Annotated in this window: 47 protein-coding genes and 4 tRNA genes (2 of these 51 cut by a window edge); 17 read left to right on the forward strand and 34 right to left on the reverse strand. The window is 52.0% G+C overall.

Annotation, left to right across the window (positions count from 1 at the left end):
• Positions 1 to 1,177, reverse strand: the 5' portion of a protein-coding gene (locus EFB02_RS00450; protein ID WP_122820584.1) for a uracil-xanthine permease family protein. The gene continues 239 nt to the left of window position 1, outside the view; the window shows 1,177 of its 1,416 coding nt (coding positions 1-1,177); it begins with the start codon at positions 1,175 to 1,177; its stop codon lies off the left edge, out of view.
• Positions 1,178 to 1,335: 158 nt separating this feature from the next.
• Between EFB02_RS00450 and EFB02_RS00455 the strand changes: the two genes are divergently transcribed.
• Positions 1,336 to 1,830 (forward strand): PaaI family thioesterase, encoded by a 495-nt coding sequence (locus tag EFB02_RS00455; protein ID WP_234992674.1) that lies wholly within the window; start codon positions 1,336 to 1,338, stop codon positions 1,828 to 1,830.
• A 173-nt stretch (positions 1,831 to 2,003) separates the two neighbouring features.
• Here EFB02_RS00455 and EFB02_RS00460 read toward each other — a convergent pair.
• A tRNA-Leu gene (locus EFB02_RS00460) sits at positions 2,004 to 2,092 on the reverse strand.
• Between the two features lie 337 nt (positions 2,093 to 2,429).
• Here EFB02_RS00460 and EFB02_RS00465 point away from each other — a divergent pair.
• The 7 genes from EFB02_RS00465 (at position 2,430) to pknB (ending at position 11,592) form a co-directional block, all read left to right on the forward strand.
• Positions 2,430 to 3,125: an FHA domain-containing protein gene (locus EFB02_RS00465; protein WP_122819398.1), complete on the forward strand. Its 696-nt coding sequence runs from the start codon at positions 2,430 to 2,432 to the stop codon at positions 3,123 to 3,125.
• 12 nt (positions 3,126 to 3,137) lie between these two features.
• Positions 3,138 to 3,629, forward strand: a complete 492-nt coding sequence (locus EFB02_RS00470) for an FHA domain-containing protein FhaB/FipA (protein WP_160115338.1) — start codon at positions 3,138 to 3,140, stop codon at positions 3,627 to 3,629.
• Complete coding sequence (locus EFB02_RS00475; protein ID WP_122819402.1) at positions 3,626 to 4,810, forward strand: PP2C family protein-serine/threonine phosphatase; 1,185 nt, start codon at positions 3,626 to 3,628, stop codon at positions 4,808 to 4,810. The genes EFB02_RS00470 and EFB02_RS00475 overlap by 4 nt, the downstream gene beginning before the upstream one ends.
• Before the next feature lie 67 nt (positions 4,811 to 4,877).
• The gene (locus EFB02_RS00480; RefSeq protein ID WP_122819404.1) at positions 4,878 to 6,458 is read left to right on the forward strand and encodes an FtsW/RodA/SpoVE family cell cycle protein; all 1,581 of its coding nucleotides are present in this window, start codon (positions 4,878 to 4,880) and stop codon (positions 6,456 to 6,458) included.
• On the forward strand, positions 6,442 to 7,914 hold the full coding sequence (locus tag EFB02_RS00485; RefSeq protein ID WP_122819406.1) for a penicillin-binding transpeptidase domain-containing protein: 1,473 nt from the start codon (positions 6,442 to 6,444) through the stop codon (positions 7,912 to 7,914). The genes EFB02_RS00480 and EFB02_RS00485 overlap by 17 nt, the downstream gene beginning before the upstream one ends.
• Positions 7,907 to 9,817 (forward strand): serine/threonine-protein kinase, encoded by a 1,911-nt coding sequence (locus tag EFB02_RS00490; protein ID WP_122819407.1) that lies wholly within the window; start codon positions 7,907 to 7,909, stop codon positions 9,815 to 9,817. Before EFB02_RS00485 ends, EFB02_RS00490 begins: the two co-directional genes overlap by 8 nt.
• Complete coding sequence (gene pknB / locus EFB02_RS00495; protein ID WP_122819408.1) at positions 9,793 to 11,592, forward strand: Stk1 family PASTA domain-containing Ser/Thr kinase; 1,800 nt, start codon at positions 9,793 to 9,795, stop codon at positions 11,590 to 11,592. The genes EFB02_RS00490 and pknB overlap by 25 nt, the downstream gene beginning before the upstream one ends.
• Positions 11,593 to 11,621: 29 nt before the next feature.
• Here pknB and EFB02_RS00500 read toward each other — a convergent pair whose 3' ends face one another.
• Both EFB02_RS00500 and EFB02_RS00505 read right to left on the reverse strand, forming a co-directional pair.
• Entirely contained in the window at positions 11,622 to 11,810 is a 189-nt protein-coding gene (locus EFB02_RS00500; RefSeq protein ID WP_122819409.1) for a hypothetical protein, read from the reverse strand.
• Complete coding sequence (locus EFB02_RS00505; protein ID WP_122820586.1) at positions 11,798 to 12,550, reverse strand: class E sortase; 753 nt, start codon at positions 12,548 to 12,550, stop codon at positions 11,798 to 11,800. Before EFB02_RS00505 ends, EFB02_RS00500 begins: the two co-directional genes overlap by 13 nt.
• 152 nt (positions 12,551 to 12,702) lie before the next feature.
• Here EFB02_RS00505 and EFB02_RS00510 point away from each other — a divergent pair, with 152 nt between their 5' ends.
• The 3 genes from EFB02_RS00510 to EFB02_RS00520 all read left to right on the forward strand — a co-directional run bounded on the left by EFB02_RS00510 (position 12,703) and on the right by EFB02_RS00520 (position 15,170).
• Positions 12,703 to 12,972 (forward strand): cell division protein CrgA, encoded by a 270-nt coding sequence (locus EFB02_RS00510; RefSeq protein ID WP_122819410.1) that lies wholly within the window; start codon positions 12,703 to 12,705, stop codon positions 12,970 to 12,972.
• A 196-nt stretch (positions 12,973 to 13,168) separates the two neighbouring features.
• Complete coding sequence (gene iolG / locus EFB02_RS00515) at positions 13,169 to 14,161, forward strand: inositol 2-dehydrogenase (protein ID WP_122819412.1); 993 nt, start codon at positions 13,169 to 13,171, stop codon at positions 14,159 to 14,161.
• Between the two features lie 145 nt (positions 14,162 to 14,306).
• On the forward strand, positions 14,307 to 15,170 hold the full coding sequence (locus EFB02_RS00520; RefSeq protein ID WP_122820587.1) for a sugar phosphate isomerase/epimerase family protein: 864 nt from the start codon (positions 14,307 to 14,309) through the stop codon (positions 15,168 to 15,170).
• Between the two features lie 246 nt (positions 15,171 to 15,416).
• Here the strand turns inward: EFB02_RS00520 and rpmG are convergent, their stop codons facing one another.
• From rpmG to EFB02_RS00545, 5 genes are all read right to left on the reverse strand, one after another.
• Positions 15,417 to 15,587, reverse strand: coding sequence for a 50S ribosomal protein L33 (gene rpmG, locus EFB02_RS00525; RefSeq protein WP_122819413.1), 171 nt, complete (start codon positions 15,585 to 15,587; stop codon positions 15,417 to 15,419).
• Between the two features lie 68 nt (positions 15,588 to 15,655).
• A tRNA-Met gene (locus EFB02_RS00530) sits at positions 15,656 to 15,729 on the reverse strand.
• 25 nt (positions 15,730 to 15,754) lie between these two features.
• Positions 15,755 to 15,830, reverse strand: a tRNA-Thr gene (locus tag EFB02_RS00535).
• Between the two features lie 93 nt (positions 15,831 to 15,923).
• Positions 15,924 to 16,005, reverse strand: a tRNA-Tyr gene (locus tag EFB02_RS00540).
• A 111-nt stretch (positions 16,006 to 16,116) separates the two neighbouring features.
• Positions 16,117 to 18,393, reverse strand: coding sequence for a hypothetical protein (locus EFB02_RS00545; RefSeq protein WP_122819415.1), 2,277 nt, complete (start codon positions 18,391 to 18,393; stop codon positions 16,117 to 16,119).
• Positions 18,394 to 18,596: 203 nt separating this feature from the next.
• Between EFB02_RS00545 and EFB02_RS00550 the strand changes: the two genes are divergently transcribed.
• The 3 genes from EFB02_RS00550 to EFB02_RS00560 are packed head-to-tail and all read left to right on the forward strand — an operon-like array spanning position 18,597 to position 21,340.
• Positions 18,597 to 19,517 (forward strand): ABC transporter substrate-binding protein, encoded by a 921-nt coding sequence (locus tag EFB02_RS00550; RefSeq protein ID WP_122819417.1) that lies wholly within the window; start codon positions 18,597 to 18,599, stop codon positions 19,515 to 19,517.
• A 24-nt stretch (positions 19,518 to 19,541) separates the two neighbouring features.
• Positions 19,542 to 20,498 (forward strand): amino acid ABC transporter permease, encoded by a 957-nt coding sequence (locus EFB02_RS00555; RefSeq protein ID WP_122819419.1) that lies wholly within the window; start codon positions 19,542 to 19,544, stop codon positions 20,496 to 20,498.
• Complete coding sequence (locus EFB02_RS00560; RefSeq protein ID WP_122819420.1) at positions 20,495 to 21,340, forward strand: amino acid ABC transporter ATP-binding protein; 846 nt, start codon at positions 20,495 to 20,497, stop codon at positions 21,338 to 21,340. The genes EFB02_RS00555 and EFB02_RS00560 overlap by 4 nt, the downstream gene beginning before the upstream one ends.
• Positions 21,341 to 21,666: 326 nt before the next feature.
• On the opposite strand, the gene EFB02_RS00565 is transcribed toward EFB02_RS00560, so the two are convergent.
• The 4 genes from EFB02_RS00565 to rplJ all read right to left on the reverse strand — a co-directional run bounded on the left by EFB02_RS00565 (position 21,667) and on the right by rplJ (position 26,625).
• Positions 21,667 to 23,562, reverse strand: a complete 1,896-nt coding sequence (locus EFB02_RS00565) for an ABC transporter ATP-binding protein (protein WP_200831515.1) — start codon at positions 23,560 to 23,562, stop codon at positions 21,667 to 21,669.
• The gene (locus EFB02_RS00570; RefSeq protein ID WP_122819423.1) at positions 23,559 to 25,340 is read right to left on the reverse strand and encodes an ABC transporter ATP-binding protein; all 1,782 of its coding nucleotides are present in this window, start codon (positions 25,338 to 25,340) and stop codon (positions 23,559 to 23,561) included. Before EFB02_RS00570 ends, EFB02_RS00565 begins: the two co-directional genes overlap by 4 nt.
• A 307-nt stretch (positions 25,341 to 25,647) precedes the next feature.
• Positions 25,648 to 26,037, reverse strand: coding sequence for a 50S ribosomal protein L7/L12 (gene rplL / locus EFB02_RS00575; protein ID WP_122819425.1), 390 nt, complete (start codon positions 26,035 to 26,037; stop codon positions 25,648 to 25,650).
• A 66-nt stretch (positions 26,038 to 26,103) separates the two neighbouring features.
• On the reverse strand, positions 26,104 to 26,625 hold the full coding sequence (rplJ, locus tag EFB02_RS00580) for a 50S ribosomal protein L10 (RefSeq protein ID WP_122819427.1): 522 nt from the start codon (positions 26,623 to 26,625) through the stop codon (positions 26,104 to 26,106).
• Between the two features lie 919 nt (positions 26,626 to 27,544).
• Between rplJ and EFB02_RS00590 the strand changes: the two genes are divergently transcribed.
• Positions 27,545 to 29,056, forward strand: a complete 1,512-nt coding sequence (locus EFB02_RS00590) for a cation:dicarboxylate symporter family transporter (RefSeq protein ID WP_122819431.1) — start codon at positions 27,545 to 27,547, stop codon at positions 29,054 to 29,056.
• A gap of 242 nt (positions 29,057 to 29,298) precedes the next feature.
• On the opposite strand, the gene EFB02_RS00595 is transcribed toward EFB02_RS00590, so the two are convergent.
• The 5 genes from EFB02_RS00595 to ppdK all read right to left on the reverse strand — a co-directional run bounded on the left by EFB02_RS00595 (position 29,299) and on the right by ppdK (position 38,797).
• Positions 29,299 to 29,910, reverse strand: coding sequence for a hypothetical protein (locus EFB02_RS00595; protein ID WP_122819434.1), 612 nt, complete (start codon positions 29,908 to 29,910; stop codon positions 29,299 to 29,301).
• Between the two features lie 90 nt (positions 29,911 to 30,000).
• Positions 30,001 to 31,152 carry an alpha/beta hydrolase gene (locus EFB02_RS00600; RefSeq protein ID WP_160115339.1) on the reverse strand — a complete coding sequence of 384 codons (1,152 nt, stop codon included), beginning with the start codon at positions 31,150 to 31,152 and terminating at the stop codon, positions 30,001 to 30,003.
• A gap of 10 nt (positions 31,153 to 31,162) precedes the next feature.
• Entirely contained in the window at positions 31,163 to 32,410 is a 1,248-nt protein-coding gene (locus tag EFB02_RS00605; RefSeq protein ID WP_122819438.1) for a hypothetical protein, read from the reverse strand.
• A gap of 102 nt (positions 32,411 to 32,512) precedes the next feature.
• A complete protein-coding gene (locus tag EFB02_RS00610; protein ID WP_122819440.1) occupies positions 32,513 to 35,527 on the reverse strand; it encodes an FAD-binding and (Fe-S)-binding domain-containing protein in 3,015 nt (1,004 codons plus the stop codon).
• Positions 35,528 to 36,067: 540 nt separating this feature from the next.
• Positions 36,068 to 38,797: a pyruvate, phosphate dikinase gene (ppdK, locus tag EFB02_RS00615; RefSeq protein WP_122819442.1), complete on the reverse strand. Its 2,730-nt coding sequence runs from the start codon at positions 38,795 to 38,797 to the stop codon at positions 36,068 to 36,070.
• Positions 38,798 to 39,050: 253 nt separating this feature from the next.
• Here ppdK and EFB02_RS00620 point away from each other — a divergent pair, with 253 nt between their 5' ends.
• The gene (locus EFB02_RS00620; RefSeq protein ID WP_160115340.1) at positions 39,051 to 39,893 is read left to right on the forward strand and encodes a DUF3152 domain-containing protein; all 843 of its coding nucleotides are present in this window, start codon (positions 39,051 to 39,053) and stop codon (positions 39,891 to 39,893) included.
• A gap of 78 nt (positions 39,894 to 39,971) precedes the next feature.
• On the forward strand, positions 39,972 to 40,259 hold the full coding sequence (locus tag EFB02_RS00625) for a hypothetical protein (protein ID WP_147471006.1): 288 nt from the start codon (positions 39,972 to 39,974) through the stop codon (positions 40,257 to 40,259).
• Here EFB02_RS00625 and EFB02_RS00630 read toward each other — a convergent pair.
• The 16 genes from EFB02_RS00630 to EFB02_RS00705 form a co-directional block, all read right to left on the reverse strand.
• Positions 40,256 to 41,266: a polyprenyl synthetase family protein gene (locus EFB02_RS00630; RefSeq protein ID WP_122819447.1), complete on the reverse strand. Its 1,011-nt coding sequence runs from the start codon at positions 41,264 to 41,266 to the stop codon at positions 40,256 to 40,258. The genes EFB02_RS00625 and EFB02_RS00630 overlap by 4 nt on opposite strands.
• Positions 41,263 to 42,849 (reverse strand): NADH-quinone oxidoreductase subunit NuoN, encoded by a 1,587-nt coding sequence (nuoN, locus tag EFB02_RS00635; protein WP_268811511.1) that lies wholly within the window; start codon positions 42,847 to 42,849, stop codon positions 41,263 to 41,265. Before nuoN ends, EFB02_RS00630 begins: the two co-directional genes overlap by 4 nt.
• Entirely contained in the window at positions 42,846 to 44,411 is a 1,566-nt protein-coding gene (locus tag EFB02_RS00640) for a complex I subunit 4 family protein (RefSeq protein WP_200831516.1), read from the reverse strand. Before EFB02_RS00640 ends, nuoN begins: the two co-directional genes overlap by 4 nt.
• Before the next feature lie 18 nt (positions 44,412 to 44,429).
• Positions 44,430 to 46,424, reverse strand: a complete 1,995-nt coding sequence (gene nuoL, locus EFB02_RS00645) for an NADH-quinone oxidoreductase subunit L (RefSeq protein WP_122819449.1) — start codon at positions 46,422 to 46,424, stop codon at positions 44,430 to 44,432.
• A gap of 14 nt (positions 46,425 to 46,438) precedes the next feature.
• Positions 46,439 to 46,738 carry an NADH-quinone oxidoreductase subunit NuoK gene (gene nuoK, locus EFB02_RS00650; protein WP_122819451.1) on the reverse strand — a complete coding sequence of 100 codons (300 nt, stop codon included), beginning with the start codon at positions 46,736 to 46,738 and terminating at the stop codon, positions 46,439 to 46,441.
• On the reverse strand, positions 46,738 to 47,769 hold the full coding sequence (locus tag EFB02_RS00655) for an NADH-quinone oxidoreductase subunit J (RefSeq protein ID WP_122819453.1): 1,032 nt from the start codon (positions 47,767 to 47,769) through the stop codon (positions 46,738 to 46,740). The genes nuoK and EFB02_RS00655 overlap by 1 nt, the downstream gene beginning before the upstream one ends.
• On the reverse strand, positions 47,766 to 48,419 hold the full coding sequence (gene nuoI, locus EFB02_RS00660; protein WP_122819455.1) for an NADH-quinone oxidoreductase subunit NuoI: 654 nt from the start codon (positions 48,417 to 48,419) through the stop codon (positions 47,766 to 47,768). Before nuoI ends, EFB02_RS00655 begins: the two co-directional genes overlap by 4 nt.
• Positions 48,412 to 49,779, reverse strand: a complete 1,368-nt coding sequence (gene nuoH, locus EFB02_RS00665) for an NADH-quinone oxidoreductase subunit NuoH (protein WP_122819456.1) — start codon at positions 49,777 to 49,779, stop codon at positions 48,412 to 48,414. The genes nuoI and nuoH overlap by 8 nt, the downstream gene beginning before the upstream one ends.
• Positions 49,776 to 52,379, reverse strand: a complete 2,604-nt coding sequence (locus EFB02_RS00670; protein WP_122819458.1) for an NADH-quinone oxidoreductase subunit G — start codon at positions 52,377 to 52,379, stop codon at positions 49,776 to 49,778. The genes nuoH and EFB02_RS00670 overlap by 4 nt, the downstream gene beginning before the upstream one ends.
• On the reverse strand, positions 52,376 to 53,689 hold the full coding sequence (gene nuoF / locus EFB02_RS00675; RefSeq protein WP_234992675.1) for an NADH-quinone oxidoreductase subunit NuoF: 1,314 nt from the start codon (positions 53,687 to 53,689) through the stop codon (positions 52,376 to 52,378). The genes EFB02_RS00670 and nuoF overlap by 4 nt, the downstream gene beginning before the upstream one ends.
• Entirely contained in the window at positions 53,686 to 54,480 is a 795-nt protein-coding gene (gene nuoE, locus EFB02_RS00680; RefSeq protein WP_122819460.1) for an NADH-quinone oxidoreductase subunit NuoE, read from the reverse strand. The genes nuoF and nuoE overlap by 4 nt, the downstream gene beginning before the upstream one ends.
• The gene (locus tag EFB02_RS00685) at positions 54,480 to 55,850 is read right to left on the reverse strand and encodes an NADH-quinone oxidoreductase subunit D (protein WP_122819462.1); all 1,371 of its coding nucleotides are present in this window, start codon (positions 55,848 to 55,850) and stop codon (positions 54,480 to 54,482) included. The genes nuoE and EFB02_RS00685 overlap by 1 nt, the downstream gene beginning before the upstream one ends.
• Entirely contained in the window at positions 55,851 to 56,501 is a 651-nt protein-coding gene (locus EFB02_RS00690; protein ID WP_122820592.1) for an NADH-quinone oxidoreductase subunit C, read from the reverse strand.
• A gap of 98 nt (positions 56,502 to 56,599) precedes the next feature.
• Positions 56,600 to 57,160, reverse strand: coding sequence for an NADH-quinone oxidoreductase subunit B (locus tag EFB02_RS00695; RefSeq protein WP_122819464.1), 561 nt, complete (start codon positions 57,158 to 57,160; stop codon positions 56,600 to 56,602).
• Between the two features lie 14 nt (positions 57,161 to 57,174).
• The gene (gene ndhC / locus EFB02_RS00700) at positions 57,175 to 57,543 is read right to left on the reverse strand and encodes an NADH-quinone oxidoreductase subunit A (protein ID WP_122819466.1); all 369 of its coding nucleotides are present in this window, start codon (positions 57,541 to 57,543) and stop codon (positions 57,175 to 57,177) included.
• Positions 57,544 to 57,646: 103 nt separating this feature from the next.
• Positions 57,647 to 57,671, reverse strand: the 3' end of a protein-coding gene (locus tag EFB02_RS00705; RefSeq protein WP_122819469.1) for an NAD(P)/FAD-dependent oxidoreductase. It continues 1,265 nt past the right edge of the window; the window shows 25 of its 1,290 coding nt (coding positions 1,266-1,290); its start codon lies beyond the right edge, outside the window; it ends in the stop codon at positions 57,647 to 57,649.

Below are 57,671 nucleotides of genomic sequence, written 5' to 3' on the forward strand. Positions count from 1 at the left end.
CGGCGGCGGTATTTAAATTCACCGGATCCGCAAAATCAACCTTGTTTTGCACCCAGATCCTTACACCCAACATCCCGATCATCCCATAGAGAACAGTAGCGGCGCCCCCTAATACCCCGGGAGGAATAGTGGCGATTGCCGCCCCAAACTTGGGGAACATTGACAGTGCCAGCGCTACGAAAGCAGCTACTATGTAGGCAGCAGTTGAGTAGACACGCGTAGCTGCCATTACTCCGATGTTTTCCGCGTAGGTGGTGGTGGCACTACCGCCACCGCTACCGGCAAATATAGTAGAAATCCCATCTGCAAACAGGGCGCGGCCAGTCAAGTGATCTAGATTTTCTCCAGTCATGGCTGATACCGATTTAACGTGACCCACGTTTTCAGCCACCAAAACTAGCACTACCGGGATAAATAACCCTAAAGTCGAAGGTTCAAAAGAGGGGGAATGGAATTCGGGGAGCCCGATCCAGGCGGCCTTGCCGATGGCTTTGAAGTCAACTTCATGCTGGAATACCGCTGCGATGTATCCCACTCCCACACCAATCAGAATGGACAGGCGACCAATAATCCCTTTGAAGAGGACGGTGATTAGCACAATGGAGGTGACAGTGATTACCGCGGTAACTGCGCCCTCTTTGAACCAATTCCAGGCAGCCGGTGCCAGGTTGAATCCAATCAGAGCCACAATACATCCGGTCACAGTAGGTGGCATGATGCGGTCAATCCAGACTATGCCCGCAAAATGAACGATTACCCCGATTAGCGCCAGAGTAACCCCGACGCTAATCACTCCCCCGAGCGCCGCTGACTGTCCGTACTGGGAAGATACCGCGGTGATGGGAGCAATCAGGGCGAAGGACGAACCTAAATAGGAGGGCAATTTTCCTGCTGTCACCAGGGCGAATAGTAAAGTTCCAATAGCAGTAAAGAACAGGGTGGTGTTAGGAGGAAAACCGGTCAACAAAGGTACCAGGAAGGTCGCTCCAAACATGGCAACCACGTGTTGGGTGCCAATACCGGCAGTGCGCGGCCAAGAGAGCCGTTCACGAGGCATTACTACTTCCCCGGGGCCAATAGAGCGGCCATCGCCGTGAAGTTTCCAAAATCCGAAAAGAGATTTACTTCCCGACTGTCGGGGAGATACAGGTTGAAGGTTCTGATCGTTACTAGACATTTCGTCCCTATCAGCTAGGAGACTCTGCCCGGAGGGGCGCGGGTCTACTTGGGTTTTACGGTCAGAACTTAACTTTATTCCTCTAAGCCCACTTAATAAAAGTTTGCCCACTATTTGTCTTCTGGGAGACGCTATTTTCCACCCTCTAAACTAGGGGTATGACGCAAATGCTGGTTTACCGTAATGAAGTTGACAATCCGATTCCTTTACCGGATTTGAACGACCCGGAACAGACTGCTCGATTTCTGCTTTCACTACCAAATGTTTCCGACAAATGCCCTTCGGCTAAATCTCAGCTCATAGCAGCGATGGGGATTCAGTTTCATCACCTTGGCGGAGATTTAATGGTTTGCTCAATGCCGGTTGAGGGCAACCGCCAAACCCTAGGGGTACTACACGGTGGAGCAAACGCGGTATTGGGAGAAACCACTGGCTCTTTGGCTGCCAACTACGCAGCCCCGCAGGGAAAACATGCGGTCGGATCTAATATTTTTGTCACCCACCATCGCCCCGCGCTCACGGGTCGGGTATATTGTGTAGCTACTTTAGCGCAAAGCGGACGCACCCTAGCTACCTATTTTTTAAGGATTTTTTCTGAGGACGGAAAACTTACAGCCTCCGGCACCCACACCTGTGCTTTCGTGGATGATTAGGCAAGAATGCACAGAAAGCTAATTTCACTACGGAACGTTTACGGAACGCAGCGTTTTCATCTGACCACGTTCTGACATGGTTAGCAAACTAGTTTCATGAGACAACGTTGAGACAACGCGGAGACAATTTTTATTTTGACCCTTGCGTTCTCGCTGGTCAAAACCTTAATGTTTGGTGCGCAAGGGGGGACTTGAACCCCCATGCCCGGTAAAGGGCACACGGACCTGAACCGTGCGCGTCTACCAATTCCGCCACTTGCGCTTCGGTTTAACGCCGGGAAGCGTCAACCAACGAATAGAAATCTACCCCGAAACCAAAGGCGAGAGCAAGCCTACAGGTAAAAGGCGTTATGTTTCACAACGTTTACTACCAAATTTTGCAAGCATGGATAAAACATTCCTGCTGCTGTAGATTCCCCCCTGACAGCGCTCCTAATATTGCCCTATTCACCCTGCGATAATACTTCTCAGAGATTTTTCTATTACCCTGGGACTTAGGCATATTTATTGCCTACTGCTTTTTCCCGGCAAACCCCGGCTAAAAGTAGCAGTGCAGGATACTTCCCGCAGATCTGGTTTTTACAGGAGAGGACGGAAATATGGGAGTGGTAGACCGCTTCGAAAGAGCTGTGTCCCAAGGAGTGAATGCTCCCTTTTCTAAAATGTTCGCCAGTTCAATAAAAGCAGTGGACGTAAAGTCAGCTATTCGTGAAAGCATGGACACTTCCCGCGCTACTTTGAGCGATGGTCGCGTAGTAGTCCCTAACGAGTACCGCGTACTCCTAAACGAAAAAGACTTCCAGTCAGTTATGGATCAGAACTCACAGGTATTTGCGCAAGAATTAGCGCAAGATGCCACCGCTTATGCCACGGAGCAAAGCTACGTGTTCGTAGGTCCAGTGGAAGTTACTTTCTCTGCCGGGCAATACCCTCTCGGAGAACTAAAAATCGAAAACACTATCCGCCGCGGCCCCGCCGCGCCGGTAACTACCGCCGGCGCCAGTCCTTCCCATCCAATTATTGATATCGAAGGACAACAGTGGCTGTTAACCGAACCAGTAACGGTAATAGGGAGAGGCTCTGAGGCAGATATCGTGGTTCACGACCCGGGGGTATCCCGTCGCCATCTGGAACTACGAATCACTTCCCAGGGGGTAATCGCCACCGATTTGGGATCTACCAACGGCTCCTACGTAGAGGGTCACCGTATTAGCGCCGCGACTCTCTTAGACGGAAACGAAATAACCATCGGTCGCACTCACCTGCTATTTTGGACATCAAGCGCGGATGAATAATAGGCGGTAATCGTGGCGGTAGGACTTTTATACACCATTCTTCGATTCGGTTTTGTAGCCCTCTTATGGCTGCTAGTAATCGGATTGGTGCTAGTGCTACGTCGCGATATTTTTCTGGCATCTTCGGCATCCGCAAAATCACCTCTCAACCGGTCACGCGCACGGCGCCCCCAAAATAAGAGAAGCAAGCCTCAAGAATCTAAGCGCAAAGGCCGGCCTCGCTACCTGGCTTTTACCGGTGGAGCCCTGGCGGGTAATCGTTTAAAACTTGACGGAACCCCTATTCTATTAGGTCGTTCTGGCGACTGCACGGTACCCCTGCGAGACTCCTACTCCTCCAATAGACACGCCCGTATATACAACAACAACGGACGCTGGTTTATCGAGGACTTGAACTCAACGAATGGAACATTCGTTGCCAATAAACGCCTCACCACAGCTCAGCCGCTAGAGCTAGGAGTCGTGGTGCGGATTGGACAAACAACAATGGAGCTAACTAGATGAGCATCGGATTCAACTATGCTGCCCTCTCCGATATCGGTAAAATCCGTCAATCTAACCAAGATTCGGGTTATGCCGGTCCAAATCTGCTGATACTAGCAGACGGGATGGGTGGTCCAGCCGGTGGAGATATTGCCTCGTCAATAGCAATCGATCATTTACGTGAACTCGACACCCTAGCCGAAAGCCCCGAGGAGGCTCTAGAAAGTCTGCGTTCGACCTTAGGGCAGGCACATCAGGAACTTTGTGAACGCTCCACCCAAGATCCCGCACTAACCGGCTTCGGTACCACTTGCATTGCGATTAGGCGTAGTGAAAACGCTTTGACTATGACTCATATCGGGGATTCACGCGCCTACCGCCTGCGGGGCGGGGAACTACGGCAAATGACCAACGATCATTCTTTTGTGCAATACCTGGTAGACACGGGGCAGCTCACCCCGGATCAGGCAGAAAATCATCCTCAACGTTCAGTACTACTGCGAGTTCTAGGAGATTCCCAAGAAGACGTAAATCTCGACGAATCTCATCCGGAACTCAAAGCGGGTGATCGCTGGCTACTATGTTCAGATGGCTTATGTGGTTTCGTTTCCGGGCAAACCATTGGCAAAGTTCTCTATCACAGCGAAACCCCGCAACAGGCTTGCGAATCTTTAGTGGAATTGGCACTGAAAGCCGGCGGTCCAGACAATGTGACCTGCGTGGTTGCCGATATAGTAGAAAATCCGCAGCAAAGCGAGCCGCAAATCGTGGGAGCTGCCGCTACCGACAGACTGTCACAAGTGCGTAATCAGCTAGATGCCCTCTCCCAAGAAACTCTTCGCCTTGAAAGCGAGAATTCCGACCCTGATATTACTACCGCTAGTGATCAGGCCGAGGATAATTCTTTTTCTCCGGCACGAGCGGCAGTACCGGCAGAGACTAAAAATGAAGAGACCCGGGTTCCTAGGTTCCGTTGGGGACGGATTACAGGGGTGCTTGTGGGTCTACTGGTTTTGATCGGACTATTTTGGGGAGCTTTATGGTACGGAATGTATTCCCGTCCCACTCTCACTCCGACCCCCAATTTGACCTCGGTATCCGAAAATGAATCTAAGGATACTTCGCCCGATAGAGATGCAACTGCGACCGAAAATCCTTCGCAGACCGAATCCTCTAAATCTGCTCAATCCGACAAATCTTAAACGGTTATCCATAACCGCGAGCTAAGAAGTCCACACGGTTCCAATACAGGAAAGGAGGGAAAGCGCTTTGGTAAAGATTAAACATCCCACTGGTCGCCTGGCAGAACTATTTTTAATTACAGTGGCTTTAGCTGCCTGTTTTGCCGGATATTTTTCTATTAACGTCAACCGTACAGGCGCCCTCCCTACCTCCTTTGTACTGCATATTTGCATCCTAGCCATCTTCGCTCTTGCTACCCACCTGGCAGTTCGTTTCTTGGCTCCCTACGCTGACCCAGTGCTATTACCTGCAGTTTTGATGCTCAACGGCATCGGCTTGGTGATGATTTATCGCCTTGATTTGGCTTATGGCCCCAATTCTCAGCTTTATATAGGTTTCAAGCAGGCGATATTTACCCTGCTAGGCGTGATTTTAATGATAGTTACCTTGGCAGTCGTGCGCGACTATCGCAAACTTCGTAACTACACCTATCTTTCAATGCTACTGGCAATTGTGCTTCTTTTACTGCCGCTGGCACCGCTCATTGGGCGCACCATTAATGGTGCCCGGATTTGGATTTATATCGGCTTTTCACTCCAACCTTCCGAGATCGCCAAGATTTGCCTGGCTATTTTCTTCGCCGGATATTTAACCACCCGCCGTGAAGCGTTAATTCAAGGCGGAAAATCACTGCTGGGAATGCAATTGCCGCGCCTGCGGGATCTCGGTCCCCTGGTAGTGGTCTGGGCAGCCTCAATTTTAATTTTAGTATTCGAGCGCGACCTGGGAACTTCACTGCTAATCTTTGGTTTATTTGTGGCGATGTTGTATGTGGCCACTAACCAGACCTCTTGGCTTTTAATCGGTGCTATTCTCTTCGCGCCGGCGGTATTCTTAGCTGCCCGAATGTTTTCGCACGTACAAGCGCGGATAGATGTTTGGCTTCACGCCCTCGAACCTGAAGTTTATTCCCGTACAGTCGGTGGTTCCGGACAGTTGGTTTCTGGGCTTTTCGGAATGTCCGATGGTGAAATCCTAGGTACTGGTTGGGCACAAGGCTCTCCCTCGCTAACCCCTTTTGCTAACTCTGATTTTATTTTCGCTTCACTCGGAGAAGAACTGGGATTAACTGGTTCTTTAGCCATTCTCACCCTCTACCTGGTTTTTGTGGAACGGGGACTACGCACCGCTTTAATAGTGCGTGACAGTTTCGGAAAATTATTGGCAGCCGGGTTTGCTTTCACTATCGGATTCCAAGTGTTTGTAGTGGTAGGAGGGGTTACCAGGGTCATTCCTTCTACCGGCCTCACCTTACCTTTTGTCGCAGCCGGCGGTTCTTCTCTGGTAGCCAACTGGGTGATTCTGGCGTTATTGCTGCGTCTTTCAAATGAGGCACGCAAGCCGGTAGCTACCGAGAGCGGAGTCATTGATACTGCCGAACTGGAAGCGGTGATTGCCCGCCAAAACGCCAAACAAACCGTGGTGAAGAGCATACCCTCCGTATCTCCCGCTGTTCGCGACGTCACCGCCATACCTCCTCGCGAAGCCCGTAAACCAGTTACCTGGACACCTACAGCTGCGCAAAGTCACCGCGCTAATTCCGTAGACGCTGTCCCCTCCCACCTCCAACAATCGTTTGGAGGTGAACGTCATGAATCCACAGATTAAAAGACTTTTCTCTGTAGTTTTCGTAATGTTTTTATCGTTAATGGTGGCCTGTACCTATATCCAGTTCCTGGGGGCGGATGCTCTCAACGCGGATGGACGAAACTCTCGTGCCTTTTACCGTTCCAAATATATTGAACGCGGCCCCATTATGGTGGGAGACGACGCGATAGCGACTTCAGAGCCCACGAAAGACTCTACTGGATACCGTAAGCGCTACCACCGAGTTTATTCAGATAAGGCACCGCTTTACTCTAATCTGACCGGTTACCTTTCTCCGGGAGGCAATGCTAGCGGGATTGAGCGTCTACAGAACTCAGTTTTAATGGGAGAAGCCTCTAGCCAGGCTTTATCGCAGATGCTTAAATATGCGGCAGGAGAAAACCAGAAAGGCGGAGGGGTACGCCTAACTATTAACCCTAAGATTCAAGAGGCAGCCGCGCAGGCACTAGGGAATCGCAAAGGCGCAGCAGTAGCGATCAACTATCAGACGGGCGCAATCCTAGCGGCGGTTACTACCCCTCGTTTTGACCCCAATACCGTGGCAGAAGGTAGCGAGTCAGAATCTCAAAAGACTCTACAGGGATTGAACTCAGACCCGATGAAACCAATGCTCGATAGAGCTTTACGGGGAGAGTTCCCACCGGGATCATCCTTCAAGATTATTACGGCTGCCGCTGCACTCGAGCAGGGAATTCGCTCCCCTGAGGACGAGGTTGACGCCCCCGTATCGATACCTTTACCAGGTTCAAATGCGCGAATTTCTAATGTTGATAACATGGCCTGTGGCAACGGGCACCCTACACTTACCTATGCCTTTGCTATTTCCTGCAACACTCCGTTTGCGAAAATTGCGCAGGATTTGGGACACGAAGCTCTGAAAGCTAAGGCTGAAGCCTTCGGCTTTAACCCGAAGTCCGTTTTGAAAGTACCACTACCAGTACAAAAACCATATTTTCCCACTAGTGACCCGGGAATGCCTTCTTTAATGATGAGTGCTATCGGGCAATATGAAGTGCGAACTTCTCCTTTAATGATGGCAACAGTTGCCGGGGCAGTAGCGAATCAAGGCACCCAGGTACGTCCCTTCTTGGTGGCGGCCGAACTGGGACCAGATGGCCAGGAAACCCGCACCTATCGCTCCGGGGGTACTCTGGGGAAACCTATTTCCAAAGAGGTAGCGCAACAGTTGCGGGGAATGATGATTCAGGCGGTAACTCAGGGAATTGATAATTCGGCAGCAGTTACCGGAGTGGAAGTGGGAGCCAAGACGGGAACTGCCGAAATCGGCGGAGGTATGACCGATGCCTGGTATGTGGGTTGGGCAGATATTCCTGACTATCCTCTAGCATTCGCAGTAGTAGTTGAGGGAGATTCCGCAGACCCTGCTCCCCATGGCGGACCGGTTAGCGGACCGATTGCTAGAACCATGATTCAGGCGGCGATGAATCATGACTGATAACCACGTTTTACCTGCGCCACCTCGAGGGCGCGAAGCAGAAATGTCAACCCCGGTTGACCCGGTTGCCACTTCTGATCAACAGGCAACCAATGCCCAAAAAGCGATTGCCGCTTTAAAGGTGGGAATGAAGATTTCCGGCCGTTACCTCTTGCTGTCCCGTTTAGCTATCGGCGGTATGGGCGAAGTCTGGCAATCTCTAGATGAAAAAACTGGGGAACGTCTGGCACTAAAGATTTTGCGTCCAGAACTGGCTGGGAAAAAACTCTTCCTTTCTCGTCTGCAGATAGAAGCCTACAACGCGTCAAGAGTGCATCACCCTAACCTGGCGGCGGTTCATGCCTCCGGTGAGGACGGCGGTCTTGGATGGATCAGTATGGAACTGGTTGATGGAGTTTCTTTAACCGAAATTCTTGATCGAGAACGCACCTTAAGCGCTGATTTCCTGATTTCGGTACTCTATCAAACCGCTGATGCTCTCCGGGCGGTACATGGAGCCGGGATCGTGCACCGCGACATTAAACCCGGCAACATCATGGTTACCCCCACTGGGGAAGTAAAACTTACTGATTTTGGGATTTCCAAAGCGCCTGGTCAAGCTAATTTAACCCAGGTTGGAATGGTGATGGGCACTGCCCAGTATCTACCTCCCGAGCAGGCAATGGGGCAACCAGCAACGCCCGCCGGCGACCTCTATGCCCTCGGAATTATTGCCTATGAGGCTCTAGTCGGGAAAAGACCGTTTAGCGGGGAAAAACCGGTAGATATTGCTTTCGCTCATGTCAATAAACCGGTTCCGGCGCTACCAGAGTCGATTCCGGTAGCGCTGCGTGAATTGGTGATGCAGCTTTTGGAAAAAGAACCTCAAAACCGGCTGGCAAGTGCCGAACGATTAATGCAGCGCCTGGAGGAAGTTCAAATCTCCCTGACCCATCCTCACCTTGAGGAACAGGAGCATCCCAGCCTCCAGGAGTCGCTTAACCTATCCCCGCAATCTCAAGAGGCAGCCGGGATTGACCTTGAAGCTGGAGTGCTTTCGGAGCCAGCCGCAGAGTTAGAAAACTCCCAGGAAGACTTGGAAGAACTAACTGAGCTAGAAAAGATGCACCACAACGCGGCTGCGGTTAAAAAAAGTATTGAACTGCAGCTTCCTTCCCCTACTTCCTCCCCTCTACCTGCCGAAACTACCCCTGCTCCAGGGGCTGCTTCCGGCAGTAACTGGCGACCCCCGTTTGCTGCTTCCTGGCCAAAAGAAGAAGACGGATCGCGAATGCTCTATCTTTCCGGAGGAACTGTGCCCGCTCCCCCGGTTCTGCCCGATTCAATTCCTCTTCCTGAGGGCGCGTGGGATCAGAGAATTAGGCAGCGGCAGCGTCCTCGCGAATTTGCCGAACTCATTCCCCCGGTATCTGCATCCCGCCCACGTTCCCAAATGCAACGCCTACGGGCTTTACCCCACGTTTTTAACTGGCGTAAAGCCCCAGCACCTCCTCGCTATGCAACCCCCGACACACCCGAAACCGAAAAGACGGCCTCTTCGCTGGCGGCACCTTTAGTTTCTTGGAGTCATAGACTGGAATCCCAAATCGGATTACATCCAGCCGATTCCCTAGACGCCGAGGTAGCGCGGCTGCGTTGTCCCTACGAAAAAGTTGCCTTCTTCAGCCACAAATGGTGGAAACAAGATATTTCGCGAGCTCGGCATGGACGGCAAAATCGAAACACAGCACTACCCCTGGTTTTGGTTACTTTAATTTTATGGATTCTCGTAACCGCTCTTAGCTTCGGTATCAGTTTACTGTTTTCAGAGGCTAATTCCTCGGAAGCCTCTACCCAAAAAGCTATGATAAATATAGTTTCGGAACAAAAGGAAGATACATGGCAGATTCTCCATACCGCATAGGCGGAGGCCGCTACGAAATCCGTTCCCTAATCGGCAGGGGCGGGATGGCTGAGGTACATCAGGCTTACGATACCCTGCTTTCCCGAGTTGTCGCCATCAAGATGTTGCGTATTGACCTGGCGAAAGATTCGGTGTTTTTAGCTCGTTTTCGGCGCGAGGCTCTAGCCTCTGCTTCCTTGAATCACGAGAACATAGTCCAGGTCTACGACACCGGCGAGCAAGTGGTTACCACTCCGGAAGGCACGGAAGTGCATGTTCCTTATATTGTGATGGAACTAGTAGAGGGACACACAGTTCACCAATTGCTGACCGACGGTCAACCAGTTCCCATCAATGAAGCAGTAGAGATTATGACGGGAGTCTTAAACGCCCTGGAATATTCGCACAAGCGCGGGTTAGTCCACCGTGACATTAAACCCGGCAATGTAATGATTACTAACTCTGGCAAGATCAAGGTGATGGATTTTGGGATTGCCCGCGCCCTAGAGGATTCGGGACAAACTATGACCAGCACGGATGCTGTAGTAGGTACCGCTCAATATTTATCTCCGGAACAAGCACGCGGAGAAACGGTAGACACTCGCTCTGATCTTTACTCTTGTGGCTGTATGCTTTTCGAACTCCTGACCGGCAGGGCACCTTTCAAAGGAGATTCCGCAGTTTCAGTTGCCTATCAACACGTAGCAGAAATGCCGCCGCTTCCCTCTTCGATTGCCTCCGATATTAGCCCTGAACTAGATCGGATGGTCATGAAGTCCCTGGCGAAACTACCAGAAGAACGCTATCAAGATGCAGCCTCCATGCGCTCAGACATGGTCAGGGCGGCTGCAGGCGCCGAAATTTCTGCTCCGATGCTGCCACCGTTACCGGTAAGTACTCCTACCGAAGGTTTTATGCAGCCCCAAACCTCCTATCCACCTGCGCAATGGTCACAGGTAATGGAAGAAGAATCAGAACCGGAATCGGAAGACGAGGAAGCGGCTCGCAAGAAGAAACGAAAGAGGATTATTTGGGCAGTTACTCTCGGGATAATAGTTGCTGTTGCACTAATAGGAACAATTTGGTGGCTGATTGCTTCCGGTAAAAATCAGGAACCCGAGCAGGTAACCATCCCTAAAGAAATTATCGGAATGAGCGCAATTGAAGCACAACGCACCCTGGAGGACCTGGGGTTAACAATGGAACAGGGATCTGCTGTGGCTTCCGACGAAGTGGAAAAGGGGAAAGTGGCTAAAACTGATCCTGATTCTGGTTCTAAAGTAGATCCGGGATCTACAGTAACGATTCATTTGTCCTCGGGAGCTGCTGAGATTACGGTACCCGATGTTTCCGGGCAAACCCAAGATGCCGCTAGAAAAACCCTAGAAGAAGCCGGTTTACGGGTGGGATCGGTAAAATATGAGGATGACGCTAGAACGGCATCTGAACGGGTAATCCGCACCACCCCAGAAGCAGGTAGTTCAGTTAGCAAAGATGATGAAATTATTTTGGTGCTTTCCTCTGGCTATGTTTCGATTGACTCCGCTCAAGTAGTAGGTAAGAGCCAGCAAGATGGGTTGAGGTACCTGGCAGGTCTCGGTTTACAAACGAACACGGTAACGCAGGAAACCAGTCAAGCTCCCAATGGACAAATTATTTCGGTAGAGCCTTCCGGTAGGGTAAAGAACGGCGCGTCAGTAACAGTTAGAGTAGCGAAGACACCGCCGCAGCAGTCTGCTCCGCCCTCACAACCTACAAATAATAGTTCTGAGGAGCCGGATCAGCCGAACCCCTAAACCCCAGTCGGTAAACCGGGGAACAACACTTAGAGGGCTCCGTCCTGGCTAAATCCCAGAGAGCTATCTACGGTGGTTCCGGTTAAATCTAGGGTCTGAGAGACCCAGGGGAATAACCACCAGAAACAAGCCATAATGACCAGGGCAACCATCAATACCACCTGCAGAAATTTCAGCCATTTGGGACCGGGAAGTAAATCCCAGATTAACCCGCACATGCGTTACCTCCTTCTGCTAATTCCTGGGGAATACCGCTTTTTCGAGGCACCCAATGGTCGAAGTTAAGATGCACAATATAGCGCTCCCAGTTCCCATATTCAGGGTTACAGGTGGTCATAGTCATTAGTCGTTCGGTGGGCTGCTCTCCCGGTTTTTCTGGTACCGGTAGAATGACGTTCGATTGGGTGGGTGACACAATCTTGTGGTTTCTAACCTTGTAGATTAACCACTCATTGTCGGTTTCCATTACTACGGTGTCCCCGGGTTTCAATACGTCGATTCGCCGGAAGTTAGATCCAAACGATCTGCGGTGAGCAGCCACTGAGAAATTCCCAATTTGTCCTGGTAGTGCCGTTGTCTCGTAGTGTCCCGCAGCCCCGGTATTCAAAATTAGCTGAGTCGTCCCTTCCTTAACTGGGATCACCATATAGTTCCACTTCGGGACGTGCAGCGCCCCTAGAGTCTCATTTTCTTGTTTAATCCCAATACTGGGAGGAGCGCTTTTGCGCTCATCTTTGGAAATACGATTTGGGCAGCTCTTGGTGTTTTTCTGAAATGAATCCAGTGCTTGATGGTTATAGCTGGCCACCTGCCAGTCAGTGACGAACACGTCCCAAAACGCAAATAATCCAAACAGTAGTCCGATAATAATTAAAAGTTCCCCGAAAGCTGCGATGGGGTCGAAGCGCTTACGGCGTTTTTCTTTTTCCAGCCGTGTTTGCTTGGTTTGTCTAATCATATTCTTCCGAGGTTTTCTATCCGGGTCACTGAGCATTTTTCCCTGCTATTATCCTAGACTGAATTTACCGGAAAACAGACGAAACTAGGTCTGCAGCACTATTCCCACTAGAATGGGTTTTGCTAATATAATCGCACTTTTTGGAGGTTCTCGTGCCGGAGTCTCGTAAGCGCAAGGGCGCTCAGCCTCACCGCTCCCAGCAACCCGAAGAGTTAAATAAATCTTGGGCTGCTGACATGAAGCCCTCTCCTCGCTGGTGGGCACCCCTTTCAGTTACGCTAATGCTGATTGGATTGGTGTTAGTAGTGATCTACTATATTTCTTCTGGCGCCTACCCTATCCCTAGTGCCGGCAACTGGAACTTGGGTTTGGGGTTGGGTGTGGCCTTCGGGGGCTTCTTGATGCTGCTGCGTTGGAAGTGACGTCTACGGCCATTTCCAGCGCTTTCTTACTTTGAAGAGAACGCACTTTCTCTTTGTATCGAGAGTAATAGTAACCGGCGTTACCGAAACATTTCGGGTTAAGTGTTTACATTCCTGACTCGTTCCTCTATTGTTATTAATGTAAGGACAAAGGAATGGGAGCCTATTACTCCCCTACAGAGAACAGAGTTGTTTTATGTTGAGATTTGGATTATTGGGTGCCGGACGGATTGGCCATGTTCATGCTAAAACCCTAGCGGCTAACCCAGATGCTTCTCTAGAAGTAGTTTTTGATATTCGTCAAGATGCTGCCGACGCCTTGGCTAAACAATACGGCGGTCGCGGAGTCACCGATGAAAAAGAAATCTGGGATAACCCCGATATCGATGCGGTAATCATTGGTTCTCCGACACCTTTGCACGTTCCGCACATCATCGCGGCCGCTAAATCCGGTAAAGCTGCACTTTGCGAAAAACCGGTAGCCATGGAAACTGCAAAAGTTGAAGAACTACGGGAAGCCCTTAAAGGGCTAGATCCCACGGTGATGCTGGGATTCAACCGTCGCTTTGATCCCTCATTTGCACGCGTAAAAGAACTAATGGATCAGGGAGAAATCGGCAAAGTTGAACAGGTAACCATCATTTCTCGTGACCCGGCTGCCCCGCCCGCCGACTACATTAAAGTTTCGGGTGGAATCTTCAAAGATATGACCATCCACGATTTCGATATGGCACGCTTCCTGTTGGGCGATATTGACACCGTAACCACTATTCCTCAAAACCTGGATCCGGAAATTGCCGCTTGCAACGACTTTGACGCTGCGGTGATTGTACTAACTGCTAAGTCGGGTGCAGTAGCCACCATTATTAACAACCGCCACTGCGCAACCGGTTATGACCAGCGCCTGGAAGTTACCGGACACGAGGGGCAACTTAATGCCGATAATATGCGTCCCACCACGGTGGCGCTGTCCAAAGATAGCTATTCGCTTTCCCGCGAGCCCTATCTGGACTTCTTCCTAACTCGCTACGCGGATGCCTACGCAGCTGAACTTAACCAGTTCATCGCGATCGTTAAAGAGGGCGGCAAACCCACTCCTTCTATCGAAGACGGAGCGCAGGCATTACTGCTGGCAGAAGCGGCTGAAAAGTCCGCCCGCGAGCAGCGTCCGGTTAAAGTTGGCGAATAGATTTCGAGCACCGATCTCGGCTTCGCTTTTAAACGAGGCAAGACATTAAGGTCCGCTAGGACACAAATATTAACCAATACAAAAAATAAAAAATATCAGGTCGCGTAAAAGACGTTTCACCTGGAAACCAATAATGGAGGAAAATATGAAGATTGCGGGAGCTCCGATTTCTTGGGGCGTATGCGAGGTACCAGGTTGGGGATACCAGATGACCCCACAGCGGGTCCTGACCGAGATGAAGGAAATCGGCTTAACTGCCACCGAATTCGGCCCTCAGGGTTGGCTGCCAATTGAGGCTGCCGCGCGTGCGGAAGAAGTTGGGAAATATGACCTGAAACCGGTCGGAGCTTTCTTCCTGGCAATCATGCACGATCCCCAGGTTGATCCGATTCCAGCAGTAAAGAAAGAACTGGAAGCATTCCGAGTAGCTGGCGGCGAGTACCTAATTCTAGCCGCTGATTCTGGCCGTGATGGCTATGATGATCGCCCAGTGCTAGACGACGAGGGTTGGAAGACTCTGTTCGGTAACTTGGATCGGATCAGCGACGTCTGCGCCGAGGCAGGAGTGAAAGCCTGCGTTCACCCGCACTGGGGAACCATGATTCAAAATGACTGCGAGATTCGCAAGATGCTGGATGAATCCAAGGTGGCGCTCTGCCTGGACACCGGACACATGGTCTGTGGTGGCTGCGATCCGGAAGCAATTGTTAAGGAATACCCCGGTCGCACCGTGATTGTTCACGCCAAGGATGTACATAGGGAAATGACCGACAAGCTGCTTCCGGGTGAAATTACCTGGTCGCAGGGAGTTAAGGCCGGCATGTTTGCTCCTATCGGCGAAGGCGATATTGATTTCGGCACCATTGTGGCAGAACTCGATAAAGCTGGCTTCGACGGATACTACGTACTGGAGCAAGACATCATGATTGACGAGGAGCCCCCGGCTGGTGGCGGTCCGAAAGTTAATGCAGAAAAGTCCCTGAAGGCGCTGCAAAAACTCGCTGGCTAAATAAAATGCTACTAACTAGTTAGTGAAAAATAAATAAAAGGTTGGGGGTTGCAACTTACGTTGCAACCCCCAACCTTTTGTTATTTCTTAGCCTTAACTATTAGCGTTTAGGCTTATGTCTTCTTTTTTAAAGTTTTAGAGAGCGGTACCTAGTCGCAAAGAAATCAGGTATTCCAGCTTATAAAACTCGGCTGTCTCTGGCAGCATCCCAACCGAAAGCTACCGCCCGCTACCGTAATTCGAACCTTAGCGAGTTTCTTTATGCAGCGTAGACTTGCGGCAGCGCGGGCAGTACTTGTTCAGTTCCAAGCGATCCGGGTTATTCCGACGATTCTTCTTGGTGATGTAGTTACGCTCTTTACACTCGCTGCACGCCAAGGTGATCTTAGGGCGAACATCGGACGACTTGCTGGCCATTCTTATTTACCTCTATGTCTCGGGCCGCCCGATCAGCGGCATTTCCTATTTCAATCTAAATTGAAAAGTAGCGAGGGCGGGGTTCGAACCCGCGACCTCACGATTATGAGTCGTGCGCTCTCACCAACTGAGCTACCCCGCCGCTTGAGGATCTGTTAGACAAATCCTGGAGCCCCGACAGGGATTTGAACCCTGGACCTTCTCCTTACCATGGAGACGCTCTGCCTACTGAGCTATCGGGGCAACAGCAAACAAACCCACTGGCTAAACGGTTCTTATTCCGTTCTGCCTGTTAGCAGTTTGCCGTGTGTTACCAAGTCCGAAGACTTAGCACCGTGGCGGGTGAGGGATTCGAACCCCCGAAGGCTACGCCGGCTGATTTACAGTCAGATCCCTTTGGCCGCTTGGGTAACCCGCCTTGTACACTCAGGCACCCCAAAAGACTATCAAACCGTGTTGAACATACAAAAACCCTAGCAAGGAAAGTTACCCACTTCACCGAATTTTTCGATTCTTACTCTTTATGTACCTAGTGACTGGGGACTGAATCGGGCTTTACTTCCTCAGCACTTAGAATCAGCATCGCGTTAATTGACGGTAGGGTAAATAATCCGGCACAAACTAAAATCAAAGCACCAGAGTCATTTGTTAACGCTGCAAGCAGGGAAGTTAATATTACCCCTTGCGCAAATCGGTATGCGCCCGGAACTGGTTTTAGGGAACGAGAAATAGAAATAGCTAGGATTCTACGCTTCGCAGGAGCATACCCGGTTAGGCCACGGAAAGCCTTCAAGAGGATGACCGTGAATACCAGGATTATTACCACCGCGAATCCTACCGGTCCTCCAAAAGTGTTAATCATTGCCTGAGCCTTGCGGGCAACAATAATTCCCCCGCCCCCGCTGGATACTTCAGAGATAAAACGCCCAAAATGTGTCCGAGAAGTGGGAATAGCTAATTTGTCCACCAGCACGAATACGCTTGAAGATAGCAGTGCCGCCACAATCAGCATAGTCACTTTCCCTGCTCCCACTTTTTTATCAAGAGCCCAATTTAAGGTGATACCCACTCCCAGAATCATGGCTAGTGGCCCCCCGACATCCGCCCCCAGCCAAGGGAAACCATCTAGAATTACCGCCACCGCAAGTAGACTAAATCCATATATAAAGTAGCGACGACGACGCGTAGGGAACCTCGCTGTTAACGGCACGAAGCCCAAACACTCTAAAGCCAGAACGGCAGAGAACAAGAACGAATATTTATTGTTGTTGAGCCCGTAAAAACGGGTAGCAGCCGTAGCAGCAGAGGAAAACATCGCGGAGATTTGATCTGGAGATCCACTAAGTAGACTCACTAAAATCCATGCCAGCACCAAAACGGCAGCGACTATTATCGGCGCCGAGTGACGCAGATACTCCCACTTCCGGGCGATAAGCTCACCGCCAGCCAAGCAGAGAGCGGAAAATACTCCCGCAATTAACAGTACTAACACCAGGAATTGAGCAGTGAGGATGGGGGCAGACATTTTCAGAGCATTAGGGGTAAAGTTACCGTCGGCACCACCCCATACTTTCGCCGGCACATATGCCGCCAAGGTGCTTGCCGGCCCCAGCAGAGCGGCAGTTAAACAGATTCCGGCAAAAAATTTGCGACAGCGGGAGGAAATGCGCAATTTTTTGCGCCACAATAAAAAGAGTAAAAGCACAGTAGACAGCAGCAATATTATCCCGGTTAGGACAATAAAACGTGCCTGCACAATAGTCGCCTGGTCTGCGCGCAAAGCCTGATTACGGAGCCAATCAAGATTTCCTACCAGCCCGAAGTCCCGTTGAGACCGGAAGCTTCCTCCCACTAGGTAATCAGGGCCATTAGCTCCGCTGACATCTAGGATTTGTTTCGTGAAATCGACAGTGGCAAGCAGTCCAAGTTGTCGGGTAGAGGATGAACTCAATATCCCCGTTTTGCTGTCAGGGTTCCGTACAAAAGCCATCCCCAAGTGAGGTGTGGCAGAATGATCAGCCACATCCAAACCAAAGATCCGGTCATTCTTTCCTGCTCCGCGTAGGGCGGCGGTAAGCGCCTTTAATACCTGGTCACCACGGGGTTTACTCGCCCTATCTACACGGGGTAAGCCATCGGCGGGAGTAGCGTTTAGAGAAGTAGGGGAAACTTTAATCTCTGTATTGGAACTAACCGCACCCACATCTACGATCGTTACATCACTTTCTTGCAGCGCTGCTTTTACCTGAGAAGAAAGCCTGGAGGTTTCTGCCCGCGGGCTATACTTGGCGATCTTTCCAGCGCTATCCATAGCCGCAATGGCTGCTCCCTCACCGATAGCTCGCACCCTAGTGCCGTTTGCTGCCAAGCTCTGCCCTAAAGTTCCGGGAACGGCTTGTTCATTTTGTCGAGAGGCATCTTGCCTCCATGAGGCTATGTAGCTGGCAGGAACCTTGCCGCTAGAGAGCCCAGGAATATTCGGACAATGCCCACTGGCTCTCCCTTGGGTAGCGGTCACGCGCATGCCAGTTGAAAGAGTGAGATACCCATCCAGCGGGCAGGTGGTTTTTGCGGCGTTATGACGAGTCAGGTTAGCGAGACTGGCTGAACCGAGAGCCTCCATAAACTCTCTTCCACTCTTTTCTTGAAGATTGATATCCGACCAGGAAAGACCAGAGGTAACCAGTACCAGCACCCGGGGGCGCTCGCGCGCCTGAACTTGCAGAGGAAAAAGTAGCGCTATCACCAAGGCAAAAAGCAAAAGAGTAATAGCGCGCCGCGACCTGCGGGAGCAGCGTTTGTTCACCTCCCTAGCATATCGGTCTTTTGTTTCCCAAAGCGCTTACGCAGGTACTCGCCCTAAAAAACCTCAGTTTTCCCTAAATATAAATAGAATTTTATACCCAAGAATGAACCCAAAAGAGATAACCGCCACAAACACCCCGTTCGGGTTTGTATAATTATTCGTATCGTTGCATACTTTCTACATACCTACTGATTGGAGATATCATGAAACGCAAACTCGCGGCACTAGCCGCCATTTCCCTAACCTCCTTTGGCTTAGCTGCCTGCAGCTCCGGCAGCGGAAGTGCCGCCGATCCCGCAACTGATCCGGGAGAAAAAGGCTTCGATGTATCGACTATTAAAGCCGATCCCGCAGTCGCAAAACTGGTGCCGGCAGATATCAAAAAAGCCGGAGTCCTTAAAAATGGAGCTTCGGTAGACTATGCACCCGCCGAATACATGAAATCCGATAACAAGACCCCTACCGGTTATGACGTAGATATGGTCAAAGCGGTGGCTAAGGTTATGGGGCTAAAGGACGGCACCACCACTCACGGCGAGTTTGATTCTCTAATTCCGCAAATCGGAACTAAATACGACATCGGGGTTTCCGGTTTCAGCATTACCAAAGAGCGCGAAGCCGAAACCCAGATGGTTTCCTATGCGGAACTAGGATTCTCTTACGGAGTAGCCAAAGGCAACCCCAAGAAGTTCGATCCCAAGAATCCCTGTGGCAAGACCGTTGGAGTGCAAACCGGAACCGCCCAGCAGGACACCATTAAAGAACTTTCTAAACAGTGCGAGTCTGAGGGTAAGCCTGCCATCACCGTAAAAGAACACAAGATGCAGACCGAAATCGTCCCCAAGGTCACCGGCGGACAGTACGACGCTGTACTAGCCGACTCCCCAGTAGTTGGCTACGCGGTAAAGATGAGCGGCGGAGAACTGGAACTTATCGGTAATGCTTTCGAAACCGCCAAGCATGGGATTGTAGTCAATAAGGATAATGAACAGCTGGCAAAAGCGGTACAGGCGGCACTGCAGAAACTGATGGATGACGGAACTTTGAAGAAGATTTTCGCGCTTTACGGTTCAGATAACTTCATCCTAAATAAAGCCGAAATCAATCCCGAAGTTTCCGAGTAAAACCTCAGGACATAAGCTTTAACTATGAATAGCCAAAAAATTAAAGATGGCGCCGCACTGACCAGGCCGCGTCCGGTATTTTCGCCGGGACGTCTGGTCAGTGCGGTTATAGTGCTGATTCTAGCCGCGATGCTGGTACATGGTCTGGTAGCCAACGAAAAGTTTCGTTGGGATCAAGTAGCCATCTACCTCTTCCACCCCACGGTGCTACGCGGCATCATGTGGACGCTGATTCTAACGATAGTTTCCATGCTGATCGGGGTAATCCTGGCGGTAACCATGGCGATTATGCGCCAGTCCCCTAACCCGATCATGAAAGGGGTTTCCTGGACCTATATTTGGTTTTTCCGCGGAACCCCTATCTACACCCAGCTATTGTTTTGGGGAATGCTACCCACCCTTTATTCCACCCTCTCGCTAGGAGTTCCCTTTGGTCCAGAACTACTGACTTTTGACACCAACACGGTGATTAGTCCGGCGGTTGCCGCCATTTTAGGACTGGGCCTTAACGAAGGTGCCTACCTGGCAGAAATTGTGCGTTCTGGTCTTAACGCTGTGGATTCGGGACAAGAAGAAGCTGCGCGCGCCCTAGGGATGAGACGCAGCCAAATTTTGCGGCGGATTATTCTCCCCCAAGCCATGCGAGTAATTATTCCTCCCACCGGCAACGAAACTATTTCGATGCTGAAAACTACTTCTCTAGTTTTGGCAGTGCCATTTACTTTGGAGATTACATTCGCCACCCAAACTATCGGGCAACGCTTATTCCTGCCAATCCCATTATTACTGGTGGCAGCAATTTGGTATTTGTCGATTACTTCGATTTTGATGGTGATCCAAAGCCATATCGAAAGCTACTTCGGCCGCGGTTTCGACGAGCGCACCGGAAAGCAAAGGAAACCCACCGGTTCGCGTAAACAACGCGCGATGGCCGAATCTGGTACCACTAAAGACGATCCTTTCTTGGAGTACACCCCATGACCTCACAACCAGAAAATCAACCCTTAATGGTAGACTTACAGCACGTCCACAAGTTTTTTGGGGATCTCCACGTGCTGCGGGACGTAAGTTTACAAGTTGGCGCGGGGGAAGTATGCGTCCTCCTCGGCCCTTCTGGATCCGGGAAATCTACCCTACTGCGCTGTGTGAACGAGCTAGAACAGGTTTCCGGAGGGCGTGTTTACCTCAACGGGGAACTATTGGGGATGGAAGAGTGCGCGCCCTCGAAAAATCCACTACGTGCCTATTTGGATCGCCGCCGCGGTTCGCTCACCGAGCAGGGAACAGTGCTACGTCGCTTAACCGATCAGGAAATCGCGCGCCAGCGCTCTCAAGTAGGCATGGTGTTTCAGCGTTTCAACCTATTCCCCCACAAAACTGCACTGGAAAACGTGATGGAAGCACCTACCCAGGTGAAAGGAATTGGTAAAGACGAGGCACGAACTAAGGCTCTGGAGCTGCTAGAGCGGGTAGGGCTGGCGGAGCGTGCCGATCATTACCCGGCTCAGCTTTCAGGTGGACAGCAACAGCGGGTAGCTATTGCCCGCGCCCTCGCCATGGAGCCCGAGCTAATGCTCTTTGACGAGCCTACTTCTGCCCTCGATCCCGAGTTGGTAGGGGAAGTCCTATCGGTCATGCAAGACCTGGCACGCGGAGGGATGACCATGATCGTGGTAACCCACGAGATTGGTTTCGCCCGGGAGGTCGCCGACCATGTAGTGTTTATGGACGAAGGTAAAATCCTGGAGCAGGGCACCCCTGACCAGGTGATTAACCATCCACAAAACCCGCGCACCCAAGACTTCTTCTCTAAGGTGCTTTAGGGCGAGAAATCCCCTAGCTAGCGCGCTTTCTAGCTTAGAACTACTAGACTCACACATCTTCACTACCAGCATTTATATTCCATACTGATGAAATTGGCGCGATTTCACTGGTAGATTTGGCGTCATTTCGCTGATGGATTTGGCGAAATACGATTATTGAAGACCGGCACCCCTCAACGCGCAGCAACACAAAGACACAGACGAAAATAAGGGATGCAGGGGGGAGATTTTATCCGAACAGGCGCGGTGGGCATAAAGTCTGAAAAAATACGGCAGTATTTTCTCAGACTTTGGGCAGGAGGAAAAATCTCCCCCCTGCAATACACTTAGGCATCAATGTCACCTTTGGTGAACTGCGCGTTGTAGAGGCGGGCGTACGCGCCTTCCACGGCCAGTAACTCTTCGTGCGTCCCGTGCTCGACAATATCGCCATGTTCCATCACGAATATCACGTCACTGTCACGAATTGTCGACAGGCGATGGGCAATCACGAACGAGGTACGGCCCGCAGTAGCTTTGGCTACTGCTCGTTGAATCAGCTGCTCTGTGCGGGTATCGACCGAGGAAGTCGCCTCATCAAGAATCAAAAGCGGCTTATCGGCAACCATCGCGCGGGCAATAGTCACCAACTGGCGCTGCCCGCTTGAAAGGGCAGAATCCTCGCGGATCTCAGTATCGAGGCCGTGGGGCAGTTGCGCAACCAAATCACTTAGTCCGACTGCCTTAATCACCTGTTCAAGGCGTTCCTCGGATACTTCCTGCTGAGAATAAATAATGTTTTCCCGCAGGGTTCCTTGGAACATCCAGCTGTCCTGGAGCACCATCGCGAACTGTGAATCCACGTCCTCGCGCCGCATCACAGAAAGCGGGGTACCGTCCAGGAGAATCTCCCCGGAGTCCAGTTCGTAAAAGCGCATTAATAGGTTTACTAGGGTGGTTTTTCCGGCTCCAGTCGGACCTACGATGGCCACGTTTTGTCCCGGATGTACCCGGGCAGAAAATCCGTGAATAATTTCTTTGCCCGGTTGGTAGGAGAAGTGGATGTTCCGGAACTCCACCTCTCCCCGGGTTACCTCGCTGCTCAGCGCCGGTTTTTCTGATTCCTCGGGCAGTTCGTCCTCTTCTAGGATCTCAAAAACGCGCCCTCCAGCAGCTGCCGCAGATTGGAAGGAGGCCGCCGCGGAAGCTAGGTTCGATAAGGGCTGGGTGAAAACCCGGATATAGAGCATGAATGCGGCGATTACTCCGATGGTGAGGTTACCTTTCACCACCAGGACTGCACCTAGCACACATACCACTACGTAACCCAGATTTCCCACGAACCCCATTACCGGCATCATCAATTGGGAGAGGAAATCAGCGCGCCAAGTGGCACTATAAAGACGCTGGTTACGGCGATTAAACTCAGCAGTGGTGGCAGCTGCCGCATTGTAAATATTGATGATTCCCTGCCCGGATAACGATTCTTCGATATGCCCGTTTAGACTGCCCAGATAGGATTGCCGGCGAATAAAGAACCGCTGAGAGAACACCATAATCACCGCGTTGAGGACGAACCCCAGAAGCGTTACTCCCATACCGGCTAACGCCATCCGCCACTCGGTGTACAGCATCATAAACGCGGCACCTACCAGGGTTACTACTCCAGTAATGATGGTGGTGATTGCCGAATGCAGGGTTTGCACCAGGGTGTCGATATCGTTGGTTACCCGGCTCATGGTGTCGCCGTGACTGGTGTTGTCGAAGAAGGACAGCGGCAGGCGATCGATTTTTCGGTCAATAGCGGAGCGCATCCGTTGCCCGGTGCGTTGGGTAACCACCACCATGATCAGCGATTGCCCCAGGTTAAAGCAGAATCCCAGAACGAGGACGAGGGTTGCTATCCGCAACAAATGAAAGATCTTGTCCATATCGATACTGCTGCGCAGCCCGGAGGCGATCACATCGGTTATCAGCCCTAAAAACATCGGCATTATCGCAGTCAGCAGCGATCCAGCAACCGCCAAAATTACCGCGAACAGGATCGCTATCCGGTAGCGTCCCAGAAACTGGGCAAGGCCGCGGACCGATTGGGCGAACTTTCCCTTTTGGGCCTTCTCATAGACGTTTTCGCCGCGGCTTCCTCCCGGGCGCACCGGGGACATCTTTTTGACGACTGGTTCAAGACCGCGCCGCGCCGACTCGACTCGCTGCTCCCACCTGCTCTTTTCTGTCTCTGTCATGCCAACTCCTCCTCAGAGAGTTGGGACAGCGCAATTTCGCGATAGATCTTCGAGGACGCCATCAGGGATTCGTGCGTTCCTCGCTCCACAATCTTGCCGTGATCGATGACTAAAATCTGGTCGGCCTCTCTAACGGTCGCGATCCGCTGCGCCACAATAATCTGGGTTTTCCCGCGGGCTTTTTCTGCCAGTTCCCCGCGAATATCCCGGTCGGTGGCATAGTCGAGGGCGCTAAAAGTGTCATCGAAAATCAGGATTTGGGCATCTCTAGCCACTGTCCGGGCAATCGAAATCCGCTGTTTTTGTCCGCCGGAAAAATTACTGCCTCCTTGAGCTACTTCCGCTGCAAACTCGCCCTCTTTATCAGCGATAAAGTCGCAGGCAGCAGTATCTCCGGCCTTTACGACATTTGTGGGGGTTATGTCTTTCGGACCTTCTCCCAAGGCAATATTGGAAGCGATAGTACCGGTAAACAGGGTGATTTTTTGGGGTGAATATGCGATTTGGTTACGCAGGTCGTGCAAGCGCCATTCCCTCACGTCCTGGCCGTTAACCAAAACCTGGCCTTCGCGAGGATCGTAGACTCGGGCAATCAGGTTCACCAGTGAAGTTTTTCCGCTGCCGGTGGCTCCAATTAGGGCAACGGTCTGCCCGCGCGGAATTTTTAGATTTATCTGGTGGAGAGCGTCATTTTCAGCTCGGGGATAGCGGAATGAAACATCCCTAAACTCAATCGCCGGTTCCTGCAGATCTTGGCGGATTTCTTTTCCGAGGGAGGATGGGGGCTGGTCTGCAGAAACTACCGGATCGACCAGGGAGGGTTCACAATCAAGCACTTCCCTAATGCGGCGATTAGCCACAATCGCGCGGGGAGCAAATACGAACACCATGGCCATCATTAGGAAACCACTGATCGCTTGGGTAGCGTACCCGGAAAATACGATCATCTGTGAAAACAGGGTTACTTTCGCGGGAGCGGCGGCGGCATAAATCATGAAAGCACCCAGCACATAGATCGCCAGGATAAGCCCGGAAATCACCGTGTTCATCATGGGCATCATGAAGGAAAAAGTGCCGGAGACCATCAGGTGAGTGTGGGTTAGCTCAGTGTTGGTGGCTTCAAAACGCTGCTGGTGAAAATCCTGGGAACCGTAGGCGCGGATCACCCGCACCCCTTCCATATGCTCGCGGGATACCCGGTTTAAGTCATCAGTTATCCGCTGCATCCGCATCATCCGTGGCATCACGATCCGCCAAATAACGAAGATCATCACCAGTAAAATCAAAGCCGCAACCCCGGTAGCGGCAGTCCAAGTCAAGTTCTTACCTGCAATTTTGATAAGAGCCCAGACGGTGAGAATGGGGGCTTTTACTATCAGCTGACACCCCATCACCACAAACATTTGTACCTGGGTCACATCGTTAGTGGAACGAGTAATTAGCGAGGGTGCGCCGAAATATTCAAAGTCTGTTTCCGGGAGCGAAATCGCTTTAGTGAACACCGCTTGACGCAGGTTACGGGCGACAGTGGCACCAATCATGGCCATGCAATAGCCAGTAATTACGGCTACTGCCAGGGATCCAGCGGCGCAGCCCAACATTTTTGCACCTTCGGCGAGTACCCCGCCGACCGTAGCACCTGGCTTCACAATCATTTCGGTGATGGTTTGCATGTAGTCGATCAGGCGCAAATCCAAGAAGACCTGGCAAATGATGGTGATGATTGCCAGCGCGCTGAGCAGCCATTCTCTGTTACCTAGGTGCCGCAGTACGGTCATGGAATCCCCTCGGTTCTTGGATAAGTATTGGCGCCGCAACTGTTTGCATCCTAGCTTGCACAATCATGCTTGTCGGGTGATTTACCCGGATTTGCGCCCTCCGCGAAGATATCTACATCTCCCAGAGTTAAATAAAAGCAAAATTAACCAGCATTACCAGAAAAAATAATGAAATAAAGGCATGCGAGATGGGCATTAACCCGAATGTTACTTGGTCTAAGCATTCTAGACGGTCGGGCGAATGCAAAAGCTGTGCGGGGAAGATTTTCCCCGCACAGCTTTTTTAAAAGTAAAAGACTAACTAGCCTTACTTAAGGGTAACAGTGGCGCCCGCGCCTTCCAGATCAGCCTTGGCCTTTTCGGCGTCTTCCTTGGAAGCACCCTCCAGAACGGTGGTGGGAGCGGAGTCAACCTTTTCCTTGGCTTCTTTCAGGGCCAGTCCGGGCTGCAGCGCGCGCAGAGCCTTGATTACGGCGATCTTCTTGTCGCCAGCGGCTTCGAGCACTACGTCGAACTCGGTCTTTTCTTCGGCTGCATCTTCGCCACCGGCGGCACCGGGGGCAGCAACGGCGACAGCGGCAGGAGCCGCGGCCTCTACGTCGAAGACGTCCTCGAATTCTTTAACGAACTCGGACAGTTCCAACAGAGTCATTTCTTTGAAAGCATCAATTAGCTCTTCTTTGCTGAGCTTAGCCATATTGGCATTCCTTCCTATTTTTGCCCACGCGAGGCAGATTTTTTCTTGTCGATCTATGCGGCCTTACTAAGCCGCTTTTTCCTGCTTTTCGCGCAGGGCGTCCACGGTGCGAACCGCCTTGGAGGCGGGCGCCTTGAACATAAAGGCAGCCTGTACCAGTTTGCCTTGCATTGCACCAGCCAGTTTGGCCAGCGTAGTTTCGCGATTATCCAGTTCAGCGAGTTTCTTGACTTCATCTGCAGACAAGAACTTACCGTCGAGGACACCGCCTCTAATAACCAACTGCTCGTTTTCCTTGGCGAAGTCGCGCAGCACTTTAGCCGCATCCACGGCCTCTCCGGTTACGAACGCGATTGCGGTCGGACCGGTTAGCTCCTCGTCCAGGAAGTCAATTCCCTGGTTCTTGGCGGCAATCCTAGCCAGCGTGTTCTTCGTGACGGAATAAGTAGCCGTTCCTGCCAGGCTCTTGCGCAGCTCAGTCATCTGAGCCACGGTCAACCCGCGGTATTCGGTGAGCAGCAGGGCCGATGCCGAGCTGATTTTTTCTTCCAGCTGAGCGATCATGGCTTGCTTATCAGCTTTCGCCATTAGGCCCTCCTTCCATTTATCCGTGCCGGGGGCCAGAACAAGAAAACCCCGTGCAGATTGCACGGGGCGAAAATAAACCTATCGATCTTAGCTGCTGTCTTCCCCAGGGGAAGGACATCCTCTTTTGCGAGGACTCGCAACCATTTTCGATACGTTACGCATCGTTCAACCTACACAGGCTTCCGATCTGGAACTTAAACCCACTGGTGTGGGCACCGGCGATCTTGGGCAATAGCCAATTTAACAGCCCGTTTATCTACTGGTCAAAGCAGAAGGGCAGGATAGGCCTCTTTTGTGGGTTATTTAATAAAAGCGGGGTGCCGTTCGGGATCATCCCGAACGGCACCCCACCTATCATTTGTTAGCGCCTATTGACTAGCGATTCTCTATTTTTCAAATCGCTAGCGCCTAGTCTGCACTGTTCTCGGAATCTCTCCCCACTAGCACGTCCTCACAACGCTACCTACCGCCTAGACAATAGCGACGAGGACATAGACCAACACAAAAGCGGTCTGGGAAAAGTGCAAACCAGAAAACTGCAGAACACTCAGCTTGACTCGCAACTGTTGAGGGTTGAGTTCAGAGTTCATTTGAATATTTCCAGTATTGCACCCTCAGCACCACCCACCCCGGATTCCCGTCCGGCCACACCCCGATCACTACCACCCTCAGCTACATGCCAGAACGGTTACCTCACCCCCTTACCTAAGAACTGTGCCCTACATCACAACCAGCCTTCCACGGCCTAGGATAAAAGACCTATGGCTAAAATATGGGCTAAACCAAATTTTTTCTCTTGCATCAAGACTTTAGTGGTTGTAGCCTACTTTCACACTTCGCTGGGAAGATAAAATTTTATTTTCCCCCTAGTTATTTAGTCCCACGTTCTAGCAAAATGATCCAAAGCAGGAGTTCCGCTATGACTATACTCAAACGCAAAAAGAACAAAGATACAGAAGTTAGGGAATCTAGTCTCGAGGTTACTGAGTTAACTGCAAGCACACCTTACGTACCGGAAAGTAAAAAGCCCAAGAAAGATAACACTCACTGGCTCTATATCGCCGTCATCATCGCGGTAGTCGCCGGGATCATTTTCGGAATAGCCGCCCCCGATGTGGCCAAGGAATTCAAGGTCGTCGGAACCACCTTCGTCCGGCTCATCACCATGATGATCGTACCGGTCATTTTTTGTACGATCGTGCTCGGGATTGGCTCGGTTCGCGCCGCTGCCTCGGTAGGTAAAGCCGGCGGAATCGCCCTCGCCTACTTCATGACAATGTCAACTTTTGCTTTAGGTATCGGTTTGGTCGTGGGAAATCTAATCCAGCCTGGCAGCGACCTAAACATTGAGGCTACCAAGGGGGCAGCCGCCCAGTTTACTTCCGGTAACAAGCAGGAAGCAGACGGTATCGTTGGCTTTATCCAATCCATTATCCCCGACACTTTTTTCTCCTCCCTAACCTCCGGCTCGGTGCTCCAAACCCTGTTTATCGCCCTATTGGTAGGATTCGCGGTACAAAGCCTCGGTAAAACCGGGGATGGGATCCTGCGTGCTGTCGCTGCCATCCAAAAACTGGTGTTCAAGGTACTCTACATGGTTCTTTGGCTGGCTCCCATCGGCGCATTTGGCGCCATGGCGGGAGTGGTTGGCTCAACCGGCGCCAAAGCTGTGGGGCAAATGTTGCTTTTGATGGTAGCTTTCTATATCACCTGTATATTGTTCATCTGCGTGGTACTCGGTTCCATATTGGCAATATTTACTCGCTTCAACATCTTCAAACTTATGAAGTACCTCGCGAAAGAATACCTACTGATAGTAGCTACTTCTTCTTCGGAATCGGCTTTACCAAACCTAATGCGCAAAATGGAGCACTTGGGGATTCACAAGATCACGGTAGGGATCGTGGTTCCTACCGGCTACTCCTTCAACCTAGACGGAACCGCGATCTATCTGACCATGTCAGCTATCTTTATCTCCGATGCCATGAACAAGCCCATGGGATTGGGCGAGCAAATCGGTTTGCTGATCTTCATGATGATTGCTTCAAAGGGCGCCGCCGGCGTTTCTGGAGCAGGGATCGCTACTTTAGCTGCCGGCTTACAGTCACACCGTCCGGAATTACTAGACGGAGTAGGAGTGATTGTCGGCATCGACCGCTTCATGTCAGAGGCCCGAGCTCTAACTAACTTCACCGGGAACGCAGGTGCCACCCTGCTGGTTGGCACCTGGACACATACTATTGATCGTCAGCGCGTTTACGATGTGCTAAACGGGAAACTGCCCTACAACCCCCAGGAGGATGACGTTGATATCGACCTCCGTAACCCCTCGGTAGAGGTCAGGGATCAGTTCCCGCATACCCCGCAACCCGATGTGGAGGCAATCGAGAATCTGACCCGAGAAGAACACGCTACAGCCAGTAAAGAATAATAAAAGTCAAGAATCAGGGTTCACCGCCACTGCTGCAGCAGAAGTTTCCCCGGCTGCAAGTCATCTTTTAAGCGGTGAGATCCCCTATAGCTCTCAGCTAGGCACTTAAGAGTAAACTCTTTTAAGTTTCAGCTTAGGTGCCTAGCTGAGAGTTTATTATTTAGAAAAATACGCAATTATGGATATAAACCCTGGTAAAACCGAAGATATCAACCGCGTTACTGCCCGAAATCCTAGATCAGCTAGTCTTCTGAATCCGGGATAGCTTCAGTAACAGCACTCAATATTCCCGTAATAATTGCTATCCATATTGCTTGCTTGGTGTGCGCATAACGGCGACCTGCCTGGCGTCTTTTCTCTCCCCTAGAAAAGATCAGCTTTCCCACGAGGGACATTAGTGAAAGCATGAAGGAAACAAAAGTAAAGGCGACTGGTGCCGAGATGGTGTTGCCCCTATCTTCCTCTTCGATTTCAGTAATATTTTCCGAGTTGCAACCTCCACAGAGATTTTCCTCCTCTGAAAACTCCCCCTGCTGACTATTTTCAGATTTGCCTGCTGCGGTATCCTGATGACACTCGCAAGCACCCCGGCGCCCCGCGCAACCCTCACTATCTGTATCCTGAAAATTGCTTTGTAAATAGGGAATAACGTCCGTAATCAATCCCCAAGTTACTTCTCCGGCAAACAACAGTACTTTTATGCCACTGCGCGATTTACGCGAGTGCAGGTAATCAGGCAACGCATACCAGGAAAACGTGCTCAAAGTATTAAACGTCCCGCTCCACAAAGCGCGTTTTACAGTTGATTGTTCCCGGTAACCCTGTTGTAATTTTGCAAGCACTGATTTGCTCACCGCAGCCCCTTTACATCCTTTTACCCGTACGTATGCTGATAATTTACCAAAATAGAATAATGATTAGAGGTGAGACCCACTAACTAAAAGCTAGGGACAGATGGCGCAGGCCGCAGTATCACCAATATCGGCAACCGAGCGAGCCTGCCCAGGCAACGCTTGGGCAAGCCAACGGTGAATGCCGAACCACACTTCTTGGCGCACATCCGGGAAAGACAAGAATAGGTCATGTTTTCCTGGATAACGTTCCATAGTTACCCGCCGGGAAAGCCGCCAAGCATTCGCACACATAGTTTGCACGTTCAGCACCGAATCAGTAAACATCATTTCCCGCTTGCGTTTCCCGGTGGATGAAGCGGTAGAAGTCAGAAAGTAGGTGGGAACCTGGGTGGGCTCCCCCGCCAAAAGATTCTTTTGCGCAATTGTTATCGCGCGTACCCAGCCAAAACGCACCAGCGCATCCGGGGAACCTTTCCACTGAGAAACCAGGGGCCAACCCTGCAATGAAGGATCTCGTACCCAGGGTTCCAGGCGTTTAGGCAAAGTGCCATCAATCGTGGGATCCCAACCCATCAGAGAATCCACATAAGCGGAATCCGCCGACTGCAACGGTATCTCTTTCTTAGCTGCGCGCCGTGAAAAAATTTCCGCGAGGGCGCGGACTCCAAAACGCTGAGAAGTCCCCCCCGCCATTTCAATCCAGGGAGAATCAAGCAGCAGTCCCCCCACCCGTTCTGGGTGACGATTAGCCCAATAGGCGGCAGTTAGCCCGCCGGTAGAATGCCCGGCCAATACCAGCGGCAAACCGGGATGTTCTGCACCAATAATCTCTAGAGCAGCAAAAATATCCAGGTCATAAGAAAGGAGATCATCAGTCCAGCCAAGAGTCTGCCATTTTCGCAGCGAACGCCCGTATTTACAGAGGTCAATTGCATAAAAGGCACCACCGGCTAGGGAAATATGACGCGCCAGTTCCCGTTGGAAGAAATAATCATTCCATCCATGAATGAACAGGCAGGTGAAAGTAGTTTCATCGGGGGTGCCAGAAATTGCCCAAGGATCTTCAGAAGGCAGGTGTCGTATCAAAGTGGCGCACAGTTCTCCCTCTTCATCGCGTGGTAACTCCACGGTGCGCGTCTGAAATCCTTTGCCAAGAATATCCGGTACCCACCGCCCTACCGGCGCTGGTGTGGCTGGTGGCTGCGTTGGCAAAGAGGCAGCCGACGATCTTCCTTTCCCCATTTTCTTTCCTCTATTGACCGTGTTTTCCCTGGCGCATCCCGTTATTGCGTTCAATTTCGGCATTTACTTCCGCAATAGCTTCTGCTAAAGTCGGCCCCTCCAGATTCCCAATCCGGAAGGCTTCCCAACCATCAACCTGGCTATTGCCCCCCACCTGTTCGAATGCAACTTGCACCTGATCGGTGAACTGCCCGTCACCGGGGTCAATCACGCCCTCCTGTTTGAGCAGCGCTTCGCAGATTCGCCCCCGCTCGTCTGACCACAGCAGCACTGCGTCTTGCCCGACCAGGGTAGAAATAGATCGCAGCCCCTCGGGATTTTTTTGCAGCAGTTGCGGGATAGCTACTGACTCCGAATCCTCAGCCGTAGCAGCGCCTTTACCGGGGGCTTCTTCGCTTTCAGCTTCACCCTCGCTCAAAGCGGCTTCCCCTTCTGATATCGCTTCGCCCTCGAGGCTTTCTCCCTGATTTTCATTATCCTCTTCCCCTGTCGGGAGCGGGGATTCTTCCTCTTGAGCTGCCGCTACTGCCTCGCTTTCTGCGGATGACCCCTCTGGATACTCGGGCGGAGTGGGAGGAGTGGGAGGAACCAGCGCAATCTCAGGTTCTTCCGAGGAGGAAACTTCCTCGTCAACATGCCAAGAAATCTGGGGAGTCGGGGCGCGATGCCCCCCAATCTGCGGACGCACACAGCTCATCGAGGTGGAGCTGAGCTGGGCAACCTCCAGGAAGCGGCGCCCATTAGACATCTGGCGTGAAGAAACTTGGTGAATCTCCAGGCCAGAAGCAAACAACACTCCCAGAGCGGAATAGCAGGACTGATCAATTTCCCCCACTACCAGAATTAACCGGGGACCAGGTTGAGTGGTAGGCGGCATCGCCTCTCGGAACTCTGCCCAACCAGTTTGGAAAGCTTGTACTCCGCCCGGGTATTGCGCGGCTAAATCCATCCATCCTTGCCCAGAGACTTGCCCCAAGCGAGACATCGCGGCCACTAGGCTGACCGGATCCAGACGGGAAAGAACCTCCACCGAAACCACCTGGCCAGAAGCATCTAACGCAGTCAAAGAGTGCGGACCGGCAGTGGTTTCTTCCTGCTCAACAGTGCCTGCCCAAGCAACGGGGAAGAGAGGCCGGTCAATAACCTCTAGCACCTGTGAGCGAATTGACTCCAGCACATCTGTTTCCAGGCCATGCCCCACCGGGGTCCCAAATTGTGCCGGTATGAGACGACCAGATTCCAGTTCAAAAAGTGCCATCGATTCACCGTTCCCTGTTTTTTAAAGATTCTTCTCCTATTGTGTCACGGATAACCCCAAAGACACCGGTTTTAGTGCCAGTGGCGATTTAAAGAATTATTTTTATGCAGGTATATCTGCCCCAGCCAGCAATTCCGCTAAATGCACGCCTTGGCGTCCCGCCAAAGTTTCTGCCTGAGTGCGGCAAGAAAACCCATCCGCCAGGAAAATTGCCTCGGGATTATCTTTTAAAGCAGGGAGGAGGGCGCGTTCTGCTACCGCCAGCGACATTTGACGGTGGGCTGCCTCCATTCCAAAATTGCCAGCCATCCCACAGCACCCCTGCAGTTCCACCAGCTTAGCTCCAGTTTTTTCTAGTAGGGCACGATCCGCTTCCCATCCCATCACCGAATAATGGTGACAGTGAGGCTGCGCCACTACACTCACACCACTTAAATCAGGAAGTGGCAGGTCTGAGCAATTAGCGTTAATGAACTCCGCAAGCGTAAAAGTAGATTCGCTAACCATCAGAGCACGCGGATCTGATGGGAATAGTTCTAACAGATCATCGCGAAGTACCGCGGTACAAGAGGGTTCAATCCCCACTATCGGAATTCCGTTAGCAGCCGGGGGTGCCAGGCGCGCAAGCAATTTCTCTAGATGCTGACGTGCCCCTTTTAGCTGCCCGGTAGTTATCCAAGTCAACCCACAACAAGTATCTGGGGGCGCTAAAAACACCTGCCATCCTGCATCAGCGAGCAATTTAATTGCGGCTTTCACTCCCCGTTGGTCTAATCCTCGGGAAAAAGAATCGGCCCAGATAACCACGGATTTCAACGCAGCATGTGCCACTTGACTGCTTTGCTTTTCCCTTTTACCGACAGCTTCTTTAGTAGACATCAATCCCGGCTTTACGCAATAACCTTGCCCCCAGGAGAGAATCTCTGATTCTTTTGGCCACAACAGACGGTTCGGATATTGCTTCTCTAAAGAGCGGGTGGCGAAACGAGGAAGCGTACGAGCAGTATCCAAATGGAGCAGTTTAAGCATCGCCTGGGTGAGCGGACGGATCTGAGTAGCCAGATTCGCCAACTGCGCGGATCCCGGTAGCTTCGCCATTACCCGCAACCAACGCGGTAACCAGCCAAGTGCATAATGCGACAGAGGACGAAGTCGACCCCGATAGCGTCGAAACAAAGTTTCACTTCGCCACTTCGCCATATCCACCCCGGCAGGACAGTCAGCAGAACAGGCCTTACATGCCAGACATAAATCCAGCACCCGCCATATCTCAGGGTCAGATAAATCACGAATCAAACCGCCATTGGTGGCTTCCTGCAGGATACGCGCCCTTCCGCGAGTAGCGTCCTGTTCACGTCCAGTTGCTAGGAATGACGGACACATAAATCCGCCGGCAGAACTGTTATCGGCGCGACATTTGCCGACCCCGGTGCAACGATGAAACGCGTCGGTTAGGCTGCCCGTGTCCTCGGAAAAAGCAAAACCGTTCGGTTGCGCATTAAGGGTACAGACCTGAGCGCGACGCACATTTTCTTCCACCCTATCGGGGCCTGCCGGGCCAGTCAGCACCCCGGGATTCATCAAATTGTCAGGATCAAATAACGCTTTTACCTGTGCAAATAAATCCACAGCTTCCGCGGAATACATTTTGGGCAGCAGCTCAGATCGGGCACGCCCATCCCCGTGCTCCCCGGAAATCGAACCGCCATAATTTCCAACTAGCTGGGCAGCGGCGAATAGGAAGTCCCGCGATTTCCCTAGTCCCGCTGCGCTTCCTAGCGGCATATTTAGCCGCACATGCACGCATCCGTCCCCGAAATGTCCGTACAACAACCCATCCAAACCAAATTGTTCGAGGAGTTTTTGGAAATCCCGCAGATAGGCCGCCAAATTTTCGGGTGGCACTGCCGCGTCCTCCCAACCTGGCCAGGCTTGATCCCCTTGGGGGGTACGTCCCCCAAGTCCCGCACCATCGGCACGAATCCTCCAGATAGCGGCAGCATCATCACCAGGCGGATAAATCATGACTGCATCTCCACTAGCCCCCGAGGCTGCCGCTAACTCCCGTGCCCGTTGCAAGGTTGCTTCTTCGTCGAGCCCCTCTCCGCCAACCTCGCATAGAAGCCAACCACTACCTTGAGGTAAATCCGGTACTGCGCCCGGGCCTTTATGTTGGCGTACCACTTCCACCAGCCGGGCATCCATCCCTTCAACTGCCAGAGGTTTTAACGGAAGGATACGGGGAACGGCAGCAGCAGCGGCAATCATATCCGGGAAACCCAGCGCCACCAGAACTGGAGCTTCAGGAAGGGGAACCAGTCGGACGGTTACCTGGGTAATTACTCCCAAAGTACCTTCGGTGCCGGAAAAGAAAGGAGCCAGGGCGGAGCCATTTTCAGGTAGCAAATGTTCTAAGGAATAACCAGAAACTTGTCGTCCAAAGCGACCAAACTCGGTGCGGATAGTAGCTAGATTGGCAGCTACCAGGGATTTCAGCCCCGGTATTTGCTGGATTTGCTCAGCTGCCACAGACTCATCTTGTGTGATTTCTGCTGAGTCTTTCGGGGTCTGCCCGGCAATAATCTCGCGTCCTATCCCGTCGATTAACCGCAACTCTAAAACATTATCTGAAGTGCGCCCATAGGCGGTAGCGTGCGGACCGCAAGCATTATTGCCAACCATACCCCCGATGGTGCAGCGAGAAGAGGTGGAAGGATCTGGCCCGAAACGCAATCCATAGGGAGCCACCGCCTGTTGTAACTGGGCTTGTACCACCCCCGGTTCAACAATTGCATAGCGTTTTTCGGGATCAATTTTGATGATCTGATTAAGGTGACGAGAGTAATCGATTACCAGTCCGGGGCCAATAGAATTTCCCGCACACGAAGTACCCGCCCCGCGCGCTGTCACCGGCACCCGACATTCCCGGGCAGCCTGCAGCAATATCCGCAGATCATCCCGGTCTTTAGGGCAAGCAATAATCTTTGGAGGGATCCGGTAGTTCGAAGAATCGGTAGCATAGACGGCACGGTCGGCACGAGAATCTAGTAGTTCACCCCGAAATTTTTCGCGCAAGCGCGAGCGAAAGGTGCGGTAATCACCTGCCCCGATAGCCATAACTCGCCTTTCCTTATTTCTACGCTCAATCCTATCTGTTCCCTGCAGCCCCCATAAACCCCACCAGTATCAGAATTATTTATTTCTGACACTTTAAGGAACCGCTGCCGACAGATACGACATATACGCCAGTACAATAAATCTCTATTTGGCAGATTTCATAACCGCTGCATCAGCTAGGGAGAGAACAGATTTAAGTAAAAGAGCCGATTAACCGCTAACCAAGCTCCAAATTAACCCGAACCAACAGAAAAAATAACTAAACCAAGACATACATGACCGATTTATTTCGCATGCCTCTAACTGGTAGACACAATAAATGGGAGCCGGCAGGATATTCCTGCCGGCTCCCAGGGGTGTTATGAAAATAGACTAGGGTGCGACTGCTAAGCTCTCTTAGCCGCAAGGATAAGAGGGGCATCACCACCATTTCAGGATAACAGTGATTAGCTAGGGTAAACATCGATTTACCCAGCAAATAGCCACCCAGGACGCCCAACCACCCATTTTTAAAAAGCGGGCATCCCCCTCTAACGCCCGCTAGGCGGTAGCGTCCTCTCCCGATCCCTGAATACTCTCCAAGGCCACCACACGACCTGCCTCAAGACGAGCCACTGCCACCCGGAAAGGAGAACAAGACACGTAATCTAAACCGGTCTTATGGAAGAAGTGAATCGACTCCGGATCACCACCATGCTCACCACAAATACCCAGCTTAATCCCGGGATTAGTCGAGCGACCGCGAGTTACCCCCTCCTTGACGAGGCGACCCACACCGTGAGTGTCGATGGTTTCAAACGGGGAGGTACCAAACACGCCCTCTTCAATATATTCAGGGAAGAACACTCCCTCGCAATCATCACGCGAGAAGCCCCAAGTAGTTTGGGTTAAATCGTTAGTACCAAAGCTGAAGAAGTCTGCCTCTTTCGCCAAAGACTCGGCAGTAATCGCTGCCCGCGGCAACTCGATCATGCAACCAATCGGAATGTCTAAGGCCACTTCGGCATCCCCACAAACCTCGGCGATAACTTTTTCAGCACGGTCACGAATCAGACCGAGCTCCGTAATCGAACCGACCAGCGGAACCATAATTTCTGGCCGCGGGTTCATCCCCTGCTTCTTCAGGGCAGCTGCCGCACTTACTAGGGCGCGAATCTGCATCTCAAAAAGGCCAGGCATCCAGATCCCCAAACGCACCCCGCGCAGACCCAGCATTGGGTTGGCCTCATGCATTCTGCGCACTGCCGTCAGCATCCGCTGATCATCAGGGTTAACCTCACCTTGGGCTTTCTGCAGTGCAACCTTTACTTCCAGACCGGTCAGGTCAGGCAAGAACTCGTGCAGCGGCGGATCAATCAACCGCACCGTCATCGGTTTGCCATCCATAGCCCGCAGCATTTCTGCAAAGTCTTGTTTTTGCAGTTCACCTAGTTTATCCAGAGCGTCTTCGCGATCAGCTGATCCCTCGTCAGATAAAATCGCATGCTCAACCAGCGGACGACGATCCCCTAGGAACATATGCTCGGTGCGACACAATCCAATGCCGGTAGCTCCAAACTCTACCGCCAACTGCGCATCCTGTGGATTATCTGCATTGGCACGAACTTGCAGTCTTGCCCGCGCATCCGCCAGCTTCATCATCCGGTCAACACAGTGCACCAGATCTTTCAAATCCTCATCGCTATCGCAAGCCTCCAGACCTGCTTCTAGCCCCCGCTCCAGGTAAGTGGTTACCGGCGAATCTTGAACCGGAACATCACCCTCAAAAACCTCGCCAGTAGCGCCATCAATCGCGATTACGTCACCCTCACGGAAGGTTTTGCCGTTCACGGTTAAAGTCCCGACTTCCGGATCAATCTCTAGGGCTTCCGCTCCACAAACACAGGTCTTTCCCATACCGCGAGCAACCACTGCTGCGTGAGATGTCTTGCCGCCACGCGCGGTCAACACACCCTCAGCAGCAACCATACCTGCCAAGTCATCTGGGTTAGTCTCCCGACGAACCAAAATGCAGGTTTTACCAGCTTGCACCGCAGCTTCTGCCTGATCATTGTTAAAAGCAATCCCACCAACAGCAGCCCCCGGAGAAGCTGCCATACCGGTCGTTAGCCGTACCCGATCAGATCCAATATCGAACTGTGGGAACATCAACTGGGTTAGCTGTTCACCGGTGACTCGTTCCAGCATTTGATCTTTAGTAATCAGCCGTTCCTCATTAAGTTGGACAGCAATCCGGAAAGCGGCAGCAGCCGTTCGCTTACCCACGCGGGTTTGCAGCATCCACAGCTTGCCTTTCTCAATGGTGTATTCGATATCGCACATGTCCTGGTAATGAGTTTCCAGACGGCGCATAATCTTAATCAGCTCGTTGTAAACCGGCTCATTAACCGTCTTGAGGTGCGACAATGGTTCGGTATTGCGGATACCCGCCACCACATCCTCGCCCTGGGCGTTCATCAGGAAATCACCATAAACCCCGGATTTACCGGTAGAGGGGTCGCGAGTGAAGGCCACCCCAGTACCGGAATCATCGCCCATATTCCCGAACACCATAGTGCAGATATTTACTGCGGTACCCAGAGAGTTTGGAATCCGTTCCCGGCGACGATAAATTGCTGCCCGCTCAGTGTTCCAAGACCGGAAAACTGCCTCAATCGCCATATCCATCTGGGTGCGGGGATCTTGCGGGAAATCATTACCGGTCTGTTCTTTAACAATCTGCTTGAACTGCACGGTTAGATCCTGCAAATTTTCGGCAGTCAAATCCACATCAGCGGTTACGCCAACTTTGTTTTTCATTTCATCTAACGCATCAGCAAACAGGTCACCGTCAATATCCAAAACGGTCTTCCCAAACATTTGCACTAGGCGACGATAGGAATCCCAGGCGAAACGCTCTGATCCCGACATTTTAGCCAGACCAGCTACCGAACGATCATTTAGACCTACGTTAAGAACGGTTTCCATCATTCCTGGCATCGAGAACTTAGCCCCCGACCGCACTGATACTAACAGCGGCTCGTCCTCATCCCCGAGGGTACGCCCTATCTGATCTTCAACCCCGCGCAATGCCTTGGTCACTTCCGGAACCAAACTTTCCGGAACCTCGTTATGTTTGAGGTACGCCCGACAAGCATCGGTAGTGATTGTAAACCCGGGGGGAACGGGCAAACCCAAATTAGTCATTTCCGCTAGGTTGGCACCCTTGCCGCCCAGCAGATCTTTCATATCCTTGTTGCCCTCGGCGAACATATAGACATACTTTGCCATAAGTAGATGGCCTCCATTTATTGTTCAATTGCGCTAAAAGCGGCTCTTCCGTCTTCAAGCCTACCAGGTAAAAGTCGAAATCTAGGTCTTGAGTCCCGAAAGACAAATCGTTGCCTCATTTTCGGATTTTATTAATGCACGCGAAGCTGGCATCTATTATTTCCGACTTACCCTGTTGTAGTTATTCGCTGAAAAATGCCGGTTAAACCATCGGATGGTCAGGTAGGGTGCGCCAATCGCTTACACTGGAACTGTGTCAGTGTATCCGCCCAGGAGGCAGCGCCTACATTCGCGCGTTAGCCGTATAAGTTCGCGATCGGACTGGAATCTACTTGTCCGTGCCTCCGCCCTCGCCATTGCGCTGGCTTTAACTTTTGTTTTGATTCTCTCGGTAACCCCCCGCGCTACCACAAGCTCCCCCACTGCTTCTCAAACTGCTCCCGCTTTACACTGGACAGCGATTCCACACCACAGCGTGAAACCACACGGGAAAAATGCAGAAGTTACATTAGAGGTTAAGGGGGACTTACTAGGAGGAGAAACTTCCAGTAAGGTTCCCCAATCTGCCTCGGGTAACACTTCGGTGGTACCGGGCACCTGGCGAGGACGTGATACCGGGAAGGTCTACCTTTATCGCGTCGAAGTTGAAAACGGACTTCCGATTGATGGAGAAACTGCCGCGCGGAGTATCCATGCAATACTTAATGACCCCCGTGGGTGGGGCGGAAAACAGGGAGAAATCTCTTTTACCCGTACCGATGGCGAAGCAGATTTCCGAATAGTAATTGCCAGTCCGAACCTAACAGATCAGCTTTGCGCACCCCTGACCACCGAAGGGAAAACCAACTGTCGAAACGGTGACAACGTGGTACTCAACGCTAAACGCTGGGTTGGGGGAGCCAAACTGTGGTTTAACAAAGGGAAAACCATCACTGATTACCGGATTTACGAAGTCTCTCACGAAACCGGACACTGGCTAGGACACGGCCATATGTTTTGTCCGCAGCCTGGGGGGCTAGCCCCAGTTATGCAACAGCAAAGTGATGATGGTGGAGACAATCTAGGGTGTATTCCCAACGGCTGGCCTAATCCCTAAATTTATCTTCATCATCAGCGCCAGATGATTTTTGGAAGCTTTCAGGCATGCTTCAGGACTACATGAAAGAATCTCTCTATGAGTATTCTTGTGACACTTGGCTTTCTACTATGCACAGCTGGTCTAATATTCCTGGTTACCCGCAGTGTGCAAGTGTTGAATGCACGGGACCACGCCCGAAAATCTCACTTTGAACAAGAAATCGGTAGCGTAGAAAATTTACTGGCTTCCTCACAGGCTGACCGAGACAAGCTGCGCCAGATGCGCGATCAGGGACGCTTACAACGCTGGGATGCGATTAGGGATGTAATGCGGGAAGAGTCCGTACCCGAAGATATCGCCACCGAGTTTATTGACCGTCTCTAAGCGATACGATCAACCAAGGTGTCAGCAAATTTTTCTAGCGCGACCTTCACTTCATTATCGTCCAGTAAAGAAATCGCGGCTTTCGCCTCCTCGCACCAAGAAAAGGCTAACTGCCGAGTACGTTCCAGCACCGAATGCGCCCGCAGCATCTGTACCACTCGCTCTAGCGCCGCATCCTCGCTGATCAAGGTACCCCGACTGAGCTCTGCCAGAATCTTTTGGCCATTTTCATCAAGAACGCCTCGCGCTGCATCTTGTCGCAGCAGCAAAATTGGCATGGTGTCGACGCCCTCACGTAAATCTGTTCCCGGAGTTTTTCCAGAATCAGCACTATCAGAAGACAAATCAATCACATCGTCAGCTAGCTGGAAAGCTACCCCGATTTTTTCCCCAAACTGCACGACCGCCTTAGTCACGGCCTCGGGAGCCCCGGAAAGCTCTGCCCCAAAGCGAGCAGATTGTGCCACCAAAGAACCCGTCTTATCGGCCAGTACTTGGATATAAAACTGTACCGCGTCCTGTCCCTGTTCTGGCCCAAAGGTTTCATTCAGCTGTCCGCGACACAAACGATCGAAAGTTAACGCATGTTGTAAAACTGCCTGAGGTCCCAAAGTAGCTACCACTTGTGAGGCGCGGGCAAAGACTAAATCCCCTGCCAACACCGCGCGGTTATTACCCCAGACTCGTTGCACTGCGTTTACACCGCGTCTAGTAGGCGCCGAATCCATAACGTCATCGTGGTACAGCGTTGCCAAATGGGTCAGCTCTACCACCACGCAGGCACGCAGCACTTCCTCCGAAAAAGGACGCGAGCCAAGGTTGGAGCACAGCAATACCAAACCTGGACGCATCCTCTTGCCACCGGCTTTCGCCAGGTGCCCGATAATATCGTCAAGCACCCCACGATCGTCCGATAATACTGAATCCAGCCGATTCTCTACCTCTAGTAGACCGTCAGAAATTCGATCTTCGAGCTCATCTAGATGCTGCTGCGACAAGTTACTCACGGAATAACAATAGCGGTGTTTTGCAAAATATCTAGAACTGATCCCGGGAAAATCCCCAGAAGCAGAGTTAAGAGGGCACAAATCCCAATCGCTACATAGGTAATCTCGGCATGCGAAGCTACCGTGGTATTTTCTGCCACTGGATCTAAAAACATGATCTTGCCCAGCCGGAAATAATAGAAGGCAGTAATCGCAGAAGCAATCACCGCGCAAATAACCAAGGCGGTTGCCCCTCCTTGCAGACCGGCACTAAAAGCCAAGAATTTACCCATGAACCCAGCAGTCAACGGGATACCTGCGAAAGATAGCAAGAATAGCATCATGCAGCCGGCCAGTACCGGATGAGTTTTTCCAAAACCTGCCCAGGCTGGCATCGAATGTTGTTCGGCAGTAGCTACCCCGTCCTCGTTAGTGACCCGCACCAGATAGATAATCGCAAATGCCCCGATAGTAGCTACCCCGTAGGTTAGCAGGTAGAACAAGACTGCCCCGTTAGCGTTAAGCGCGCCCTTGGTGAAAGCTATCAAAATGAAACCAGCGTGGGCAATCGAAGAATAAGCCAACATCCGTTTGATGTTGTCTTGTACCAGACCAAAGAAGGTGCCAACTGCCATCGTCAAGACAGCCACTGTCCACAAGAACGGTTTGAAATTGGCTTCGAACTGCACAACGACAGTAGAGAAGAAACGCAACATGGCTAGGAAGGCCGCGGCTTTAACCCCTGCGGCCATAAAACCGGTAACCGGGGTGGGAGCCCCTTGATAAACATCTGGTGTCCAGGCATGGAAGGGAGCTGCACCAATCTTGAACAGCATACCAACCATCATCAATGCCGCCCCGGTCATCAAAAGTACCGGAGAAGCTACCCGATAGGGAACCGCCAAGGCCAGTTGATCTAGCAGTAGCGACCCGGAATATCCGTATAGCAACGAAATGCCCATCAGCATGAATCCGGAAGCAAACGCCCCAAGCACAAAATACTTAAGGGCGGCCTCTTGGCTAAGCAGACGGCGATAACGTGCCATAGCGGTCATTGCATACAGGGGTAGAGAAATAATCTCTAACGCTACGAACAAGGTCAACATAGAGTTCGCCATGGGGAACAGCATCATCCCGCCCAGAGAAAATAGGCTAAGTGGCAATACCTCACTGCGTTGATAACCGCGCCTCTCCGTTTGTTCTTCCTGGAAAGATCCAGGGATATCCGCCGGCTGACCGGCAAAAGCGGAAACCTGACTGCCGGTACGATCGACCATCGGCAACAGTGCTAGCAATCCCACGATTAACATTAGCATCTGCGAGAACATCGAGAATCCATCAACGATTAGTTCTCCGCGTACTAGTCGCTGACCACTTTGTAAATCGAAGGCACCAAAAGAGGGTGCAAAGGCCAAAAGCGCAATTGCTACCACGGCAATCGACCAGGTACATTGCACGCTCCAACGATGTTTAGCGGAAATGAACGCTTCGAGCAGAATTCCGACAATCGCTCCGAACAGTACTACCAGTACCGGAGCCATAAGCGCCCAATTGAAACCTAGTTCACTGAAGTCATTTATCACGGTAGCGTTAGTTAAACTCACTTCCCGCTCCCTTCTACTTGAAAAGTCACATCCTGGGTGACAACCACCTGTTTGGCTACTTGCGACATGGGCTCAACTAACGGCTGCGGATGCAAACCAATCACCAGCATTAACAAAATCAATGGTGCAGCCACTCCCCAGCGTTCCCGCTGATTCAAATCGTTAATCGATTTGCGGTGTTCAGGAGCCTTACCAGTGAAAATCTTTTGGTAGGGCAACAGTACGTAAACAGCGCCTGCGACTACTCCCACCAAGCAAAGCACCGATGCCCACTGGTAAATCCGGAAGGTACCAATCAGCACCATCAATTCCGGAACAAAACCAGACAGACCCGGAAGCGCAATTGCCGCCAAACCGGAAATTAGGAAGGTACCCGCGATTAGTGGGGTAACCCGCTGCATACCTCCGTAGGCGGCAATTTCTTGGCTTCGACCGCGCTCAGTGAGAAACCCACCAAAGAGGAACATTCCCGCAATCGACAATCCGTGAGCCACCATGTAAACCATGGCACCAGCTAAAGCCACCGTGTTGCCGACATAAATCCCCATCACCATCAGGCCAAAGTGAGCCACTGAAGTGAAGGAAATTAGACGCATGAGATCCTTTTGCGCCAAGGCCGCCAGCGAACCCCAAACTACCGAAATCACTGCCAGAATAACGACAGCTAAAGCGGCACGTCGAGATGCATGCGGGAAAATCGGTAAACACAGGGTGATCATTCCGAAAGTACCAATCTTGTCCAAGATTCCCACCAGGAGAGCGGAGGTTCCCGGACGAGCGTTTTCGGCGGTGTCTGCCAACCAGGTATGAACCGGCACCATCGGCGCTTTGACCGCGAAAGCGATAAAGAAACTGACCATCAGCGCCATTTCTATTGTTGGGCTAGCTTTCAGCTGTCCCGCCAAGTTTTCTAATAGGAACAAACTGGCATGTTTTTCGCTAGCTGCAGCAGCATTGGGGGAATAGACATAAATCCCCACGATACCGATCAACATCACAAGACCACCTGCCAACGAATACAGCAAGAACTTCATTGCGGCCGCCTTGCGTTTCGCTCCATTCCCACAGCGCCCAATCAGGAAGTACATAGGCACCAGCATCGCTTCAAATGCTAAGTAAAATACGAACACGTCACGAGCAGCAAAAATCAGCATCATGAATGCCAAAGCGGCTAAAGTAAGCCCCACGTAGCCGGCATCATCATAAGGTTTGTGCTCGCCCTCGAGATTGTGAGCTGAAGCAATCAGCACAATCAAAGTTAACAGCGCAGAAAGCAGCAGCATCGCGAGGCCGAGGCCATTTACCCCCAGCGCCCAAGAAACTCCCAGAGCACGAATCCAGCTGTGGGTTTCCGCAAACTGGTAGGCAGCAGCCTTACTGTAGTCAAAGTGCAGAGCCAGGTAAATGGTTCCTAGCAAGACCAGCGCAGATACCGCTAGTCCAATCTGACGCGCAGCAATCCGGGTAGGTTTAATCAGCAACAGTGCCAGTGCCGCCAACGCCGGTAACGCTACCAAAAGCGTTAACAGCGGGAAAGTTGAGTTCAGGACTGTAATTTCCATTTATCTTTTCCTCCTGCCCTAAACCAATTGGCTTCCGACTACTAAAATCAGGGCTAAAAGCACCCCGCCAAGAATGTAACTGGCGTATGCACGGATGTAGCCATTTTGCACGTGACTGACCGCGCGCCCGATGGCTCCAGCGCACCAGGAGATACCGCGGATAATGCCATCGAGGACTCTGCGGTCAGCGCCCCCCACCCCGATTGTGAGCAACTGCGCCGGGAGCATGGCCACCGACTCATTAACGGTGTCTTGATAAAGGTCGAGGCGAGCTGCCTCCACCAAAACATTAGAGGCCGGAGCCACTTTCGGTACCGGTTTACGCACATACATTAGGAAAGCTAATGCCAGACCGCAAAGTACCAATACCAAGGTGATGGCAGAAATGGCTGTATGTGACAGCACTACGGCATCTTTGGTGGCTTCCAGAGTCCCGGTAACTGGCTCAAGCCACTGGTTAAACCGTTCAGTAAAGCCCAACACCAGCCCCATAGCCACTGAGAACACTGATAAAACGACTATTGGCCCGTTCATTAACCAAGAAGCCTCATGCGGATGTACATCGCTCCCCCCATCGAACTGGGTAGTCCAACGTTGTTCTCCATGGAAAATCATGAAGAACAGCCGCGACATATAGAAGGAGGTGATTCCCGCGCCAATCATGGCGACTAGACCAAAGATCCACGCTCCTGCAGTTCCAAATGCCTGAGCATTAAAGGCGGCAGCGATAATCGGTTCTTTGGAGAAGAATCCCGAGAAGGGGGGAATCCCCAAGATCGCCAGCCAGGCTATACCGAAGCAAATCCAAGAGACTTTCATTACTTGCCGCAAGGCACCGAAGCGCCGCATATTTACCTGCTCGTTCATACCGTGCATTACCGAGCCGGCTCCCAGGAACAACTGGGCTTTGAAGAATCCATGCACAAACAGGTGGAAGATAGCCAAGGTCCAGCCGATGGGACCCAGACCAGCACCCAACATCATGTAGCCAATCTGAGACATCGTGGAAGCAGCCAGCACCTTCTTCATATCATCCTTGGCACAACCTACAATCGCCCCAAACAGGAGGGTAATCGCGCCCACGATTGCCACACACAGTCTTGCAGTCGGAGAGGCCACAAAGATAGCCCCGGATCGCACAATCAAGTAGACACCGGCAGTAACCATGGTAGCCGCGTGGATTAAGGCCGAAACCGGGGTAGGGCCGGCCATGGCGTCTCCCAGCCAGGCTTGCAGTGGGAACTGCGCAGACTTGCCGCAGGCCGCCAGCAGTAAGAATAGGCCGATTGCAGTAGCCCAACCCGCGCTCATATCTCCGGAGCGCGAAGCTCCTAACACGTCCACAAACTTCATAGAGTTGAATTCGGCGTACATAGACATCATGGCGAGCAGCAATCCCAAGTCGCCAACACGGTTCATCACGAAGGCTTTCTTGGCAGCTACTGCATTGGGTAATTCGTGGTTCCAGAAACCAATCAAGAGGTAGGACGCCAAACCGACGCCCTCCCAGCCAAAGAACAATGCCACGTAGGAATCCGAGAGTATCAGGGTAAGCATCGAGGCCACGAAAAAGTTCAGGTAGGCGAAGAAACGCCGCCGATTAGGATCATGCTCCATGTATGCCACGGAGTAAACGTGAATCAGGGAACCAACGAAAGTAACTAGTAGAACAAAGGTCATCGAGAGCGGATCGAGCAAGATATTCCAAGAAAGCGAAATTTGCTCGTTACCACTGCCGGCCTTAAACCAAGTAAATACCGGAGCTAAAATAGATCTTTCTGCTGGTGCCTGCGCAATCATTTGGCAGAAAATCAAGAATCCAATCAGGAAGGAACTCCAGGAGGCAGCGACTGCCAACCAGTGACCCCATTTGTCGGTTACGCGTCCACATACCAATAGCAGACCTGATACCAACAGTGGTATTACCACCATCAGCCACGCATACTCTGCAAGTCCCGTAGCTGACACATTTGCCATTTGCTGTTGCTCAGCGCCTAGCAAGAATGAGTTCATTTTTCTATACCCTCCTAGCGTCCCATCAGGCGCAATTCATCGACTGAGGTCGAACGCCGCGTCCTAAATATCGAAACGATGATTGCTAGGCCTACCACCACTTCTGCGGCGGCTACCACCATGACGAAGAAAGCCATCACTTGCCCCTCAATGTTTTGGTGCATATTTGAGAAAGTCACCAACATTAGGTTGCAGGAATTCAACATCAACTCCACCCCCATCAGGGCGATTACCGCCGAGTGACGGGTTAAAACGATTACCGCGCCAATGAAGAATAGAATGGCTGCCAATACAAGATATGAAGTCAAAGACATTATTCACTGACCTCCGTTTCTTTGGCATCTAAGTTAGCTGGTTCCGAGGAATCGCTGGAAGGAGCTTCCTCGATTTTGGGTGTTACTACTCGGGTCTTGGGCATTTGCAAACCATTAGGTGCATCCTCGCCAGGCATTCCCCAGGCTCCGGATCGAGTCACCGATCGAGAGGCCGCTATCGAGTGCACACCTTGGGACGCATCTCCACCTTGATCAGCACGAATCCTCTCTACTAAGTGAGGAGCAGCTTCACCCAGTGAGCGGTCAGCATTGCGAGCACGCAACGCAGAAGACACCGAATTGACGATCGGACGTTGATCTTCGCCAGAAATGTTAGGAGTGTCAGTCGCGTTGGTAGTTCGGTAAACACCAGCTATAGGCTGCTGACCCGGATGGGTTCCCCGCTTAGCGTAGTCTTCCATCCGTGCCCGTGCCGTTTCTGGTTGCTTAAACAACTTGTGCAGGCGGTCTCCATGAGTCAGCGACACCGCCGCTACTACCGCGATAATCAGCAGGCAGCCAATGACTTCCATGGTGTAAATATGGTCAGTAAATAGGCTCATCGCTATTTTCACGGGATTAGAATCTGTACTGCCTTGGGCAGCGGCGGTTGGCATATCTGGAACTTGCCCGAACTTGGGCAAATAGGATTTAACCAACACCACCGCAACCAAGAGCGCCCCGAAACCGCCGGCACAAAAAGCGCTCCAGCGTAGAAAGCGGCGAGTGCGCAGGTAGTTGTCAGAGGCAGCCACCCCGACCATCATGATGATAAAGAGGATTAGAGTCATGACTGCGCCGGTATATACTACGACCTGCACGACCCCAATAAAATAGGCTCCTTGCGAGGCATACATCATTGCTAGGAGGAGCATTACCCCCACCATGCAGACTGCAGAGTGAACCGCAGTCCGGCAAAATAGTATCCCCAGCGCCAGCGCTACCATACATACCGCGGCCACCCAGAAAAACACGGTTTGTCCCGCAGTAAAATCTGTGGCTACAGCTGTGGCTTGGGCTAGCAATCTCATTGCTGAACCTCCTTAACCCCCGACTGTGTGAGAGTCGGGTCATCTGGACGGTGTTCGCTAACCCAATCGCGTTGCGCCTGGGTCACGCCAGTCACCTTTCCTCGGTAATAGTCAACATCGGCGGTGCCCTCAACCATAGGATGAGGCGCCGCTAACATCCCATCCTCGAGAGGAGCGAGAATCTGATCTTTTTCGTAGATCATGGTTTCGCGGTGGTAATCTGCCATCTCAAAATCATTGCTCATGGTCAGTGCACGCGTAGGACAGGCTTCCATGCACAATCCACAGAAAATACAACGTAAATAATTAATTTGGTAGACCCGGCCGTAACGTTCCCCCGGAGAATATTGTGCCTGCGGGGTATTGGCCGCAGCCTCTACATAGATGGCATCTGCCGGACATGCCCAGGCACATAATTCGCATCCGATACATTTTTCCAGGCCATCCGGATAATGATTGAGCTGATGGCGGCCATGGAAGCGTGGCTGCACATGGGGTGCCTCATAAGGGTACTGTTCGGTAACCGTAGGACGGAAAAACGACCGAAAAGTTACCCCGAAGCCCGCGACCGGGGCGAAGAACTCGCCCACCGGACCTTTTTTATCCGGCTCAAAACTCATATCTTCCCTGGTGGGATTACGTTTACTCATCTGATTCCCCTTCTTTGGCTACCAGGTGGTCTTCCCCGGCACCCGCCCGCACTATCGCGCGCGGACTGGGAGGTAATACTTGTCCCGGCATGGGTGGCACCGGATAACCGTCTTTGAACGCATCAAAGGGCTCACTGGCAGCGGCTTCCTTTTCTGCCTGTCTGATTTGTTCTTTCTGATCAGCTTTGCCCCCGGTTATCCAGATAATAATCAGAGCCACTACAAACACCGCAGCAATCGCGATCATCCTTTGTGAAATAGTGCCAATGCTGTAGACGCTAACTACCCGCATCACCACCACGATTACCATCCAGGCGATTGAAACCGGCAACAACACTTTCCATCCCAGCATCATCAACTGGTCATAGCGAACACGCAGTAAGGTACCACGTACCCAAATCATGAACCACATTACTGCCCAGACTTTGATTCCGAACCACAGGAACGGCCACAGCCCACTGTTGAGTGCGCCTCCGAAAATGGCTTCCCCACCCGGGAAACGCCAGCCTCCCAGGAACAGAGTTACGCAAATCCCGGATACGTTGAACATGTTGATATATTCCGCTAGGTAAAACCAAGCGAACTTCATCGAAGAGTATTCGGTCATGTGGCCAGCGACAATCTCGCCTTCACATTCTGGTAAATCGAAAGGTAACCGGTTAACTTCGCCCATCATCGAAATTACGTAGATTACGAAAGCCGGGAACAGGGCTACACACCACCACAGGGGACTTTGCGCCGCCACAATCTCCGAGGTTTTCATCGAACCAGAAACTACGAACACACTTACCAGGGACATTCCCATCGCTAGTTCATAACTAATCACTTGAGCGGCAGAGCGGGTAGCGCCATATAACGGCAGATGCCCGTTGGATGCCCAGCCCCCCAGGATAATACCGTAAATGCCCAAGCCCGCAACCGCCAGCATATATAGCACCGCCACATTGGAGTCAGTCAGCTGCAAGGGAGTGGAAAAACTACCAATATGCAGACTGGGGCCAAATGGAATAACCGCATAGACACAGAAGGCGCAGGCAGCGGTGATAATCGGCGCCAGCAGATAAAGCACCTTATCGACGTGCCGTTTGAAAATATCCTCTTTAGTCAGGAGCTTAATGGCGTCGGCCAAGGCCTGGAACAACCCCAACGGCCCATGGACATTCGGTCCGGGTCGGGTCTGAAGCCGCGCGAGGCCGCGCCTCTCCACCCAGAGGGCCATAATCACGCTAATAATCAGCCAGGCAACAATAAATACCGCCTTTATCAGGGTTATCCACCAAGTGTCATTACTGAAATCAGCGGCGCCGGTAGTACCGGCAGTACCGGCACTATTCGCGCTTAGCAGGATTGAGGTATTCACTGCTGCACCTCCGCATTAGGCTCTAACTCGACTAAGGCGCCACTGGTGACGCCTAAAGATTCATGTACGTGAGAACGGGTTGAGCATTCGGGAACCCAGACCACGCGCTGTGGCATATCGGTTAGCACTACGGGGAGCTGAATACTTCCCTGAGTAGTTTTCAGCTTTACGGTGCTACCGGCAGCGATACCAAACTCCTTCGCAGTTTCCGGGCTGATGCGCGCAAAAGAGGCACGTCCGGCCGCTTGCATGTCCGGGGCTCCCACCTGCAAAAGACCCTCATCAATCAGAGTCTTATGGCAGCTAAGCACCACTTGGTCACTTCCTGGAGCCAAAAGTGCAGCTGGTTCAGCTGGTTCGAACGTCAGGCGTTTCCCATCCCAATCCAGGAGCTCATTAGCTTCGGCATAAAGCGCCTTCAGAGAATTAATTCCCAGTTCGCACCCCATTACTTCTGCAAGTTTGTTCAGCACTTCCCAATCGGGCATATCTTGCGAAACCAAGACCTGTCCGAAAGGACGCAGACGACCCTCCCAGTTAACAAAGGTGCCAGGCTTCTCTGAGACCGGCGCTACTGGGAATACCACGTCGGCTGCCTGCGCAGCCGGCGTCAGGTTGACCTCTAGGGAGATGACGAAGGTGGCCGCATCTAGGGCTTTACGGGTTAGCTCTTGGTCTGGCAAGTCACGCAAATCAAGACCCCCAAGAACCAGAGCAGAAAGTTCCCCGGAGCAGGCGCCCTCCAGAATCTTTTGCGTGTTACGTCCAGGCGCATCTGGCAGTTGCACATTCCAAGCAGCGGCGAGGTCGCTGCGAGCTTCCCCGTCCCGAGCATCGCGCCCAAAAGGCAATATCCCCGGCAATAAACCGGCCTCTATTCCTCCGCGTTCTCCGCTGCGACGAGGAATCCATGCCAAGCGGGCGCCAGTACGCACCGCTAAATCATTAACCGCAGTTAGCAAGCCCGGGATAGTACCTGCGCGTTCCCCGACAACGATTACCGCGCTATCGCCTTTAAGCCCGGCATAGACCGCTCCGAAATCCCCGTCAGATTCAGCCTTTACATTTGCAACTACTTCGGGTTCGGTTCCAGGTGCGGCGGTCAATACAGTTGCCGCTGTCTTTAGAGAAGAAGGCGAAGCGAAGGGAGCCACTGTGGCCACTTTTACGGTTCCAGAACGTACCCCTTTACGCAGCCGCAGGAACACAGCCCCGCATTCGTCCTCGGGTTCGAAACCAACCAAGAGCACTTGACCGGCTTTTTCAAGGTCAGAGTAGGTTACCGGCATCCCAGCACCAGCGAAATAGGCACCTAAGAAAGTTTCTTCTTCGCGACCAGCCGCGCGAGTGCGCTGGTCGATATCGTTAGTTCCGCATACTACCCGGGCAAACTTCGACCAAGTGTAAGCATCCTCGAAAGTAAGCCTGCCACCAGGCAAGAAACCAACTTTGCCTTTACCTGCTGCCGCCAGCCCCTTGGCAGCGCGATCAAAAGCGTCCGACCAGGAGGTAGGAACCAATTTGCCATCTTCGCGCACCAATGGTGTCTTAATCCGTGAAGGTTGGAACTGCCATTGATAACCGAAACGATCTTTATCGGTGATCCATTCTTCGTTTACCTCTAAATCTTTTTGCGCCATCCGCCGAGTAACTACTCCGCGGCGGATATCGGTGCGTAAAGCGGAACCAGAGGCATCCTGTTCGGTGACCCCACGGGTAGAGACCAGATCGAAAGGACGCGCCCGGAAACGATAGCGCTTAGAAGTCAGCGCCCCCACCGGACAAATCTGGATGACATTACCTGAGAAGTAAGAGCTAAACAGCCTACCAGCCTGGTCTTTCTCGTCTGCGCCAGCACCAACGGCGGCCGCGGAAGACAACGGTGCCGGTTTACCATGGGAATCGGAAAGCGCCGGGGCATCGGGATCAAGGCGAAGGGTTGGGATGGAGCCATCAGAATCCGAAATTCCCAGGATTTCCTGGTCAAATGCGCCAATGTTTTCACCCATGAAATCATGATCGTCACACGGAGAAGAACCGCCACCGCGTCCTTGTAACGCGATGAAGGAGTCGCCGGCAACCTGGTTGGCAAAACGAACGCAACGCTGACACAGGACACAGCGCTCCCGGTCAATTAAAATCTGGCTGGTCAGTTCTACTGGTTTAGGCCAAAGTCGCTTTTCATCGCGGAAACGAGTGTGCAAAGTACCATGACTCATGGCTTGATTTTGCAGCGGGCACTCGCCACCCTTATCACAAATCGGACAATCCAGCGGATGGTTGATAAGCAAAAACTCGGTAATCCCGTGTTGAGCTTTTTCCGCGATTTCAGAAGTGGCCGCAGTTTTAATTTCCATCCCCGCCATCGCGGTCATAGTGCAGGCCGGTTGAGGCTTCGGCATGGGGCGAACCACGCCGTCACGACCCGGCATAGCTACCTCTACTAGACACTGACGGCAAGCGCCCGCGGGATCCAGCAGCGGGTGGTCACAGAACCGCGGAATATGGATTCCTAGTTTCTCGGCTGCACGGATTAACAGCGTACCCTTGGCGACCTCGATATCTTGGCCGTCAATACTGATTTGGACTTGCTCACTCACAGGGCGCCTCCTTTATTAAAAACCTCCGAGGCAGCGGGAGGAAACGCCTCCCACCAGGGTATATGATATCCAGCCTCGAACTCTTCACGGAACTTTTCAATCCCGCTACGAACCGGGGTAGCCGCCGCATCGCCTAGAGCGCAGAAGCTACGTCCGGCGATATTTCCGGCAATATCGCAAAGCAAATCCACATCGCCTTCTTGCCCTTTGCCGGCCTCTAAACGGTGCATTATCTGCTTCATCCAGTAGGTGCCCTCCCGACAGGGGGTGCATTTACCGCAAGACTCGTGTTGGTAGAAGTCGATCCAACGGCTAATAACCCGCACTACGGAAGTAGTTTCATCAAAAACCTGCAGGGCACGAGTGGCCAGCATAGAACCGGCGGCTGCTACATCCTCGTAAGTTAGAGGAACATCCAGGTTTTCAGAGGTAAATAGCGGAGTTGAAGAGCCTCCAGGGGTATAGAACTTCAGCGTGTGCCCCTCGCGGATCCCGCCCGAATATTCCAACAGTTCCCGCATAGTAATCCCGAAGGGAGCCTCGTAAAGACCGGGGTGTTTAACGTGACCCGACAGGTTAAACATCCCATATCCTAGGGATTTATCCTTACCCATCGAGGCATACCATTCAACCGAGTTGCGGAACACTGTGGATACTTGAGCAATGGTTTCAGCATTGTTAATCACGGTTGGCCGAGCATAGAGTCCCTTAACTGCCGGAAAAGGCGGTTTTAGACGAGGATGTCCGCGCTTGCCTTCCAAGGAATCCAATAGGGCAGTTTCTTCACCGCATATATAGGCACCGGCACCGGCGTGAGCAATCAGCTTTAAATCTCCCAGCAACCCGGCGTCCTCAGCCTCTTTAATAGCTACTAGCAGTCGATTATAGGCGTGAACGACTTCGCCACGAATATAGATAAAAGCATGATCGCAACCGATAGCTAAGCAGGTGATTGCCACCCCTTCTATAACCGCGTGGGGATTAGCCATAATCATCGGGATATCTTTACAGGTTCCCGGCTCTGACTCATCACAGTTAACAGTTAAATAACGCGGACCGCCATCGGCGGGTGGCAGGAACGACCATTTCAGACCGGTACCGAAACCGGCACCGCCGCGTCCTCGTACTCCCGCCTGCTTGACTGCATCGAGAATCTGCGCTGGCTCCATCTGCTTGGCTTTTTCTAACCCCGCATAGCCTCCAGTTTTCTGGTAGGCCTTTAGCGTCCAGCTCTCGGGTTCCCGATACTGTTTAGTGACGATCGGGGTCAGCGGAACCCGGCGGATCTCAGACTTTTCGTTTTCGCTCACTTGTCTGTCTCCTTGTGGTCAGCAGAGGAGTGCTCCTTGCCTACCGGATCTTTCCCGGCCTGATTAGCAGCTGCACCCGAAGCGGTGTCATTGGCCTGGGCAGCCTCGGATTTTTCATAATGCTGCGGATCCGGGGCTTCCATGCCTTTTTCTTCAGCCACTTTCAGTCCCCATAAACTGGCTGGCCCCGCTGCTACCCCTTGATTTGCGGTTTCAGGGTTGGGGAATCCAGCCAAAATCCGGCTGGCTTCTTTAAAGGTAGGAGCGTTCTCAGGTCCCCTTGTCGGATGCACCGGCTTACCAGCCTTAATATCACGTACCAGTTGCACGGCGGATTCAGGGGTTTGGTTATCAAAGAACTCCCAGTTAAGCATAACTACCGGTGCATAGTCGCAGCCCGCATTGCATTCCAATGCCTCCAACGTAATTTTGCCGTCAGCGGTAGTTTCGTCATTTCCCACTTCTAGTTCTTTTTCTAGGGTTTCCATGATGTTGTCTCCACCTAGAACCGCACAGAGGGCATTGGTACAAACCCCTACGGTATATTCACCGTTAGGATGGCGTTTGAACTGGGTGTAGAAAGTGGCAACCGCGCTAACCTCTGCACGCTGGCAGTTAAGGATGTCGGCGATTAGGCCGATTCCGTTGGCGGTAACATACCCATCTATGCTCTGTACCAGGTGCAGCAGTGGAATCATGGCGCTGCGTTCATGTCCTTGCGGATAGCGGGCAATAATTTCCGCTGCGTCTTCGCGGAATTTTTGCTCGACCTCGGGATCGTAAAAACTCATTAGCGATCGACACCTCCCAAGACGGGATCCACGCTGGCCAGCGCCACGATCAAGTCAGAGATCGTACCGCCCTGAGCCATCAGGGATAAGGATTGCAGGTTAGCGAAGCTGGGGTCACGGAAGTGTGCCCGATAGGGACGAGTACCGCCATCAGATACTACGTGTACCCCCATGACTCCTTTAGCATGTTCCACCAGTTGCGTAGCCTGGCCTACTGGTGCCCTAAATCCCTCGGTTACCAGCTTGAAGTGCTGGATTAGGGATTCCATAGAGCTGCCCATGATTTCTTTGATGTGCTCAGGAGAGTTCCCCTGACCATCGGTACCCACACTCAGCTGTGCCGGCCACTTTATTTGTGGATCGGAAATCATTACCGGTTCCCCTTCGGTTTCATCCAGGCGTTCTAGTACCTGGTAGATGATCTTGAGGGACTCGTAGCATTCGTCAAAACGAACCACCGTACGGTTATAGGCATCGGACTGGTCAGCTACCGGAACATCGAATTCAAAGTTTTCATACCCACAGTATGGTTGCAGCTTCCGCATATCCAGGGGATAGCCACCCGCGCGAACCGATGGGCCAGTAAGCGACATAGCCATAATGGCAGACATGGGCATAACTGCCGCATCGCAAAAACGAGCCTTGAAAATCGGGTTCTGTAAGGTCAGATCCTGCAGCTCATTAATATCGCGACGAGTTTTGGGGAGTAGATCACGAATGTAGTCCGTACACCCCGGAGGTAAATCCTGTGCCACCCCGCCAGGGCGAATATAGGCATGGTTCATTCGCAGACCGGTAATCTGCTCAAAAATCCGCAGGATTTCTTCACGCCCTCTAAACCCGATGGTCATCATGGTGGTGGCGCCCAGCTCATTACCACCGGTAGCAATCGCGACTATATGCGAGGCTATCCGGTTAAGCTCCATCATTAGGATGCGAATCAGGTTTGCTCGCTCCGGAATTTCAGCAGTTTTCTTTAAGACTTTTTCTACTGCCAGGCAATAGGCAACTTCCTGGAAGAAGGGCGCAACGTAGTCCATCCGGGTACAGTAGGTAACTCCCTGTGTCCAGGTGCGATACTCCATGTTCTTTTCAATCCCGGTATGTAAATATCCGGTTCCTACCCGCACGTCACGAACATATTCGCCATCGAGTTCAACTATCAGGCGCAGCACCCCGTGAGTTGAGGGGTGGACTGGTCCGATATTCATAACAATCCGCTCGTTAGCGAGTTTTTCAACTTCGGAAGCCATTTCTTCCCAGTCGCCACCATGCAAATCATATTGCGGGGTGTCCTCGGTAATTAGATTGTCGAGGGCGGAACCGGCAGCCCTTACCAGCGGGCTGTTTTTTTCATCTGTGTACTTCATTTAGCTGTATGACCTCCGCGAATCGGCGGGCGGAACTGTCGCACCCTTGAATTGCACCGGAATACCGCCCAACGGATAGTCTTTCCGCTGCGGGTGTCCTACCCAGTCATCGGGGAGAGCAGTGCGGGTCAGACCAGGATGGCCGGTAAAGATAATCCCCATTAAATCCCAGGTTTCCCGCTCCCACCAGTCATTTCCCGGGTAGGTAGCTACCACCGAGGGAATCCGAGGATCGGACTCTGGGCAGGTGACTTCTAGGCGCAGCTGACGGTTGTGGGTTGCTGAAAAGAGCATATAAACAGCGTGTAGTTCCCGTCCGGTGTCATGTGGATAGTGCACCCCGTTAACTCCGAAGCATATTTCAAAACGCAAATCTTGATCATCTCGCAGCCAGCGGGCCACCTGGGGTAAGTGCTCGCGGGTAATGAAAATAGTAAGTTCGTCATTGTCGACCACTACCCGCTCGATTACCTGCGCTATTTCCAGATCAGCATTTTGAATCAGCTCTTCCAAGATATCCACGACTTCGTCGTACCATGAACCGTAGGGACGGGAACTTTCCGAAGGCATTTGCCGATCTAACTTGATTTCAGTGAATCCAGTTGTGTCACCGTCATCATGCACCCCGAAAAGGCCGTGACGGGTACCCATATCTGAGCCAGCCGTGAAACCGCGCGGGGCGGTTACTTCGACTGCTACCGGCCCATCCTCTACATCGGAATGGAGGACTACCGTTTTGTCGTCTTCGCTCACGCCAACAGTCCTTTCATCTGGGAGGTAGGAGTTGCTTCCAAAGCCGCTTTTTCGGCTTTACGAGCGATTTCTAACCGCTGCTTTTGAGTAAGAGGAGTGCGGTAATGGATTTGATCCCACAAAACCATAATCGCGTGAATCAAAGCTTCTGGACGCGGGGGGCATCCGGGCAAATATACATCTACCGGAACCACGTGGTCGCAGCCCTGCACAACTGCATAGTTATTGAATATGCCGCCAGAGGAAGCACATGCCCCCATAGAAATAACCCACTTAGGATCTGGCATGGAGTCGTACGCGTTACGGATAATCGGCGCCATCTTCCAGGAAACCCGTCCGGATACAATCATCAGATCTGCATGCCGTGGGGAGGCACGGAACACTTCCATCCCAAAACGTGCAATATCGAAACGCGGGGTTCCGGTAGCCATCATTTCGATAGCACAGCAGGCTAAACCCATAGTAACCGGCCAGACACTAGCTTTACGGTTTAGTCCCATAAACTTGTCTAGGCTGGTGAGAGCGACTCCTGCCGGCAGCTCATTATCAAAAGACATGCTGTACCTCTCTCTTAATAGTCCAGTCCGCCGCGGCGCCACTCATAGATATAGGGCACCAGCACTAACACGATAAACAGTAGAATGTCGATCAATACCGGAATGGCCATAACCCGTCCAAAATGTCCGATCGAAACCGCAAACGGATATAAGAACACCATCTCTACATCGAAAACGATGAAGGTCATGGCGATCAAGTAATACTTAATCGGAAAACGTCCACGTGCGTCCTCGTGAGCGTTGGGAGCGAGCCCGCATTCATAAGTAGCCATTTTGGTGCGAGTCTTTCGACCCGGGCCTAGCAAAGCAGACATCGCCAGACCGCCTACGGCTAGCGCAACGGCTACCGCACCCATGATTAACAGTGATGCCGATGGACTCATTTGGCCTCCACATCCTTCTTGGTTGTCCCGCCATCACTGGCGCAGCAACTGCTGTAGTTTCCGGTTTTCTTCCGGCTCAGTTGTTCTTTCTGAGCGATATTCCTCATGATGGTATTACCACCTTAGTC

The sequence above is a fragment of the Varibaculum vaginae genome, from assembly GCF_900604285.1.
Classification (GTDB): domain Bacteria; phylum Actinomycetota; class Actinomycetes; order Actinomycetales; family Actinomycetaceae; genus Varibaculum; species Varibaculum vaginae.

Excerpts from the sequence above, each read along its gene's own strand:
- nuoL (WP_122819449.1), bottom strand. The coding sequence starts at position 46,424 with ATGAACTCATTCTTGCTAGGCGCTGAGCAACAGCAAATGGCAAATGTG.
- nuoI (WP_122819455.1), bottom strand. The coding sequence starts at position 48,419 with ATGAGTAAACGTAATCCCACCAGGGAAGATATGAGTTTTGAGCCGGAT.
- rplL (WP_122819425.1), bottom strand. The coding sequence starts at position 26,037 with ATGGCTAAGCTCAGCAAAGAAGAGCTAATTGATGCTTTCAAAGAAATG.
- ndhC (WP_122819466.1), bottom strand. The coding sequence starts at position 57,543 with ATGAGTCCATCGGCATCACTGTTAATCATGGGTGCGGTAGCCGTTGCG.
- EFB02_RS00685 (WP_122819462.1), bottom strand. The coding sequence starts at position 55,850 with ATGAAGTACACAGATGAAAAAAACAGCCCGCTGGTAAGGGCTGCCGGT.
- ppdK (WP_122819442.1), bottom strand. The coding sequence starts at position 38,797 with ATGGCAAAGTATGTCTATATGTTCGCCGAGGGCAACAAGGATATGAAA.
- EFB02_RS00600 (WP_160115339.1), bottom strand. The coding sequence starts at position 31,152 with ATGGGGAAAGGAAGATCGTCGGCTGCCTCTTTGCCAACGCAGCCACCA.
- EFB02_RS00695 (WP_122819464.1), bottom strand. The coding sequence starts at position 57,160 with ATGTCTTTTGATAATGAGCTGCCGGCAGGAGTCGCTCTCACCAGCCTA.
- rpmG (WP_122819413.1), bottom strand. The coding sequence starts at position 15,587 with ATGGCCAGCAAGTCGTCCGATGTTCGCCCTAAGATCACCTTGGCGTGC.
- EFB02_RS00560 (WP_122819420.1), top strand. The coding sequence starts at position 20,495 with ATGACCTCACAACCAGAAAATCAACCCTTAATGGTAGACTTACAGCAC.
- iolG (WP_122819412.1), top strand. The coding sequence starts at position 13,169 with ATGTTGAGATTTGGATTATTGGGTGCCGGACGGATTGGCCATGTTCAT.
- EFB02_RS00590 (WP_122819431.1), top strand. The coding sequence starts at position 27,545 with ATGACTATACTCAAACGCAAAAAGAACAAAGATACAGAAGTTAGGGAA.
- EFB02_RS00570 (WP_122819423.1), bottom strand. The coding sequence starts at position 25,340 with ATGACCGTACTGCGGCACCTAGGTAACAGAGAATGGCTGCTCAGCGCG.
- EFB02_RS00475 (WP_122819402.1), top strand. The coding sequence starts at position 3,626 with ATGAGCATCGGATTCAACTATGCTGCCCTCTCCGATATCGGTAAAATC.
- EFB02_RS00625 (WP_147471006.1), top strand. The coding sequence starts at position 39,972 with ATGAGTATTCTTGTGACACTTGGCTTTCTACTATGCACAGCTGGTCTA.
- nuoE (WP_122819460.1), bottom strand. The coding sequence starts at position 54,480 with ATGAGTTTTTACGATCCCGAGGTCGAGCAAAAATTCCGCGAAGACGCA.
- EFB02_RS00565 (WP_200831515.1), bottom strand. The coding sequence starts at position 23,562 with ATGACAGAGACAGAAAAGAGCAGGTGGGAGCAGCGAGTCGAGTCGGCG.
- nuoK (WP_122819451.1), bottom strand. The coding sequence starts at position 46,738 with ATGTCTTTGACTTCATATCTTGTATTGGCAGCCATTCTATTCTTCATT.
- EFB02_RS00640 (WP_200831516.1), bottom strand. The coding sequence starts at position 44,411 with ATGGAAATTACAGTCCTGAACTCAACTTTCCCGCTGTTAACGCTTTTG.
- EFB02_RS00505 (WP_122820586.1), bottom strand. The coding sequence starts at position 12,550 with ATGATTAGACAAACCAAGCAAACACGGCTGGAAAAAGAAAAACGCCGT.
- EFB02_RS00490 (WP_122819407.1), top strand. The coding sequence starts at position 7,907 with ATGACTGATAACCACGTTTTACCTGCGCCACCTCGAGGGCGCGAAGCA.
- EFB02_RS00520 (WP_122820587.1), top strand. The coding sequence starts at position 14,307 with ATGAAGATTGCGGGAGCTCCGATTTCTTGGGGCGTATGCGAGGTACCA.
- EFB02_RS00655 (WP_122819453.1), bottom strand. The coding sequence starts at position 47,769 with ATGAGATTGCTAGCCCAAGCCACAGCTGTAGCCACAGATTTTACTGCG.
- EFB02_RS00500 (WP_122819409.1), bottom strand. The coding sequence starts at position 11,810 with ATGTGCGGGTTAATCTGGGATTTACTTCCCGGTCCCAAATGGCTGAAA.
- EFB02_RS00610 (WP_122819440.1), bottom strand. The coding sequence starts at position 35,527 with ATGGCTATCGGGGCAGGTGATTACCGCACCTTTCGCTCGCGCTTGCGC.
- EFB02_RS00485 (WP_122819406.1), top strand. The coding sequence starts at position 6,442 with ATGAATCCACAGATTAAAAGACTTTTCTCTGTAGTTTTCGTAATGTTT.
- pknB (WP_122819408.1), top strand. The coding sequence starts at position 9,793 with ATGGCAGATTCTCCATACCGCATAGGCGGAGGCCGCTACGAAATCCGT.
- EFB02_RS00465 (WP_122819398.1), top strand. The coding sequence starts at position 2,430 with ATGGGAGTGGTAGACCGCTTCGAAAGAGCTGTGTCCCAAGGAGTGAAT.
- EFB02_RS00455 (WP_234992674.1), top strand. The coding sequence starts at position 1,336 with ATGACGCAAATGCTGGTTTACCGTAATGAAGTTGACAATCCGATTCCT.
- EFB02_RS00690 (WP_122820592.1), bottom strand. The coding sequence starts at position 56,501 with ATGGGTACCCGTCACGGCCTTTTCGGGGTGCATGATGACGGTGACACA.
- rplJ (WP_122819427.1), bottom strand. The coding sequence starts at position 26,625 with ATGGCGAAAGCTGATAAGCAAGCCATGATCGCTCAGCTGGAAGAAAAA.
- EFB02_RS00605 (WP_122819438.1), bottom strand. The coding sequence starts at position 32,410 with ATGGCACTTTTTGAACTGGAATCTGGTCGTCTCATACCGGCACAATTT.
- EFB02_RS00555 (WP_122819419.1), top strand. The coding sequence starts at position 19,542 with ATGAATAGCCAAAAAATTAAAGATGGCGCCGCACTGACCAGGCCGCGT.
- EFB02_RS00550 (WP_122819417.1), top strand. The coding sequence starts at position 18,597 with ATGAAACGCAAACTCGCGGCACTAGCCGCCATTTCCCTAACCTCCTTT.